This window comes from Paenibacillus sp. FSL H7-0703, assembly GCF_038003485.1.
GTDB lineage: Bacteria > Bacillota > Bacilli > Paenibacillales > Paenibacillaceae > Paenibacillus > Paenibacillus polymyxa_B.
The window spans coordinates 4,799,497-4,857,167 of sequence record NZ_JBBOPF010000001.1 but is presented as its reverse complement, the minus strand read 5'-3'; the positions used below and the strand labels follow the sequence as shown (position 1 = coordinate 4,857,167).

Here is a 57,671-nt window from a genome sequence, read left to right as displayed (position 1 = left end):
GGAAACAAATATGCTTTATTTTCAGAAAAAAACCACACTCCTTGAGGAGCATGGTTCCATGTCATATCTTGGGAGGGTTCTCGTAGTGTATTATGTGCTACGCCAGCGATTTTATTCTCCCAAAGTATATCCCAATTGTTTCATAAAACGACCAAACGCCTGCTGCCCGGACTCATTCCGTTTATACACTCCTGCATGCTCTAAAATTTCACTGAATTTCAGTCCAACTTCATTTTGTACGGTACGAACAGCCGTTTCCTTGTCAGGCAAACGACCGAACCGAGTGTTTAACTGATAAATCCAGTCTGCATGCTTAAACAGTGGATGTCCTTCCTGCTGCATAGCCACTGCCAGTTTGTCATCCCCACACAAAATATCTGCAATCCCATCCAGTTCATCCTTGAGCCGCCCCGGTAATATGGCAAGTCCCATAACTTCGATCAGACCGATATTTTCCTTCTTGATGTGATGCATCTCGCGATGAGGATGGAAAATACCTTCCGGATACTCTTCACTCGTTCGGTTGTTACGCAGTACGAGATCCATCTGATACCTGCCTTCGGAATCTCGGCGCACAATCGGCGTCACAGTATTATGTGGAATCGTTTCCCCCTCCTGCTCTGTATGAGAGAGGACATCAGCTACAGGATCACTATAAACTTTCCAGGCTTCAAAAGCAGCATTTCCCGCCTCCAACAGCGCCTCGGCATCTGTTGACGTAAAACGGATGACCGACATCGGCCAGTTTACAATCCCTGCTGTAACCTGCGGGAACGCTTCATTATGGTATACACCGTCCACACCCGCTTTTTCAATTGGGAATGTATGACGACCACCCTGAAAATGATCATGGGTCAGGATCGATCCGCCGACAATCGGCAGATCCGCATTGGAGCCAATAAAATAATGAGGAAACGCTTTCGTAAAGGCCAGCAATCGCCGCAGTGTATCCTTCGTAAGCTTCATCGGTACATGATCATGATGGAACACGATGCAATGCTCGTTGTAATACACATAGGGTGAGTATTGAAAAAACCACGGCTCCCCATTTAATTCTACCGGAATGATACGCAGATTTTGACGGGACGGATGATTTACTCTTCCTGCATATCCGACGTTTTCACGGCATAATTGACACTTGGGATAAACAGGCGGCGGCAAAAGCTTCGCCATCGCAATTTCCTTAGGACTTTTTTCTGGCTTGGACAAATTAATCGTGATTTCCATATCCCCGTAAGATGTCGACTGATTCCAGTACACATTGCTGGCAACCCGATCCATTCGGATGTAGTTCGAATCGATGGATAATTGATAAAAAGCATCTGTCGCCGCCTCTATACCGCGTTCAGTCTCCGTTTGATGAAAGTCACGGATGACTTCAGACGGTCTCGCCATCAGCAGTCCCATGATTTTGGAATCCAGCAAATCACGATACGTATCTGTGTTTTCAGGGATAAGTCCTATGGCAAAACCATAATCTATCAATACATTAAGCACAGGCTGGAGAGCTTCGGGGGCCATAACGCCCCCTGCTTCCCCACCTGAATAAGGCTCCGAAAACCCAAACTGCTCCAACAGCAGATTACGGCTGTAATCTGTATCCTGCGGACCGATCAAGCCCTTGTTTTGTGCGAATGCAACCAGTTGCTCCACCGCATATAGAGCCGATTGCTGCACAGTTTCGTCGATGTCATGGGCCAGATGCCGGGAAAGTTCCCGGCCTTGGCCTTTATCTGCGGATTGGCGCTCGCTCATATGTCATCGTCTCCCGTCTATTCGTCGCTGTAGCCGTGAGGGTGCGACTGATGCCATCCCCATGCTCCGCTAATAATATCCTCCAATTGGGTACGTGCTGGACTCCAGCCCAACACCGAACGAGCCTTGTCAGAAGATGCAACCAATATCGCTGGATCGCCTGCGCGGCGTGGCTCTGTCACAACTGGAATGTCGAGTCCAGTGACCTTGCGTGCCGTCTCAATAACTTCTTTCACAGAGAAGCCCTGTCCATTGCCCAAGTTGAATACGTTGCTGTCATTGCCTTCGCGCAGGTAATTTACTGCACGCACATGAGCATCCGCCAGGTCACTTACGTGAATGTAATCCCGAACACACGTGCCGTCAGGTGTCGCATAATCCTCACCAAACACAGCGATGTGTGGACGTTGTTTCAAGGCTGTCTGGAGCACTAACGGGATCAGATGGCTTTCTGGTCGGTGATCTTCACCGATCTTGCCGCTCTCATGCGCACCAGCCGCATTAAAATACCGTAAAGACACATATTTGATGCCTAAAACTTTATCAAACCACGACATCATGCGCTCCATCATCAGCTTTGTTTCACCATACACGTTGGTTGGCTCTGTACGGTCTCCCTCTTCAATCGGCACCTTTTCCGGTTCGCCGTAGGTAGCCGCAGTAGAGGAAAACACGATTCGGCGCACTCCAGCATCCTTCATCGCCTCCAGCAAGCTCAGCGTGCCAAATACATTGTTGTCGTAATATTTACCAGGATTTTGCATGCTTTCTCCAACCAGCGAATTGGCTGCAAAATGGATAACTGCATCGATACTATTTTCAGAGAACAGTTTGGAGAGTAGTTCTTTATCCCTCAAATCCCCTTCATACAACTTGCCTCCAAGCAATGCTGCTTTGTGCCCGGTTTGCAAATTGTCCAGCACCACAACTTCTTCTCCCAGATCCAACAGTTCTGCTACGGTATGTGAACCGATATATCCAGCTCCACCTGTGACTAAAATGGCCATGTTATTCGTCCTCCTTCAGTTCTTTTACTCCGTCTCCTGCCTTGCATACATAAAAGCTGGCTTCCAGCCCTGTGCGGGTCTGATAAGCTTCGCCGACTTCCTTCACAAAACGTTCCACATCGTCCTCATGAACCAATGAAACCGTACAACCTCCAAATCCGGCTCCTGTCATACGAGCACCCAGCGTGCCAGGAATGCGTCGTGCTTCTTCAACCATGACGTCCAGCTCCGTGCAGCTGACCTCATACAAATCGCGCAATGAATCATGAGAAGCATTCATTAACTGACCAAAAGCTGCAAGTTCATTCGCTGCGAGAGCATCGACAGAGGCCAACACACGAGCGTTTTCCTCCACTACATGCTGTGCCCGCCGACGCACTGTTTGGTCCGCGATGTGATGCTGAAGCTCTCCGAAACGCGCCTCATCCAGCTGAGCGAGGTATTCCAGTGATGGCTCCTGCTGCTGTAAAATGGACAGTGCTTCGGCACACTGGCTACGACGCTCGTTATAGGCTGAGTCCACCAAACCGCGACGCTTGTTTGTATTGCCGATCACGAGCTTATAAGCCCCCGTGCGGAATGGCACTTTACGGTACTCCAACGTATCGCACATCAGCAGAATTGCATGATCAGCTGCTCCGTTCGCTACAGCGAACTGGTCCATAATGCCGCAATTGACACCAACGTAATTGTTTTCTGCCCGCTGGGACAACAAAGCGATTTCGACCGTATCTGTTTCCTGTTTTTCGATCGTGAGAAACGCATATCCTGTAACAACCTCAATGGAGGCTGAGGAGGATAATCCAGCACCATTCGGTATTTCTCCATGATAGAGCAGGTCATATCCGTTAGACGGATGAACTCCCTTTTCAGCCAACTCCACCAGCACACCCACCGGATAGTCCACCCACTCATCCGTTTTGTTTTTACCTATTTCTCCACGGGGGATAGACACTTCATACGACAGGTTTGTCGAAGCAAAATGAATTTCATCATCATTGCGCGCACGAAGGATTAGCGTCGTTCCGAATTCCAGCGCAGCCGGGAGTACATAACCACCGTTATAGTCGATATGCTCTCCAATCAGATTGACACGTCCAGGTGCATGAAATATCCGCAGTTCATTGCTGCTTTCACCATATTTTTCAATAAAATGTTTCTTTAATTCAGTAGAGTTCATATCCGCATCCACCTCATATACCGTTAGTAAAGGCCTCCCTGATTTCCCTGTAACATCTTAATCAGGTTGACATCTCTTATGATTTCAGTATAAATGAAAGCGTCACACAATGTAATGCATCCATGTGTTTAAGCTATGGATAAATGTGACTTGGATATGTACAATGTAAGTATACCGCATCCGCTAAACCATTCACAAATGCAGGAAGGATGACCCTATTTTGCAAGCGCATTCATATAGTTATGCCGTCGCCTCTAATCCGGTGTTTTATGAAAATAGCCCGCTGCATGTGCTTTTTGCAGGAGAGAGCCAAACCAAATCCGGTCATGCCGTGGGGCCGAAAATCTATGATTACTATCTGCTACACTTTGTAGAATCGGGCAGAGGTATCTTCCGAACGGAACAGCACACATATCAGCTTGAAGAAAACGATTTTTTCCTTATTCATCCCGGTCAGCTGGTGAGCTATACCTCTGATGAAGAGGAACCGTGGCGTTATCGTTGGTCTGCGTTTACCGGGCACCATACTGAGCAGGTGGTGCAGGAGGCCGGGCTACGTGTTCACCAGCCTGTCTTTCATGCTTCCGATCAAAGTCCCATCCCCGGTTATTTGGAGCAAATGCAACTGGCCTTTTATAGCAGAAAATCTAGTTCTCATCTATCAGCCTTGGGCTATTTGTATCTGATTATGGGGGAAGCAGGCAATTACCTGAGTGACTGGACTGATCCGTCCGGGGCGGATTCGCAAATTCAACGTACAGTCAAGCAGATGGTTCAATATATGTCCACTCAGTACGCACACCCCGTTTCCATTGAGCAAATGTCTGAAGGACTTGGCTATAATCGTGCGTATTTGTCACGGATATTCAAAAAGGAAACGGGCATTTCCCCCGTCACCTATCTACTTAAGCTAAGAATCGACAAATCACGTCAACTGCTGCGTGAGCGTCCTGAACTATCGGTAGAGCAAGTGGCCGCTTCGGTCGGACTAACCGATGCCTTATATTTCTCACGTCAATTCAAACGCTTCTGTGGTCAGTCTCCAACCGAGTACCGAAGCAAGGTTAAGCAGTATCCACAGTCGTAAAACAGACTTAAACAGCCCGCATCCTTCAAACGGATACGGGCTGTTAATTTATATTGTATAAGAGAACACGAAATTAGGCCGATGACTACAAATTAACTTTCGCCATTAGGCTGTGCCGCCGTCCTGTCAGTTCCCGGCATTCAGAATCGAATCAATCCGATCCAATTCCTCCTGAGAAAAGTCCAGATTGGATAAGGTAGCAACATTTTCTTCAATTTGGCTTACACGGCTTGCCCCAATCAAGACAGAGGTCAGACGTTCGCCGCGCAGAGCCCAGGCCAGCGAAAATTGAGCCAAACTTTGTCCGCGTGCAGCAGCCATCTGATTCAGGGCGCGTACCTTGCGAAGTGTCTCTGGCGTCACATGGTTCTCATTCAGGAAAACCGAAGTACTCGCTGCACGTGAATCCTCGGGAATTCCGTTCAAATATTTATTGGTCAGCAATCCCTGCGCCAGCGGGCAAAAGGCAATGCTGCCTATCCCGTTTTCGTCCAGTACATCTTGTAATCCGTTTTCAATCCAGCGGTCGAGCAGGGAGTATTTCGGCTGATGAATCAGAAGCGGTGTTCCCAGCTCCTTCAGAATGCGAGCTGCTTCTGCTGTTTGCTCCGCACTATAATTGGACACACCCACATACAGCGCTTTGCCGGATCGTACGATATGATCCAGTGCTCCCATCGTTTCTTCCAGCGGCGTATCAGGATCAAATCGGTGAGAGTAGAATATGTCCACATAGTCCAGCCCCATCCGCTTCAGGCTCTGATCCAGACTAGATATCATATACTTGCGAGATCCCCAGTCACCATAAGGCCCTGCCCACATATTGTAGCCAGCTTTGGTGGAGATGACCAACTCATCCCGGTACGGTTTCATATCACTGGCTAATACTTGTCCAAAAAATTCCTCAGCTGATCCCGCAGGAGGGCCATAGTTATTAGCTAGATCAAAATGCGTAATTCCCAGATCAAAGGAGCGAGTAATCATGCTACGGCCATTCTCCGCGTTGTTAATCCCGCCAAAATTGTGCCACAAGCCCAGCGAAATAGCGGGCAGTTTTAGACCTGATCTCCCTATACGGTTATATTTCATAGTTTCATAACGATCTTCGCCAGCTAAATAAACCATGCTATCCCAGCCTCTCTCGAAACATTGTAATGTCCATCACAACATCATCATAGCGCTTTTATCCAGGCGTTGACAAGAAAACGATTACAGACCTAATTGATGAGCAAGTTTTTCCATAACTTTACCGATTGGATCAGTGATCAAAAGATCCGCCTTATGATCATACGAGGTGGGATCCGTATTCAGCAGCACCGTATGTTTACCACGAAAATAAGTAATCAAGCCCGCAGCAGGATGTACTGTCAGCGACGTTCCTCCAATTAACAGCAGATCAGCCTGCGAAATAGCCTGTACGGATTGAATAATGGTATCCTGATTCAGCTCCTCCTCATATAAAACGACATCCGGTTTGATAATTCCTCCATCTATTGGACATTTAGGTACAACCTCAGAGCTGTTCATCACTTCATCTAGGCTGTAAAAACGTCCGCATTCCATACAGTGGTTCCGATGCACCGAGCCATGAAGTTCCAATACATTCACACTGCCGGCAACCTGATGTAAACCGTCAATATTTTGGGTCACAACCGCTTTTAGACGGCCTTGCTTTTCCAATGACGCGAGGAAATGATGACAACCGTTCGGCTCCGCATCGGGATGCAGCATTTTGCTGCGATAGAAGTCGAAGAACACTTCAGGATGCTTCACAAAAAATGAACGGCTCAGCATAACCTCAGGGGAATAAGGCAATTTCTCCTCACTTTGATACAGGCCTGCTGCCGAACGAAAATCCGGAATACCACTTTCCGTCGATGTGCCTGCACCGCCGAAAAAAACAATATTCTGCGATTGCTGTATCCATTCCGCCAACGTATTAACTTTCATACCCTACGCACCTCCAGCTCTTCATATCCACGAACAACCTTATCCGCATCCAGCAAATGACCAGAACGTTCTGCTTCTGGCGCAAATCCAATAGCGAGCCGCACTCCGGCACGTTTGCCCATCTGCATGTCCCCATTGCTGTCTCCAATGACTACCACGTCCGCCGGCGACAATCCTAGTAATGCGCAGGCTTTTTCAGCCATTTCCGGGTCAGGCTTACCATATGTAACCCTATCATGTCCGATAATCTCATCAAAATAGGATGTCAGCCCCATCCACTCCAAATGCTCCTGTGCAGCCTCTGTACTGTCAGAGGTCACAACCGCTAGCTTCAGCCCCGCATAGCGGCTTTGCTCCAGCAATGTCCGCAACCCTGGAAACACCTTCGCTGCCCGATGTCGCCGAATATCAGCCATCGCCGTTTTATTAAAGTCGCGGACAAGCCGTACAGCTTCATTCCACGGTACACCAGCATTATAAAGCTGCCAAGCCAGTACCCCCGTACTTTCGTCCACCGTCCCCATGGCCAGCGGGCCAGAAGGGTCGTAACCGATCACACGTCCCTCCTGATCGTGAACAGTACCTAGAACGGTACCTTTTTCCACCGTAAAACCGGCACCTGCCACGGTAAGATGCTGCTCCATCATATCCAGTATAGAACGAGCCCAGGGGCCCCACAACTGAATAAAATCCAGCAACGTTCCATCTTTATCTAATAAAATACCACGGCATGGGTACCGCTCCCCCTGCACGATCAGCTCAGACATGCAGCACACCTCCTTTACTGATTCTTAGCAGCCACATCCACACTCTCTTTCATCCAGTCCTGTAAAGCCGTTACCGTCTGATTCCATTGCTCGGCAGCGCTAATTTTTGCAGGATTATCCCCTTTTTGGACACCATAACTGCCGAATTGGGCATGATTTCCCCCTTCGACTGTAAAATACAGCGTGTTGGCCGGTAAATAAGTTCTTCCACTTTGAACATTTTCCATCTGGACGACTCCATCATCACTTCCCAGTAGAGAAATAACGGGCAGATTTTTATCCTTTAAATTACCCTTGTTATCCGGGTAGGAGGCGAGGAAAAATACACCTTTGACCTGATCAGGATGTGCAGCTGCATATCGGGCCGCCATCACACCCCCTAACGAATGGCCTCCAATAACAAACGCTTCTTTCGGATATGCCTTTAGCACTTCATTCGCTAAATCCGGGGAGATCAATGCAAGGTTCAGTGGCATTTTTGCAATGATCACATGATGACCCTTTTCCGCCAGACGGCGTGCTAAGGGCGCATAACTTTCGGGCTTCACCAACGCCCCTGGATACAAAATGACTCCAGTTCCGCTTCTTTTTACAGGCTCAAAACCAACCCAATGTTCTTGTTCATTTACTTTCACAGCATCCGCTACTTCGGCTAATGCAGCAGCCGCCGTCTCATCAGGCTGATAAGGCGTAAATACCTTCCATGCCCCCCACCCTGCGATCAGTACAATGACAATCAGGATGCCTAAGAGAATTTTCCATATTTTCCGAGGACCACGTGTCCCATATGAATTGTATGATCTTCTTGTTCTTCTTCTCATTGTAAAAGTTCCTTTCGCCTTTTGTACCTCGAAATTCGTAATTTGAATATAAAATGTGTCGCTGTATTCATCAGCGTAACTATAGCCTTGTTAGGGTAACATCGTTGTACATACAGGGTCAAATCAGCATACATTTCCAGGTATTAGCCCATCTTTGTCCCGTGTTCAAGCTTTCGCCACATAATAAGGACATGGTAGCGCTTACCGTTGTGAAAAAAATCACAATGATAAAGTCCAGAGTATCGTACCTTGTTCCTTGTAAAGAATTATTTTTTAAATAGTTTAGTCGGCAGAAGCCGTTCGGAGGGGAAACACATGACGACAAGCCATGATGTACAAGGGGAAAGCTTCTTTCTCAATCTGCGATTTCTGTTGATCATATGCGTATTTGCAGGAAATGCTCTGGAGCCTCTAGTCGGTTCACTTCATATTGCCCAACAATGGTTCAGCTGGATATTCATGTTCCATATGCCGTTGTTTGTACTCGTTACAGGTTACTTTGCCAAATCATCTTTGACCGGACCCGCAGGCCAAAAAGTTCTGCTTCAGATCGGTATGCAATATCTTATTTTTCAATCTCTTTATTCGATCTTGGATGTTGCACTCTTCCACGTTCCCCATATCCATCATTCGTTCTTTGCTCCTTATCTGCTCCTCTGGTTCCTTGCCAGCCATATCTGTTGGAGACTGCTGATGCTGACTTTTCAGAAAATACCACCTGTCCTCCAATTGGGTATATCCGTGCTGCTGGGTATCCTTGTCGGGTATCTCCCTGTGGATGGTATATGGCTGAGCGTATGCAGAACCTTTGTTTATTTGCCCTACTTTGTAGCAGGTTATCATTTGAATTATGCGGACGTTCGACGGTTCTTCACAACACCAGTCCGCATAATCGCTGGGATTGTATCTCTTCTGCTTATGGTACTGGCGGGAACGTCGTATTTCGGCATCCCGGCAGGCTGGCTGTATGGCAATATGACTTACGGTGAATTGGGCCATACCGAATGGTACGCAGGAATTTACCGCATCGGCATTTATGGAGTTCAATGGATAGCATCGATGGCGTTTCTAAGCTTTGTTCCGGCCGTGACAGGACGTATAACTGAGATGGGAAGACGGACACTATATGTCTTTTTACTCCATGGCTTGATCGTCCGTACCGTCGTTGCAAAGGGAGTCTACGAATATATAGATACTCCAGTAGAAGTCATGTTGATTGTAGTGTGTGCTGCAGGTCTGTGCTGTATGTTGACCATGCCTTGGGTTCGAACTGCAACAAGACCTCTGATTGAGCCACAGGTAGAGTGGATGCTAAAGCCAGCTCCCTATCCTTTTAGACGGTCCGCGTAATCTTTTTATCCCTTTTTTATTTAACATTGAACACGCGACAACCCACTCACAGACGAACATGTAAGCGAGTCTACCCTCTCTTTACTCCACTTAGAGCCTGTTTCATACAGGCGTGATGTGGTAAGTAAAGGATGCGCGCAACAAAAAACAACTTTTTTATTAAGGAGTGATTTGTAATGGCACGTAATCAAAATCAGGGGAAAATGAGTCGCGAAGAAGCAGGTCGTATGGGTGGAGAAGCTACTTCCAAGAAGCACAATAAGGAATTTTATCAGGAGATTGGTAAAAAAGGCGGGGAAGCAACCGCAAACTCTCATGATAAAGAATTTTATCAGGAAATCGGCAAAAAGGGCGGCGATGCTACAGCTGAGTCGCATGACAAAAATTTCTACAGAGACATCGGTCGTAAAGGCGGCAGAAATTAAGGTGTAGTGTCATATTCCGCCCTCCTTTAACATAAAAACAAGCCTGAGCCCATCCGCTTTATTGCGAAATGGGCTTTTCATATTTTACCTGATACGCAAACCTATCAGTATACATATTTCTAATAGAATCAAATTCAACCTTTTCTAAATGCAATATATAGACAAATAAAACTAGTCATATCTATATATTGTTGATTACAGAACACTTCTTGTACTTTTTCAAAATCTTCATATATGTAGAAAAAAGCTCACATCTATGATAGACTCTTTAGAAAACATCTGCGCTATTACGGCGTCCATTGAACGCCATACTATTTTTATACTTTGGGGGGAAACCAGCATCATGACAGCTAAGACGAAAATGCGTTCCGATATGATTAAAAAAGGCTTTGACCGCGCTCCACACCGCAGCTTGCTGCGCGCAGCGGGTGTCAAGGAAGAAGATTTTGACAAACCGTTTATTGCGGTATGCAACTCGTATATTGATATCGTACCGGGCCACGTCCATTTGCAGGAATTTGGCAAAATTGTCAAGCAAGCCATTCGTGAGGCAGGCGGTGTACCTTTCGAGTTTAACACCATCGGTGTAGATGACGGCATTGCCATGGGGCACATCGGTATGCGTTATTCTCTGCCGAGCCGTGAAATTATAGCTGACTCTCTGGAAACTGTCGTTTCCGCTCACTGGTTTGACGGCATGGTTTGTATTCCTAACTGTGATAAAATTACCCCTGGCATGATGATGGGCGCATTGCGCGTTAACATTCCAACTATTTTCGTCAGCGGCGGTCCTATGAAAGCTGGTAAAGACAAGAACGGACGCTCTATTTCCCTGACCTCCGTCTTTGAAGGCGTAGGTGCATATCAGGCTGGTAAAATCGACGATCAAAGCTTGCTTGAATTAGAACAATATGGCTGTCCGACATGTGGCTCCTGTTCAGGGATGTTCACAGCGAATTCCATGAACTGTCTCGCAGAAGCGATGGGTCTGGCTATGCCGGGTAACGGCACCATTCTCGCAGTAGCAGAAGAACGTAAAGAATTCGTTAAACAATCTGCACGCCAATTAATGGAATTGATTAAGCTGGATCTTAAACCACGTGATATCGTGACTAAAGAAGCTATTGATAATGCATTTGCACTGGATATGGCAATGGGCGGTTCCACGAATACCGTATTGCATACATTGGCACTTGCCCATGAAGCAGAAGTTGACTACCCTATCGAACGTATTAATGAAGTCGCAAACCGCGTACCTCATCTGTCCAAATTGGCACCTGCTTCCGACTATCATATTGAGGATGTTCATAATGCAGGCGGCGTAAGCGCAGTCCTGAATGAATTGTTGAAGAAACCGGGCGCACTGCATGGTGACTGTATTACTGTAACCGGAAAAACCATTCGTGAAAACGTAGAGGGTCAGGAAATTCTGGACACTAACGTTATCCATAAACTGGACAACCCTTATTCTGAACGTGGCGGTCTGGCTGTATTATTCGGTAATCTGGCACCGCAAGGGTCCATCATTAAAGTCGGTGCAGTTGATCCTTCGGTTGGTGGTTATCACAAAGGTCCTGCTATCTGCTTTGATTCACAGGAAGATGCACTGGCAGGTATCGCCAACGGTAAAATTAATGAAGGACACGTTGTTGTTATCCGTTATGAAGGTCCAAAGGGCGGACCTGGTATGCCTGAAATGCTCGCTCCAACTTCACAAATCGTGGGCATGGGGCTTGGTGCCAAGGTGGGTCTGATTACAGACGGACGCTTCTCAGGTGCTTCCCGTGGTATCTCCATCGGTCATATTTCCCCCGAAGCCGCAGAAGGCGGACCTATCGCTTTTGTTGAGGACGGCGATATCATTGAGCTGGACTTGAACAATCGTAAGATTGAGCTCCACATTACGGACGAAGAATTCGAACGTCGTCGCGCCAACTGGAAAGGCTTTGAGCCGAAGGTGAAAACGGGTTACCTGGCACGTTATTCCAAGCTGGTGACGAACGCAAGTAACGGCGGAATTATGAAAATCTAAATGCTTTGCCAAGATAGGATTACTTTATGAACGGCTAAAAAGCCTCTCGATCCCTAACAATGGATCGAGAGGCTTTTTTATTAGGTCATTAGGTTAGCTATTCAGTCATTTCGCTGTTGAGTATATGGACATCATCTCTCTGAGCTGTTTGCTCAAGAGCTTCGTCTGAGCAGTGTGAGTCTCCCTGATGAAAACGGTCAAACAAGGTATCCATTGGCATCACAATCAGTTTCGGTACCATTACATCTTTTTTTTCACTCAATTGCTCTGAACCCGAAGGATGAATAACACGAAATAACAGCTTTAGATATACAGTGGACACATGCTTGAACAGTCCTTTGGGAAGCTCCCGAACCTGAAATCCCAACTTCTCTGGTCCCCGATGAATCATACTTACTGCATAGATCGCCTTTACACCCTTCATTTCAGAATCATGTACAATGCGTTGGGCCAGATCAGGAAGTTGTTTTTTCACAATCCGAACCAATTGAATAGCTAAATGTACCATCGACTTTGCCGTCGAACCCAATTGAAATAACTTTTTATTATCAAAATGAAGCTCAATTATCGGGTCCCCTTTTTCTAGCCACCTGCTGTTCTCCATATTTACATTTGGCCCATGATAGATACGGCGACGATAATAAAAGATCGTATCCTCCTGACTTACGGGACGAAGACGAAACAAAACATGGAATAGCCGCTCATACTGGAGCCATCCACATACCAGCGTTCTTTTTGACCAGCTCGTACTGAACATCTCGGAGGCAGTAGGTTGATTGACAGACTGACGGCAAAACAATGTATCCACCCGTACGCTACGTAATTGTCGTTCTTGGGCGACCCTCAGCAGCTTCTCCAGCGCGATTAGCATATTCTGGGGCGCTTCCGCGTCTGCCCCCAATGTCGTACCACAGTCATGGAGCAGCATCACCTCGCCACCCCTTAGCTTTTTGAGCATTCTCTCCGCCAATTGTTTCGCTCCAATGCTTGCCTTCCAATCTCCGAACATGGAGGACCATAATACGATTCGACGACCATGGGTGTTGGAAATATCAAAAAAGTTCACTATCCCCCAAGGGGGGCGATAAAAGGTCGTTCCCTCGCCAGTTACTCGACGAATGACTGACTCTGTCTGGGCAATTTGTCTTCTGACCGTAACAGGCCGCATAAGCCAATTCGATTTGTGCACATAATTATGAATACCGATCAGATGACCTTCATCATGCATGCGTTTCAGAAGTTCAGGGTGTTTTTCTGCATTCATCCCAACAACAAAAAAAGTAGCCTTGGCATCAAAACGCTTCAGTAAATCAAGCAGCTGTGATGTATACACTGGATCAGGGCCATCATCAAAGGTGAGTGCATATTCTTGCTCACTTTTGCCGCGCCTGAACACCCGGAAACCAAATATACGACTAACCAGCGCCGGAATAAAAGCATAAAAAGTCGAAATGTAAAACATCCATAACAGCAGAGTCTGCACGTTTTATCCCCACTTTTCTATTCTGAACTCCCCAAGCAGGCTTCCTGAGGAAAACTCACTTACTTATATGTTATCACAATGACGCAAACATGCCGAGATTTCGCTATTGCATATGGTCAGCATTGAGGTCCAATTTAGTGTACAATAAATAAAAATCTAAAAGGAGTCGTTGTATACATATGCTTCCATTGTACAAAAAATATTGGCGTACCGTTTTTGATATCGGTCTGATCGTATTAACCGTGTATTTAATTATGTTCGTATCCAGCAAACTCTATCAACTTGCCGCACCTGTGTTCCTTTCGTTTGTCGTGTTCTGGTGCATTGAACCTGCAGCCCGTTATTTTCATCGGAAAGGAATGAAAAAGCCTTTTGCCTCCGCACTCTCCGTATTGCTGTTTATCATCCTTTTACTTGCTATTTTTTTCGGATTGGGCTTGATTCTGGTTACGCAATTTACGAAAGTCGCGCAAAACCTCCCACAATATACTCAGATTATCCAAGCGGAATTCACGCGGTATCTTCATCTTTCTCAAGATAAAATCGCTGCTTTACCTCCAGGTGTTACCGAACGTGTGAATGAATATTTTGCGACTGCCACCACCATTGCTACGAAATGGGCACAGCTAGGATTATCCTTTTTCATACAGTTCCTCAGTTCTTTCACTGTTTTTATGGGCAACTTTGCGGTTGCGATCATTTTAGCGTTCTTTTTAAGTATGGAAATTAATCTTTGGAAGGGAATTGCCCGTAGTAAAACACCCAAGACACTAAAAACTGCTTACCTTTTTCTGAAAAATCACGTACTTAAAGCTATCTCCGCTTTTCTCAAGGCTCAAGCTCTACTGGTAGGGATTACCTTTGTTCTCGTATTTATAGGTTTACTCATTTTGCAAGTGGATAATGCCCTCTCATTGGCGCTCGTGGCAGCTTTGTTTGATATCCTGCCCTTGTTGGGTGTGCCTGTTATTTTTATTCCATGGGCAGTGTATCTGTTCATCACAGGCAATACCGGCCTGGCTGTAGGTCTGCTTATTGTCATGGCTGTCACGGTGATCGTCCGCCAGCTGGCAGAGCCTAAAATCACTGGTAATTCCATCGGTGTTTCATCTGCCTATCTGATGCTTTCCTTTGCCATTATATCGTTGTCCATCTTTGGACTAGCCGGATTAATCCTGTCTCCCATTCTGATCATTTTGCTCAAGGAATTGTGGCAGCAAGGCTATCTGCAGAAATGGATTCGCTTTCCGACAGAGGAATTTGACGAGCCTCCGTTTATCGTTAAAATCCAGGAGGAAGATCGTGAAGCTACCCGTGGAACTCAGGAGGATTGAGCTAACAGATCCATTACTTGACCAAACAGTGCTGTAGCTTGATTTGCAGAATGTGTTGAAGCATTTTGTACAAGGACGGCGACCGTATAACGAGGCTGCTCTATCGGACCATACCCTATAAACCACTGGTGATTGATAGGGTGACCGTTCTTCAAAGCTTGGGCCGTACCTGATTTGCCGGCCAGATTCCATGATTTACTACGCAAGGAGGCACCCGTCCCCTGTGTCACAACCTTTTCCATTGCTTCACGAAGCGTGCGAGCCGTCGATGTGTGAATCAAGCGGCTGCCCTCGGGTGAAGGTGCAGCATGAGCAGGTAGTTCCAGTAAGGTGCTACCATCTGCGTAGCTGATGCGTTTGACGAGGCGTGGTGCATGTACTTGACCATCGTGCAGCAAGGTGACGATGAGATTAGCAGCTTGGAGAGGCGTTACCAGCACATCGCGCTGACCGATAGCTGTCTGTACACGTACGCCCGGATCAGACGCGTTCGTATGGGGGCCGAATACGGCTCCCTTTTCTTCGTGATCCAGCGGTCTGAATTGAGGTAGTCCTGCAAGATTCCGCTCCTGCCAGCCCACAGTTCGGCCCAATCCTAGTGCAGAGGCTGTGGCCTGAATTTGCTCAGGATTAAGCCGTTCACCGAGATGAGCGAACACACTATTACAGGATACGGCAAGCCCTTCCTCCAGGTTCAGGGTACCGTGTCCTTCTTTTTTCCAGCAAGCCAAACCGTACTTGCCATAAGTTCCATGACAATGGAATTGTTCCTGCGGTTGGACAACACCTGATTCAAGTGCAGCAGCAGCCGTAACCAACTTAAAAATGGAACCAGGCGTTATCGCCTTAAGTGCACGATTAGACCAGTCTGTTTTTTTCTGGGGATCAACATGACCGGGATTATAAAAAGGGCGAGACACCATCGCCAGTACATCCGCGTTGCCTGCATCGAGCACTACCACCGCCCCTTCTGCCAAATGACTAGATTCCGTCAGCTTTTCAATCTGTTCCTGTATAGGTAGATCAATTGTAGTCTGTACCTGTAATGGATAGTGACCATTGGATGGAGCACTGACACGCAGCGGTACATGAGTCAATGGACGACGCTGCGCATCTACAAATCGGGAGACGAACGTTTCACCGACGCCGCTCAGTAGCGGCTCCAGCGTTCTTTCCAGCCCGGCTGCCCCCATCGGCAGTTCACTCGCTCGGTCGGCACGATTATACAGAAAGCCAAGCCATTGCCTGCCATTGGGCAAATCCCTGTAACGTTTCGCATAAGGTACAAGCTCAATAAGCGAAGGGGCTAGCTTCAGCAGTTTGCCTGCTTCATTCGGATTGATTTGTACGGGCTCTCCACCCCCATCACGCCATATGAGCGGGGATTGCAGTCCTTTCCAGCGTGTCAGTAGTTGCTTCTTACTCGTACGCAGTAGCTCGGCCAGTTCTTCGCCATGTATAGCCGCTTTGCCATCTACATCGGGAAAAAGCACTGGCGCCCATACGACTTCGCCAGTCAAGGGTTGCCCATGCCGGTCCGTAAACTGTCCACGTCCAGAGTCGATAGAAATGCCCTCCTGTCGCTGACGTGCTGACATTTCCCTAAGCGAATGCCCTCCATAAACAGACATATGAATGCCCGCTGTCCCCTGAATCCAAGCCAGTCGGAATAATAAAATCAGCAGTAGCGCCATCACCCCCAAGGCCATATATGCAATTCGACGTTTTCGTATGAAACTGCTACCACGCCTCGGCACACCCATCCTTCTTTCATCATTTTTCCAGTAGTATGTCCTGTAGTTGAAAAAGAAAACCCACTCAACTTTTAACGTGAATGGGTTTCCGAATTTATTTGTATCTTGTGATGTCTGCTTCTGGACTCCAATCTAAAATCTCGTCTAACGAATAAAAAAACGTAATAAAAATAGTAATGGCCAGCACAACCCAAGCTACCTTTGTGTTTGTATTCATCTTTTGCTTTCCTTCTTGAGGGATTTTTAAGCACATCCAAATAAAAAGTACAAAACCACGGAGATCAGTGACATTCCTGATTCCCATGGTTTTGTTATATCTACACCGTAAACCGCGAAAGCTGTTCCTTCAAATTCACCGATACTCCTTCCAGCTTATCCGACAAACCTACTAGTTGATTACCGATATTGGCCTGCTCAGTGCTGAGCGAAGCGACTTCCTGCGAAGTAGCCGAGGATTGCTCGGCCACCGCACTTACATTGGTCATTGCCTCGGACAAAGTGGTCTGCGATTCACTCAGATGATGAATGGAGGCGGTAACCGTTCCCAATCGTAGCGCGAACTCTCCCATTTGCTGCTGCACCGATTGGAAAATGTCCGTTGTTTCCTGCACGGCTCCCATCTGTTCCCGGAACAGCGGATACACCTCAGATAATGCCTGTACCGTTTCATTCATTTCATTGACGATGTTGTTAGTAATGCCTGTAGCCGTACGAATAGCTTGACGTGATTGTTCAGCCAACTGCCGAACCTCATTAGCTACCACCATAAAACCACGCCCCGACGTCCCCGCTCGTGCCGCTTCAATCGTCGCATTCAGTGATAGAATATTCGTTTGTTTCGCAATATCCTGTAATACGTCCAGCACCTTAAAGACATCGGAAGTTGTCTTCTTCAGTTCATCTACTTTGCCTACCAGAGCATGCGTAGTTTCTTCCGTAACCTTAGTCTTGCTCAATAGATTTTTCAGTTGAACTGTCCCTTGTTCACTGGATTGTTCAACTTCTTGTGCGACCAGACTCATTTCATGATTGGAAGCCATCACCGTATCCATTTGCTGAGATATATTCCCGGTTAGTCCGCTACCACGTTCAGCCTCTGTTGCCAAACTGGCGGCTCCATGAGCAATTTCTTCCGTTGCTGCTGCAATTTCTTTAGCTGAAATGGCTGTCTTCTTCGAGGCATCGCCTAGTTCTGTCGCTGTATTCAGAACCTCCTGAGCTGAGGCATTCGTCTGCTCTACCAGCAATGTAATTTGCTCCATCATGATATCAAAGCTTTCTGACAACTGCCCAATTTCATCCTGAGCCTTATAGTTCGTTCGAATTTGCAAGTTGCCTTTGGCGCCTTCGATCATTAAATCCTTTAGGTGTGTCAATGGACGAGCCACGAGGCGCACGATCCACAGGCCAATGAACAATGCAATGAGTGCAGCCACTGCAGCAAATATCCAGGTCGTGGTTAGAATCCCCTTAGCGTCTCTCACCAGCTCAGATACAGGTACTACACCCACGAGAATCCATTTGGAAGTTCCCAGCGTATTATGAACCGCAAGCACATTTTGCTCTTTGCCATCTGCAACCTGCTCCATAATTTGATTTCCTTCAATCCCTTCAAGCTTGGAAACGTAATCCAGCTTTGTCTTTCCTCCTGCCAAGCTCTCATTGTTAGAACCTATAAACTCACCCTTGTCTGTCACAAGGCTAATCATACTGCCTGAGCCCAAATTAACACCTTTCAACTCGTCCTCCACCGCACTGGACTTTAAATCCATAACCAGAACATAAGTCCCTCCCAACCCGGACATGCTGTTCATGGAGCGTGCCAGACGAAAGGTCTTGCTGCCATTGTCATTCACCTGCGTAGGTAGCCAAACCATTCCCTTGTTTTTCAAAATATCCTTAAACCACGCTTCCTGCCGTACATCCTTTTGTGTTCCGGTGCCCATAGCAGCTAAATTGGTTTCTTCCGGGTACAAGTACATTGAATCAATCGCTTTATTCGTAAAAGCAAGATTCGTTAGCTTCTTATTCACTTCGCCCATAGCAACAAAAGATGCAAAGGGATTTTTATCTTGCTTTACTGCCTTTTGCAACTGATCACTTAATTCAGTATCGAAAAATACCTGTGTCGATGTGTCTTGAAAGCGCTCTAGAATAATATCAAGCTTTTCTGAAGTTTGCTGGACGGTCTGCTGATAAGCCGTAGCTGCATTTTGCTCAATCGTACTTTTAGCCTTGTAGTATGAGAGCATCCCCAAGCTGACCACAAATAACATAATTGCCGCAAAAAAGATCAGAAACAACTTCATTCCAACCGAACGTATCGGATTATAGTTTTTGACCAAATGCATGAAATCTTTACTGTACCTTTCCGGCTTAAGTAAACGCTTTAAATTGTGTGTACCTTTACGAGTCGCTTTAGCTACCCAGGGGGCAACCTTCGAAGACACCGCACCCGCTTGTTCCCCTTTTTCCGTGGTCACTTTACTGCCTTTCAAACCCTGCATTTGATCCGTTTTCTTGGGTTGCCTTTTTACTGTATTCCCCTCTTTTTTCCGTAAACCCATTCCTCTCACCTGCCACCATATAATTAGTTTCTAATTCCACGTCATCCATTATGTATCTATTATCTATATAACTTCTATCGGAACTATTCGACAAGGAATGTAGCTTTCCTTTGAGTATCAACTAAATTTTGTGAAACTTTTTTCCTAGAAAACTATTCAAAAAAAAGCCTCTCCAACCGATAGGAGAGGCTTTTGAATCTTTTCGTCTGTGACTTAAGGCTTATTTACTTCTTTTTACGCATCATATCAAAATACGATACGGGTTGATCTACCTTCATTCTAATTCGTTGAAGCGGGTGACGAGCAGCATCCAATTCGTTGCCTTCCTCATCCCAGATCGTTTCGACCGTTTGTTTAAAAAATGTTCCGTTCGGGCCGAAAAATTCAATTTCATGACCGGGTTTAAAATGGTTCCGTTGTTGAATAGTTGCGATGCCACTTGCGGCATCGTAGTCCATAACCAGTCCAGCAAAATCATAAGGGACTGCTTTTTCTTCCGGCTCATAAATATGATCCTCATGATCCGGTGTATCGTAGAAAAATCCTGTATTCAGCGGGCGATTGGCTGCCTTGTTAATTTCTTCAATCCATTCTGGTTTGAGCACATAATTTTCAGGATCAGCCATATAGGAATCAATCGCTTGACGATAGACATTCACGACCGTAGCCACATAGTGGATAGACTTCATACGTCCCTCTACTTTAAAACTGTCTACACCTACATCAATCAGATCAGGAACATTTTCAATCATACACAGATCCTTGGAACCCATAGAAAAGGCATTATCGCTCTCTTCAAACAGTGGAAGCTGGTTAACACCGAGCTGGAACTGTTTCAGTGCATTGCTCTCCTGTGCCTCTTCCTCAGATATCCAAACCTCACCTGGGCGGGCATCCTCAAACAAATCATATTTCCAGCGGCAAGACTGACAACATCCCCCACGATTGGAATCACGGTCTGTAAAGTGATTGGACAACACGCAGCGGCCGGAAAATGAAGAGCACATCGCACCATGGACAAAAGCTTCGATTTCGATGTCCACATGCTTTTTAATTTCTTCGATTTCCTCCAGACTGGTCTCACGCCCCAGTACTACACGCGGTAGTCCTTCGTTTTTCCAAAACTTTACTGCTTGCCAGTTCAACGTGGACTGCTGCGTACTCAAATGCACTTCCAATCCAGGAACAGCACGCAATGCCACGGATACAATAGCCGGATCAGCGACAATAACGGCATGAATTCCTGCCTCATACAGATTGCGCAAGTATTCCTCGATTCCGGCAATATCTTCATTGTGGGCATAGATATTGGTGGCCACAAGCACCTTAGCACCGTACTTGTTGGCAAATTCTACACCTTCGCGCATTTCTTCAAAACTGAAATTATCGGCGTTAGAACGCAGACCATATTTTTGTCCACCAATATATACAGCATCCGCGCCATAGTGAACGGCAAACTTCAGCTTTTCCAGATTTCCGGCAGGAGCCAACAGCTCCGGCTTATCCAGACGATTCCGTTTACCTATATATTTCCTCGTTTTGGTTATCGTCCCCATGACGTTCCCCCCTCTGTGAATTCAATTCATTTTAAAATTAATAAACCTGCTCTTTATAGAAAAATCCGAAGGAAAGTTCCCGTTCTGGATCTTGAAGACGGCGAACTTCATCCAGCCAGCTTTCATCATAAGCATAAGCATCCGGGTCAGCTGTATAAGTATCTATTGCTTTACGATAAGCACGAACAACCGCCTCATTGTAAGCCGTAGGTTTCAATAAGCCCTCGATCTTAAAGCTATGCACGCCCGCCTCCATTAGAATATGCAGGTCCTCCATGATGCAAAAATCATCTGAACTCATAATATGTGTCCCATTAATATCCTCGTAGATGGGGAACTTTTCTTCCTTCCGCTCTGCTTCAATCAGAAACAAGCCGCGCCCTCTACCCAAATCACCTTCTACATTACGTCCCTGATGCAGCATATAACTTTGAACAAGCTTACGCTTGGAGTGATAAATATTGGTCATACCATGTACCTGAACCTGTGCTTCTATGTTCAACTTTGGTATCATTTCGGTAATTTCATCCATACTGAGCTCACGAGCCAAAATGACCCGGGAAGCCCCTTTTTCACCCCAATAGTTGGCGGTTGCGAAGTTGGTGGAGATCATCTCACCGTTCCAGAACAGCTTAAGATGCGGAGTATACTCCTTCACGGCCATGAGCACTGCGGGATCATTAAACTCAATGGCATCTATGCCGCATCCAGCTAGGGTCTGCACATATTCGGGAAGGAGCGGCAATAGCTCGTTCGTCATCAAATTCGTCATGGATACATATACCTGTGCCGTATGCTTGCGTGCCTCTTCCACCACTTCACGGATTTGGTCAGGTGTAAAATGTCCCGGCAGCCGCATTCCAAAGCGGTCATCTCCAATAAGTAATGCAGTAGCTCCAGCCTCCAGCATATGGCGGGCATCCTCCGGAGAGCTGGCAGTTGCCAGTAGTTCGGGTTTGTAAGCCATAGGCTCACCTCCTAATTTGTCTTACGGTTACTTACCTGAATGTTATGCAAATGTTCTTTATACGTTTTGGCAAACAAATGTTCATGTGTCCCATCTTTTTTGGTCACATAAAATAAATAATCTGTAGCTTTTGGCTGTAAAGCCGCTATCACTGAGTTTAGACTGGGACTTGCAATCGGCCCTGGCGGAAGTCCCAGATGCAAATACGTATTATAAGGGCTTTCCACAGCCAAATCCTTGTAATACAGCCGTTCTTTTTGCTTGTCCAGCATATATTGAACCGTAGCATCAATTTCCAGCTTCTTACCCTGTTTGAGCCGGTTATAAATGACGCCAGCTACTACAGACCGCTCATCTTCCACAACCACTTCGCGCTCTACGAGAGAAGCAACTGTCAGCAGTTGATGCAGCGTTTCACCCCGCTGTTTCAGCTTCGCATCCAAATCGGCAACAGTTTCCAACCGCTTTTGTGTCTGTTCCAGCATCACCTGTATAATATCTTTGGCCGTACTGCCCTTTTTCAGCTCATAGGTTTCCGGGAAAAGATAGCCCTCCAGCGCATAGCGAAGCCCCGCCTGCTTTGGAATGTCCCGCACTAGCGCGACGTCAAAAGAGGACGGATCGTTGGCCAGCTGCAAAAATTGCTGCCGATCTGTCAATCCTTCCTTTTGCAGCTTATCAGCCATCTGTCTAATCGTAAAACCTTCCGGGATTGTAAAACGAATCATTTCCTCTTTGACAACATCTCCGGCCGATAACTTAGTAATCAACTGATCAAAGGTTGCGCCAGGCTGCGCCTCATATTTTCCGGCCTGAAATGCGCTTCCTTGCTGTTTGAATTTTACATAAGCCTTAAACACGAGCGCATTACGTATAAGTCCCTTTTGCTCCAGCGTATCTGCAATAGCCGATGTTCCTGTTCCCTGCACCACCGTAAAAGCAACGGGTTGTGTTTGGGGCTGAACAGGCTGCATGGCATTCCAGATATAGAGGGCTGCACCTCCTGCTATAATGATAAGCAGTAGAAATAACGTAAACATCCTTGTCCTTCGCTTCACATCCACCCAACTCCTTCACAGCCAAAAAGGGCGGACTGGTCCGCCCTTTCAGGTTTGATCTCATCGTTATCCAGACTTACAGTTCTTCCGGCAACGTACATTCATCGTACAGTTCGGAAATATCTTCCCACTCATCATCATCTTCAATGGTGGTGATGGAGATTTCGCCGTCTGTGGATGAGCTTACATGGTAAAGTTCATGTTCGCCAACAGCAGCCCCAGGTCTACGCAATACGGCGTACCGTTGCTCACCTACCTTGAACTCTGCTTCCAATTCCATGCGCATCGCATGGCCCTGTTCATCCTGCAGCTCTACATCGCCGTCGAACGTTTCCTTCAAATCAGAGGTCCAACTCAGGTCTTCACGTGAATAGATCGTCATTTCCCGTCTTCCTCTTCATCTTCTTCTACAAATGTATTAAAGGTCTCTTCGACGATTTCCCATTCGGCATCGTCTTGGATCACAAACAATTTAATATCATCGCCTTCTTCCTCGTAACGGAAGGCGTACACATCGGACTCATCAGCTTCAGGGTCCACTGGCGCAACCATCATGTACTTCGCTTCGGAACCATCTACCTCAAACTTCATAATGACCTCGAACTCTTCCTCGTTGCCCTCGTCATCGGCAATATAAATAATTTCCGGCTCTTCTTCCATACCCACTTGATTTTCAGCCATTACGAAATCCCCCTCACCTTGTACTGTGTGCGTCCAAATAGTTTTGCAAGATCAGGCTTGCGGCCAGTTTATCTACCACCTGCTTGCGTTTTTTTCGGCTGACGTCGGCCTCCAGAAGCGTACGCTCCGCCGAACGCGTCGTCAGCCGTTCATCCCAAAGGTGAACGGGTAAACCCAGTAACTCCTTGAGTCGGTTCGCAAACTCGATGCAAATCTCACCGCGTGGACCCACGGTTCCGTTCATGTTTTTCGGCAAGCCTACAACAACCTCGCTGACCTCATTGTCACGAACCAAATTTGCAATTTTACCGAACTCGCTGTCGTCACCGCGTCGTTCTATGACTTCCAATCCTTGGGCGGTCCAGCCGAAGGCATCACTTACGGCGACCCCAATTCGGCGATCCCCGTAATCCAATCCCATTACTTTCATGCCTGTCTCCTAACGGTGCTTGGCGAGATAGAAACGAACCAATTCTTCAATCAACTCATCGCGCTCTTTTTTACGTACCAGGCTTCTGGCATTATTATGCCGTGGCACATAAGCCGGATCACCGGATAGCAAATAGCCGACGATTTGATTGATCGGATTGTATTCTTTTTCCACCAGCGCATCATATACGGTCAACAAAATCTCCTGAGCAGAAGCTTCCTTCTCATCTGCCTTGACATTAAATTTGACCGTTTTGTCCATGGAATCCATTGTTGACACCTCGCTTCCACAAAACATGTGTACATGTTTATGCCAGCTTATTCTTTTACATCATACCATAAGCAAAGCCCTACAAGGAAATATCTAAGCCCGTTTTTTCCCAAAAATCCGCAAAAATTATCGAACTTTATCCTTGTGAGGCTGCCGACACCAGTTCATGCGCACGTTGAAGTGCTTCGTCCAGCTTGCTGGCATCCTTACCACCGGCTTGCGCCATGTCAGGTCGTCCGCCACCACCGCCACCACATACGGCAGCAATTTCTTTCACGAGCTTGCCTGCATGAAGTCCAGCTTTGGTATGCTCTGCCGGAACTGCTACGACAAAATTAACTTTGTCGTCCATTGCAGCGCCGAGCACCAGCACAGCAGCCGGAAGTTTCCCTTTCAGTTCATCAGCAATCGCACGCAACGCATCCATGCTGGAAGCCTGCACGCGTGCAGCCAACAGCTGCACCCCGCCTGCTTGCACGACCTGATCGGTCAGCTGGCCTGCCTCAATAACGCTCAGCTTGCTTTGCAGCGATTCATTTTCACGACTGAGGTCTTTAATTTGTTGCTGCAAAGATTCGATACGCTTAGGTACCTCAGACAGCTTGGATTTTACAAGCCCAGCCGACACCTTCAACAGCTCTAATTGACCTTCCATATATTCAAAGCCAAAACGTCCGGTCACCGCTTCAATACGACGTACACCTGATCCAATGCCGCTCTCGCTGACAAGCTTGAACAAGCCAATTTGCGAAGTATTGCTGACATGACAGCCACCGCATAGTTCAATGCTGTAATCGCCTACCTTAACGACCCGTACGATATCTCCATACTTTTCACCGAACAGCGCCATTGCTCCGAGAGCCTTGGCTTCATCAATCGGTTTCAGTTCAATATTAACGTCCAGTTGGCTCCAGATGGCACGGTTTACACGCAGTTCAATATCCGCCAGCTCTTCTGGTGTAATGCTTCCAAAATGGGAGAAGTCAAAACGCAGACGCCCAGGCTCTACCAAAGAACCCGCCTGATTGACATGGTCACCCAGCACTTCTTTAAGCGCTTTGTGAAGCAAATGTGTAGCCGTATGGTTTTTCTCTATTTCTCCACGTGAAGCTTGATCTACTTCTGCTTTCACCGTATCGCCAACGGTCAGCTCACCGGCTTCTACAACAACCTGATGCACATGCTGACCTTGTGGCGCCTTAAACAGCCCTTCGACCTTCGCGGTTACCGTACCTCCACGCAGCAAGCCTTGGTCACTGACTTGTCCTCCGCTTTCGGCATAGAAAGGAGTCACATCCAGCACGACCTGACAAGACTGCCCTTCACTAACACTGTCCACCAGTGCATCTTCATATACAATCGCCACAATTTTAGACTCAGTTATGAGGTCATTATATCCAACAAATTCACTTTTAACCGCCAGATCGGACAAAGCTCCGCCCTGAATCTTCATGCTGGCGCTGTCCTGATGAGCATCACGGGCACGTTTGCGTTGCTCCTGCATCGCTTCATCAAAACCTTCACGGTCTACTTTCAAGCCTTGCTCGTCCGCATAATCCTCTGTGAGATCGAACGGGAAACCGTACGTATCATACAGTTTGAAGGCATCTGCTCCGCTAATGACATTGCGACCTTCGGCTTTCGCCTGAGCACTGATATCGGACAAAATGGCCAATCCATCTGTCAGTGTTTCATGGAAGCGTTCCTCTTCTGTTTTGATCACTTTGATGATGAAATCACGCTTGTCCACTACCTCAGGGTAATACACACCCATGACATCCCCAACGGTTTCCACCAGCTCAAACATAAATGGACGGTTCATGCCGAGCATTTTTCCATAGCGCACAGCCCGGCGCAGCAAACGGCGGATCACGTAACCCCGTCCTTCATTAGAAGGCAGCACACCGTCACCAATTGCAAAAGCTACGGTGCGGACATGGTCAGCAATAACCTTAAGAGCCACGTCACTGTCCACATTTTCGTTATATTTTACTCCTGCCATCGCGGCTGTTTTTTGGATTAGTGGCTGGAAGATATCCGTATCAAAGTTGGAATCCACATTTTGCAAAATGGATGCAAAACGCTCTAATCCAGCCCCTGTATCAATATTTTTGTTCGGAAGCGGCGTATAGCTGCCGTCTTTGTTATGGTTGAATTGTGAGAATACGAGGTTCCACACTTCCAGATAACGCTCATTTTCTCCCCCCGGATACATTTCAGGGTCCGTCATGTCGCTGCCGTAGGCTTCGCCACGATCATAAAAGATTTCCGTACAAGGTCCACAAGGGCCTTCACCGATATCCCAGAAGTTATCTTCCAGTTTGATGATACGCTCGGCAGGAAGTCCAACTTTTTCGTTCCACAGCTTGTACGCTTCCTCATCCTCAGGATACACAGTTACAGCCAGACGTTCCGGATCAAAACCAATCCATTTTGGATCCGTCAGAAACTCCCATGCCCATGTAATGACTTCTTCCTTAAAATAGTCACCAATGGAAAAGTTGCCGAGCATTTCGAAAAAAGTATGATGACGGCGCGTTTTACCGACATTCTCAATGTCGTTCGTCCGGATACATTTTTGCGAATTGGCAATACGCGGATTTTCCGGCTTCACACGTCCGTCAAAATAAGGCTTAAGCGGCGCCATACCCGCATTAATCCACAGCAGAGAAGGATCTTTATGTGGAACAAGCGGTGCGCTTGGTTCAATCACATGTCCCTTGCTTTCAAAAAACTCCAGCCATTTGGAGCGGATTTCACTAGCTTTCATATAAGTAGCCTCCTAATTATGGTGTCACTGGTTCCTGGCACTGGCCATAAAAAAACAGAAAAACGCCCCTGAACGGATCAGGGACGATTGTATCGCGGTACCACCCTGGTTAACGCCGTCCCCTCTGTACGAAATGCCCATGCGCAAGCTGCACACCAACATTTGCTTAACGGACGATCGATCGCCTTGTTTTCACTGGTAACGGGAGCATCCCGGCGGGTTCAGCCCGCACTTCGAAATGAGCTTTCCCTACTGGATAAACACATTTAAACATACTCAATTCAGTATATCCGTGTCATTTAGCCGTGTCAACGCGATTTCAGACAAGATACATACGGTGTATGGACAAAATCAGATTGTTTTCCGCTTCACATAATAAGCAAAAAAATGCTGAAGTCCTACCTTTAAAACCGCCATCACGGGAACCGCTAAAATCAAGCCGGTAATTCCCGCAATTTCCCCACCCACTAGCAGAGCGAAAATAATGGCTATCGGATGCAGATGCAACGTTCGTCCCACCACCTGGGGAGAGATGACATTGCTCTCCAACACTTGAATACAGGTGTTAACGACCACGACCAAAAGCATCATTTTTAAGGAGACCGTAGAAGCCATGACTACTGCCGGAGCAGCTCCCAAAAAGGGGCCCAAATACGGAACGATGTTAAAAACCGCAACCACTCCTGCCAGCAACAGCGCATAAGGCATGCCAATGAGCATATAGCCGAGATAAGCCATCACTCCAATAATGACGCATACCAGCAATTGTCCCCTGACATAGTTGCCAAGCGCCTGATCAATTTCCTTAAGTACCGTTACAATCGCCTTGCGACGAGAACGCGGGAGGTAAGACACAATCGTCCGCTCGAACACATCAAAATCCTTCAAAATATAAAAAATGAGGAACGGTACAATAAACACATTGAACAGCATGTTGATCATCCCGCCGATGTTATCCATAAAGGTAGAAATCCCTGTTGCCATCCGATTCTCTAGTTGGAAAAACCATTGATTCATACCCGTTCGCACCCCTTGGGGCAAAATGCCGCTATCCATACTCGTCATTAATCCCTGTGCATGCATGGTCAGCTCAGGCAGATGCTCATTCAGCTCATCCAGTTGTTCAATGAACATCGGAATCAGGTTCATCAGAATCACAACGAGACTGGCTAAAAACACAGCATAGATGAGCAGCACAGCTACGCTTCGAGGCACCTTGCGACCGCCCAGCATACTAACAACGGGATTAAGTACATAGGAGATGATCATCGCTACCGCAAACGGAGCAATGATTGTTTTCAGAAATTCATACAAATGCAAAAACAAAGGTCGCAGCAGCCAGATAAAATATAGAATGACAAGTCCCAGCAGCGTCCATATTCCGTACCGGAACAGTCTACTTTTCGTTAATTGCTCCATTTCGTGCCCCCTTACTGGACTAGCCTCCTTTAAGTATATGCCTGTACCTCCACTTTAATCCTTCCCGCAAGTCTGGATTGCCCTATAGATTACCATTGTAAAAAAATGATGAAAACGAATGAAAACAATTAACAAAGTCATTCCATCTGACGATATAAGTACAAAGCACTACTTTAAGCTTTCACATTTCTGAAACATCGGGGGTCGTTACATGAACTTAAAAATCAAGCTTATTCTCCTTTTTACTTGTATTGTTATCGTTGCAGCTGGGCCATTGTCGATCATTAGCATGACAAGCGTTAAAAATCAGGCCAACCATGATATCCAAGAGCTTATGAACAGCAAAACCTCCGAAACCGTCAATCAGCTCGACGGATGGATAGGTGGTAACGCCAAAATTATTGAAACACTGGCTGCGAGCCTGGAATCCAGCGATATTTCATCAGATGCCAAAGCCGTATCTCTGAAAGCAGCCTTTCAAAACTATAAAGATCAAAATATTTCCAATATTTACGCAGGCTTTGAAGATGGATCCTACTGGGATGGATCTGGCTGGTTTGAAGCAGGTTATGATCCTCGCGTTCGACCGTGGTACAAGGATGCCAAAACCAAGGGAGAAATGTATTACTCGTCCCCGTACATTGATGCAAATAGTACGAATTTCACCATTTCTATTGCAAAGCCTCTCAAAAATTCGAATGGCTCCGTCACTGGTGTGGTCAGCGAGGATATTATGCTCAACGATATGACAAAAATGATTAAAAGCATAGACCTGAACGGATTGGGCTACGCATTTCTGATTGACCAAAATGGAGCCGTGATCGCGCACCCAGACAACAAGCTGGCTGGCAAAAACCTCAAGGACACCCCCGAGTTGGGCTCATCAACCGCGGACCTGCTGAGCGCCGCTTCGGGAAGAACAGACTATAACTACAATGGAAGTGACCGTCAGCTTTATTTTAAAAAGATGCCTAGCACAGGCTGGATTGTAGGGTTGTCTATTTCCAAAGAAATTGCTTTTCAGGAGTATTACTCCACTCGTAATACGTTGATTATTACGGTTGCTATCATCTTGGTCGTCGCTATGCTGCTGGCAATCTGGGCGGCAAACAACTTTATTAAGCCGATTCGCAGACTCCAAGCGAATGTCAAACGTATAGCTGAAGGTGATATGACCGCTCGCGTAGATGTTAAGGGTAAAGATGAAATTGCCAGCCTGGGAACAGATTTTAATATCATGTCTGATAATCTCTCTCACCTGTTGCGCAAGGTATCAGATACGGCGGGCGATGTCAGCTCAGCTTCCCATGATATGCATCAGCACGCTAAGGATACTGGAACCATCGCGTCACAAATCTCCAGTGCAGTTCAGGAGCTTGCCCAAGGAGCGAGCGATCAAGCTGAGGCTGTATATTCCGGCTCTGAGAAGCTGACTCACATGACAGGCTCCATCGACCAGATTGGCGAAAGTGTCAAACGGACCCAAACTGCTGTATTCGAAACAGATTCTGCCGTGCTCGCAGGGTATGAAACAGCAGAACGTCAAGCGAAACTGGCCGCCGAGTCCAGACAAACGACGACTGCGGCAGGAGAAGCCGTAGATTCGCTCGCGCTGAAAACTCAGGATATTGAGCGCCTGGCCGGGGCCATTCACGATATCGCCGCACAAACAAACCTGCTGGCCCTCAATGCATCCATCGAAGCAGCACGGGCCGGGGAACACGGACGAGGTTTTGCCGTCGTCGCGGGAGAAGTGAGAAAGCTGGCTGAGCAAGCGGGCAGTTCCAGTGACAGTATCATGAGGAAGCTGGAAGAAATTAAAATTGCAGGAGTACAAAGCGCAGAGGAAATGAAGAAAGCACTTGCTGTAACAGTAGAACAGGAGCATGCTGCCATTGCGACGAGACAGGCGTTTGAATCCATTCGTGGGGCTTCTCAGCATATGCTTGCCCAAATTGAGGACGTTACCGCCGCCGCAGATCATCTCCGTGTGAATGCTGGACATATTTCCGATGTCATTTCCAGCGTTGTCGCTGTTTCTGAACAAAGTGCAGCATCTACAGAGGAAGTGGCTTCTTCTGTACAAGAACAAGGTCATGCCATGAACAATATTGCCGACCTTTCTGCCAAACTCGATTCTCACGCTGATCTTCTATTGGAAGAGGTCAAACGCTTTAAATTGTAAAACTAACCATCTTCATAAATATGGTATACAAAAGAGGGTGCCCCGAACGGCCATATGGCCGTTCGGGGCACCCTCTTCGTTGTTTTTATCAAGCGTTATCCAACCTACTAAGCCGTATGTAGATCACACCTCTTAGTAAGCAGCCTGTCCACTTTCGGTGTCAAAGCTTAGGAAGAAGCATGAATTTGCGGCAAGTCCTGTTGTGCCATCTCGTCTCCAAAGAATAGGTCGTCCAGCGAACTGAGCGTTCCATCCTCTTCCACTTGGTAGACAGACATTTTTTCACCATTCACCTGAAGTTCGATAAAGCATCCCCAGCAATAAAATTGATGGGAGCCGATTTTGCCGATATCTTTGGAATTACAATTCGGACATCTCAATAAACTCACCCTATCCATTAACAGAATATATGGCTTTTTCCAGACGCTGCTCGCTTAACGGGGGAACCATAACGGCATTTTCCCCGATGGACATATCTTCGGTGCAGGGCAGCCATTTCCGCCCTTCTATAATATCCGATACAAAACCATCGCTGATTTCCAAGCCTATTATGTTATTGCCCATTTCCTGGTCAAAATAAACATCCGAGATGTGCCCGAGCATAAGCCCTTCCTCTGTTAGCACGGATAGATCCTTCAGTTTACCGGGTCCAAGCAAGTACGTATGTTGTATATCATGGGCCTCCGTTTTACGGACAGCCTGCTGATTGCGAATCATGATCGCATCCTCACCGTACGCAACGATGTCATCCCAAGCAACCATTTTCACGTGAGAAGAAAAAAGCCCTTTTCCTTCCAACTCGATCCCTGTGATTCGCCAATCAGCTGTCACCATAAAGTCATGTATTTTGCCAATCTGCTTCCCGTCCTCCACATCGAAAACGGCAAGTCCGATCATATCTTGAAGCTTCATATTATAGGGTACCTCCTCATTCTGCAATCCGAACGAAGGTGCGGTCATTTTCCTACATGCCTGTCAGACCTTGCTTCCGTTCATGCAATGAAATGGAAAACCGCCCCTCCCTTCTTATTAAAATGCGGAGAAATCCCTAGTACCTAGTACGCAGCCGCTTCCATATGGTTTCAATTTTCTTGGCCGTGTATTCCATTTCTTCCGTAGTATTACCCAATCCGAAGCTAAACCGAATCGCTGAATGTAAAACATCTTCAGGAAGATCCATCGCCTGCAATACATGCGATAGCTCTAGAGATCCGGAAGTACAGGCTGATCCGCTTGCTGCTGCGATTCCTTCCATGTCAAGGTTCATCAACATGGTCTCTGTACCAATGGCCGGAAAGCTAACGTTGAGGACATTAGGTAAAGAATGTTCAGGGTCACCGTTAATCACAAAATTTTGGCTACCCAGAGTGTCTTCCAACCCTTTAAGCAATGTCTGGCGAAGAACTGTATCGTGCCCCCCACGCTCCTCAATGGAAGCATTAGCAAGAGTTGCGGCTTTAGCCAGACCCGCAATACCAGCGATGTTTTCTGTTCCGGCACGGCGTTTCTTCTCCTGAAGTCCCCCATGCATTAGCGGCTGAATGCGTGTACCCTGACGGATATATAATGCACCCACCCCTTGTGGTCCGTTAATCTTATGACCCGACACACTCAGTAAGTCAATCGGGAGATTCCGGCAGTCGATGGATATATGACCGAAAGCCTGAACCGCATCTACATGGAATACAATGCCATGTTCTCTCGCAATCTGCCCTACTTCTGAGATCGGCTGAATAACGCCCACCTCATTGTTGGCATACATCATGCTGATCAAAAAAGTGTCCGGTCGAATGGCAGCCTCGATATCCGCAGGGTTCACGCGTCCAAAACCGTTGACCGGGACATAAGTCACCTCATACCCCGCTTTTTCCAGCTCATCACAAGCATGAAGCACTGCGTGATGTTCAACTGCGGTTGTAATCATATGCCCGGAAGTACGGCCGTCTGCCGTAGCCGTCCCAAACAGGGCCAGATTATCGCTTTCTGTCCCTCCGCTTGTAAATATAATTTCTTCAGGCTTGCAGCCCAAAGAGGCCGCAACGGCATCCCGAGCAGCGCTGACGGTGCGCTTGGCATCGCGACCAAAAGCATGAACGCTCGAAGCGTTGCCAAATTGACCGGTCATGATGTCCATCATAGTCTGCGCAACCTGAGGATGCATAGGAGTCGATGCGGCATGATCCAGATAAATTCTGTTCATGTTAATCCACCTCAAATATAGAACATATATAAGTCGTTATCTACACAAGCATACAGGAAGCGAGTTAAAGCCGCAAGGGTAAAGGGTTTTTGCGATTTTTGAGCGAGTTAAATCTACAAGAAAAAATAACGACATACAAGCATTTTTGCGGGTAACTTGCGGGTTATTTTTCAACTAATACAAAGCAAAAAAGAGCAGAGAAGACCCTGCTCTTTTCCCATTTAATTGTTCATACCTCATTCAGAAACAATATCCATTAATAATTCATACTCTTGTAGAGGTGAGATAACCCTTATTATAGCAGGTGGCTTTATATCATATACATTCATAATGATTTCTGCAAGAGCTGTTGCCGCCTGCTGGCTTAAGTTCTGTTCTGTCTCTACCTTATGTGTCTGCATTGACGATCTCCTTATGTGTTTGTCTTTACTGAATAATGAATTTCTTGTATACTCACGTTGGTTCTTTTCCTGTGGGAGTTACTTGGCTATCCTGGCAGGGATGCCAACCCACATAAGCGCCTCTCCTTGGGAGGCGTTTTTTCACGCTCCTTCTCGTAACAGGGACTTTCGTTCCTGTTATTTTGAGTTCTTGAATCTCTTAACCTTTTTATACCAACATCACATTATGACGTAAAGGGGAAAAATGTCGTATGATGTCGAACTGGATCGGGCCATCCTAGGGTGAATTTTTCTTGACTTTTTCTTATATGTATGATAAAAGCCCAACCAAAGGCGGGCTTAGTTAAATTCTAGTATTTTTTTTAGCATCTCAAGTTTGCTTTTGCTTATAGAGCAAGTATAATCTGTATCCTTAAATATAATTTTCGTTCCATAACTCTGCTCATCATATCCAGCTACTTTTGATAGATTTATTAACTGACTTGGAGTAGCAGGAAATAGATAAGGAAAAGCCTTCTTGCATTTCTTGAAGGTCAAAATGATTGCGATGTATTCATTTTGGTTATGAAAACGAGGAACATGATAATTTTTTTTGGGGTCCCACATATCAAAAAAGGAAACATCTTTCGCAGGGTAAAGGCCAACTGAAGTCTTAGTTTCACCTAAGATAAACCGCCGATCATCGGGGCGCCTTTTAGCAGCGTCAATAAGGTCACTCAAAAATACAGAATTAGTCTTATTAACGCTAGTATGCGCTTGGGAACCACCAAAAAAAACTTTACCGCCATAGTCTGCTGTTTCGTGTGCGGAAACATTTTTTAGATTAACCAAATTGCCTGAATCCAAGCTAATAAAATCGGGAAATCCGTTAGCGAATTCCCCGAGAGTTGTTGGAACTGTATAATTACCGCTAGTCGTGAAAAAAAACGGCACTTCATAGTTAGATTTTGGTTTCCAATTTTCGATACTGACTAAATCGCTCTCAAAAAAAGAAAACCTGTCTCCGTAACTACCATCTGGCAAAACTTCCGGTGCAAAAATCTCTCTGTTGTCGTTATCCATAGGTCAAATCATTTCTTTTTTAGTTCTTTTGGAAGCGGTATTGCCCCAATTATTGTCTTTTCGTTTCTCGATGCAATTTCAGCATCTTTAGTCAAACGGTTTGCTGCTAAACGTGCGATCTTCTTATTCATCCTGCTCACCTCCCTTCCGTGGTAGAAGTAGAACAGCCTGAGCCGTGAAAGATAGAGCAATTACAGGGGATTGGATTATAAAATTAGTGATTACGACAGCTAACGAAATCCATTTTAAATATGGATCTAATCCCGAAGGATTAAGGTCCTTAGATTTGCGAGGAGCCACATAGAGTACAATTACTGCCGATATGGCTGTAAGAAGTAACGTGCCTTCATATCCCAAATGTATCAATGGAATTGCTGCGAAAAGTGCAGCTGAAAATACAGCACAGAATGTTAGAGAACGAAAATGGAACCCGCCCGAAAACTTCCTGAGGGCAACGAAAGAAAGAAAGGCCAATAGGGCATTTAAAACATCCCCTAGTACCCATCCGAACAATAGCGTAAGTATTAGGCCAGAATACCAATTAAGCTTAATCGCAATTATATATGTTAGTACGTCGGCGCTGCCGGGTCCGTCTGGATCAGCTCTTTTTATTCCTAACGCGATACGCCTCGATAGCCTTTCTAGCATCTTCCCTGTCCTCCTTACGTGAAAAGAAATAAGAGAGACCAAATGTGAATATAGACATAAGCAACAAAATAAACGGACTTAGCTGGTATAAAAGCACCCCTGCTATGCAGATGGTTACAGAGGATAAAAGAGCGCTAATTGATACTCTCCTATTTTCTTCGGATAAATAATTTTCACGCCACAAAAAATCGTGTGGTGGCGTGACAATAAATGAAAATCCAACATAATAAATCCTGAGGGCAAAAGATATAGCAAAGCTGATAAGTATATATGTTATTTGGAGGACAAAGACCTGATAGGTTGTGTTTTGCTGTAGTACACCGGTCTGCAAAATACCCAACAAGTTATACAGGTAATAAACACCGACCTGCAAAATTGCATATGCACTAATACCAGCTCCTAAGATAAATGCGGCTAAATGCGTTTTAATCGCCATTCCATAACGGAAAAACAATATAAAGAGTATATATTGTAAAGGTAGATCCCATTTTGGAATGTCAAAAACCACACGCATAAAAAATGAAATTATGGCTATGAATATCCCAAACCCAATAATCCTTTTTTTATATGATGCAACTGGCAACATATATATTTTCAAGGAGAACACCATAACGGCTATTGCATCCAAAATACCGAGTAATATATAAATCGCATTACTTAACACCTCACACCGCCTATCTAATTAATCTACCTTAATTATATAGGGGCGCATGACGTAAGCAAGAGATTTTAAAAATTTGTCGATATAATATCCTCTAGCTTAATCCAGCTAAAATCATCTTCCCCGCGAAACAGTTTTACCTCACGTCTAGCCGTGTTAATTGACGTAACTACACCAGTCATAACCGTATCGTCAAACGGGCTAAATACGGTCACCGTGACGGCGTTGCGTGAGTTGTAAGAGTCTATGAGCGCCCGCTCGATGAGCTGAACCTCTTGGTCGTCCAACTCAGGTTTACCGCGGTGCTGGCGATCCTTCATTAACTTTAAATATGCTTCCTTATGCTCCGGTATAATAATGCGCGAGCTTTCCCATAACCCATTTTCCTCTAATTTTTTAGACATGTATGTAGCCTCCTGATGTGTTATGTATTGATTATATTGCGAACACTTGTTCTGTGCAATAAAATATTATTGCCAAGTCACACAGAAGTTTTTCAATTTAGGTTGTTTTCTTACTCCTGAGTTTACCTATATTATATTGGCAGATATAGCCAAACGCGTATCAATAGGGTAAACTATACTTACGGAAGATGCACAGCAACTACTCCAGCCGATGGAGATTCATGACGGTGAGAATATGCTTAACGATACAAGAATTTATTACTTTATCCTTTCAGAGGACATGACCAACATAGGCGCTTTCGATGAAAAGAAAAAAATGTTAATATATGAGCCTTTTTATAAACGAAAGATGTCTCTACCTTCAAAATTGAAATTTTGCATTACTTCAGCTATGCATTTACATGAACCTAAAAACAATAGAATCACTGCTGAGTTTAGAGACCCATCTGGAAATGTGTTGGATGTACTCCCGCTTAGTGAATTAATGTTAGAAAATAATAATGATATAGAGAAAATTAAGTCTGTAGATGGAGGCGTTAGCGTCGCCACACAACAGGGTATTGAAGTTGATACGGCCGGAGAATATCATTTTGTTGTTTTATTGAATGACGAAGTCACCCTGTTTACAGCCCCGGTTATAATAGAAAATGAAAATGGGGATTCGAGCGATGACGATGAATAATTTCGTGAAAATAGGAGATAGAGAAGGCTCAAATGTAGTAAAGTTCGGAATAAAAGAAAACAGACGGCAAAAAACTACTCCTAAACAACAATGGTCTTCAAATGAATCAGCAGCTGGTGAGGAAAGCCCAACAGGAAGCGGAGGTGGAGGCGGAATGAACGATATACTGCGTAGAATAGAAAGTCTGGAGCAAGGTCAAAAAGACTTGAAAGACGATTTAAAAGATAAGGTTTCAAAATCAGACTTGGACAAATCCACTTTAGAATTGAAGCTATACATGCGTGAACTTTTCGAAAAAGTGCCCACCGAAGACAGAATCAAGACCATCTTTAGTGAACAACTTAAGTCCCACGGTGTAGCCACTGAAACATATGTAAAAGCACAAATCAACGAATCTAACGCTACTCTAATGAAATGGATTGTCGGAATCGGAATATCGGCAATTGTTTCTATTGGTTTGGCCCTAATACGCTTTTTCACTCATTAAAACGAAAGTCCGCCACGCGTCGGACTTTCGTTTTTTTAATATTCTGTATAGTACCTATTTGCAGCCCCCGGAGGCGTGACAATCTTCTGATCACGATCCCAGCCTTCAATAATGACAATATGCCGTGTGTCCGATTTGTTTTCCCACAAGATATAATTATCCTTTTCAAGAGCCAGCAGCCCCGCCTTTATGTCCTCTGTGCGCCTTCCCGTCTTTATCTCCAATTCCTTCATTGTCGGTAGCCGTCTTCTTCCGGCTGAATAGTTGTAGAGTATCCGCAGTAATTTTCGTTCGATGTCTGGTAGCATGATGATCACTCCTCTGTGAATATTATATGCAAACATGTGTTCGTTATTCAACATAAAAAATACTCCACTGGCAGTTTAATTGCCAGTGGAGCTAGTACTTTCTTTGGCACTTATGGACTTCAAGTTACTCACTCATGTAGAGCGACAAGGCAGAATGCCTAGTGGAATTTTAATTAATCCTTTTTTAACGCACTCACTTGGAGCGCGACACTGAGGGGGATAAAACTCGCCGGCGTTTACTTACTTTGCAGTAGGGTAATCTTTAACACCTAGTCTTTCTTTCAACGCGTGTTGCAACACCTGTGAAAAGTTAATTTTCTCACGAGTAGCTTCCTGCTCAAGCCAACGTGGAAGTGTGACATTTTTGGTCACTGCTTTGTTCATCATTTCGTCCCTGATCGTTCCCATTCTTACCTCAATCAAAGTGATGAAAGAATCGGCTGGCAATTGAATGCTCGCTGGATCAGAAGCTGACGGAATCACTTCGTTGTCCTCTTCAAGGCCAAACAATTGCAGCTCTAAGCACTCCTTCGCCATTCGCAAAGCCTCAGACATATCATCGCCTTCTGTTATCGCTCCAGGAAGATCCGGGAAAGTGACTGTGTAGCCTTTTACTTCTCCCTTTTCAAATATTGCAGGGTAAATGTATTTATCCATATATATAAACCTCCTTTTGAGGGGGGGCTATTTAAGCCCCGCCTGTTTGAGTATTGTGTCTGCTGTTTTGGGGTCAAGGTCTTTTCTTGGATGCGGTACTGTGACGAGACCCGACTTAGTAGGATGTTTAAATTGATGATGACTCCCTCTAACCCTAGCTAAGTACCACCCATCTGCTTCGATTATCTTTATCATGCTACGTGATGAGTAGTTCAAATCATATCCTCCTCTCTATATTTATTATAACACGCATAAAATATGCATGTCAATAAAATACATGCATATTTTATGCGCATGATTTTAATGACAAATAATCTCGCTTAGCAATTAAGCTTAGCAGAGCTTTAGCTCTCCAATACTTACCGCCTCACTACTGTACAAATGAGCGTTATAATTAATCTGAGGTGGTTTTATGTTTATCTCCCCGATGTTACTCGAAACAGCAGCTGGCCCCTTTTCGGATGAGCGCTATATATATGAGCCGAAAATCGACGGCCACCGCTTGATATACTCGCAGCAAAACGGCATAGTTCGCTTGTACACGCGCCATAACAACGACTGCACACACCAATACCCGGAGCTGTTACTTCCCTTTGATGACGACATTATCCTGGATGGCGAGGTGGCCTGTTACGATCCGGCCACAGGGTTAGTTGATTTCGAATCAATCATGACACGTTTCAAGGCCAAGAAATCAGATAAAATCCAGCAGTTAACTGGCACACTCCCCGTTACTTTTGTTATTTTCGACGTACTCCACTATAAAGGACAAGACCTCCAGCAATTACCGTTAATGCAGCGTAAAGAACTTTTGGCTGGTCTAACGTTGCCGAGTGATCGCTTCGGTATCATCCCTTTCATAGAGGGTGCAGGTGAAGCCTTATTCAAACAAATGCAGGATTTAAGTTTGGAAGGTATGGTGGGAAAAAAGAAGGACAGCAAGTACTATAACCGTCGACATAGCGCGTGGCAGAAGGTCATTAACTGGTCCTATGCTGACGTATTTATAACAGGTTATCGAAAAGAGGAATTCGGGTGGCTTGCAGGCGTACCGAATGAGAGCGGTAAAATACGTCCGTCCGGCATCATTGAGCTGGGGGCAACGCCGACCCATAAGAAGGCGTTTTACGGTGTGTCCAAAGCTCTGATAACTGGTGAGGATCGCGAGTATGTTTACGTAGAGCCGCGTATAAGAGCCCGTGTTAAAATGCGTAATTGGACTAAAGCAGGGTTGTTACGAAGTCCGGTTTTTACAGAGTTTATAGTCTAATAAAACAAAAAGCTCTGCCGACCAATTAAGGTTAGCAGAGTTTTTTTTGTTTATCTAAGCTTAGGAACCTCCAACGGTAGCATTAAGCTGAATAATAGGGTGCTGGTCATAAGCATGATTAGGCCCACTCACAATAAATAAAAAACTAGCTGCGACGATCAGAAGAACCATTTTTCTCAACATTGTTTAACCACACCTTTTCAATAAGATTTAAAAACTCTTCTTTGAACTCAGGAACTGCATGTGTTCTAAACTTCACGAATAGCCCCATGCAGTTTATAAAATAAGTTTCGTTATTTATTATATGTGACTGTACCGTTGCATACATCAAATGTTTAAAGCCATCACCGTATGATCCTCTATATAAATAATAATAAGCTAACTCGTATCCAAATCGTGCATATTGTTCTGGTATAACTTGCCTAGTATACATATCCATTGATGGCTGCACCTGTTGAGTAAACGAATTAATTATAGTTTCAAAACGTCTAAGTATATCGTCTACATCTAGTTGATACTGGTTAGCTGCAAGCAGTACGTTCAATATCTTAGTTACCATTTCTTTATCTACTTTTGATTTGGCAATGTATTCAACATAATCTGGAAGCACACTTGTATCACCGGACAAAAGTTTATAAATGTAACTATTACATTGCGCCCAATCCTTATAAAGATTTAGCCAATATAAAGTATCTTCGTCTGTCTCCAATACCCAATCTAAATCAGTGTAGGCATATGTATATTCTAGAGCTTGTTGATAATCGCCTTGGGCTTCGCAGACACTTGCACATAGTAAATCGGCATATGTGATGTACACAAACATGGGACGACTTAACTTCTTAGCAAGTTCGTCACACTCTCGTTTCTTCTGTTGATGTTTAATTGTATATTGGATTTCCGCTTTTTCTCTCATTTTTCTTGCCATTTCATCGACCTTGTTCCACTTATTCAATGAACGATACAAATTCGCTAAGTCCTTCAATGCGTCAAGTTGGTCTATTTCATTCAATCGCTCAACATAAGCTTCAAGTATCGCAGCAGCGTGGAGATTTTGGGTTTGGTCATCTCCAACTTGAATCGTGAATATACGATATTGGCAGACTGCCAAGCGCTCAGAATGTTGATATCTCTCCGTTTCAGCTACACCCTCATAAAGCAGCAAAGCAGCCTCATTTCTTCCCTGCGACAATAATTCTTCTGCAATTTCAAATAGCTTGGGCGAATATAGCAGATTATCCATGATGGCTCCCACTACTCGACGGATTGCATCCAACTTGCCCAACTCCGCACAGCGAAACAAAAACGGCTCGATTCGCCTCATATTCGGGGGATGGTCGATGATGAAGTTTTCTATAAACAGATCATAAAAGTGACCTTCTGGTAAGCCCATAGCCTCAGTAATTAGGTCAAGCTGGTTAATAGACATAGACTTATTCCCTGACACAATGGCGCTTACCGCTCCCCTATTCATGCCTGCTATATGTCCAAACTCCGTCATGCTCAAACCTTCTTGTTGCAGGTATCTGTCCAATTCTGCTCTAATCGTAGGTGTATGCTTCATGTCATATCCACCCTTCATACAGAAATTCCAAAACTTATATATTATTGCATCCTATTGTTGTCCATAATTTAACAGTTGTCAATAAGTTTTGAAATTTTTGTCATTCGGATATTTGACTAAATTATTTTTTTGAATATTGTCGATTACTGTAAGACAAATAGTGCTGTAACATCATTTTTCCATTTTGTTAATAAAAATACACAAATTATTCCTTTATTTGTGTTATACTAGCTCAGCAATACAAATAAATTCCATTTTGAAAGGACGATTTTTGATGAAGCTTAAAAACACAGCAATCATTCTTACAGGTGTACTAGCTCTTACGGCAGTAGCTCCAGTAGCCGCATTCGCTGCTCCAACAGTGAGCAACAGTGAATCAGGAAATATTTTAGAGCAAAAGGGCCAACCAACAGTTATTAATGCCGATGAGATTGCATCAGCAGCAGCAAAGATTGAACCATACATTATTCTAGGTAAAGATGGGTTATATACTCTGGACGCAAAAGCCAAAGACGTGGTTGGTTCAGAAATGTATGATAAGCTCACAAATGCTTTCGAACAGATAAATACCGAAATTAAAAAAGGATATTTAAGCACAGAAACAGGAGATATTACATTAACTGCTAAAGGTAGTAACCAATACAGTACCAATGCTTTTAGTAATGTTTATCCCTGGGGTGTTGCCGTAACATTTAGTCATGCTGAAACGCAAAATCATATATCTGCTATGGAAGCGTCTGGTTCTTCTGCTGCATTTCTCGCTTCTATATTTGCTGCTATACCCGGAGGTCAAGGTCCATCAATTGGGGGTTATATAATAGGTGCAGGGGCTGGCGTTCTTGCTCAAGTCCTGAAACACCAAGATACAGGTAAAGGAGTTACAGTAAACTTAATGTGGACAGGATATTCCATCACAAGCAACTCTTAATTCCCATCTTTAACAGCCCCCATCGGAGCATAAGATAGGCATAATGAGTAAAGGGAGCTGATATTATCTATAATTCATTCACTTCAATATTTTTCGTTGTACTTGCTATAATAATTCAAATTACAATACGAAAATTGGAGCCTCGGATAAGTAAAAGCACAATGTTGAAAGTGAGAATTGCAATAACAACAACAGTCCTGCTTATCGGAGTCGTGTTGTATATAATTGACCCTCAGTGGTGGATCGTGATTGCTTTTGCAATATTTTTCTGTATACTGCTTGTTATGATTTTTGTAAATTTTTTGAAAAGACGCAGTAAATCACAATGATTTATGATTTCCATGCTCAGCGTTTAACAAGAGCCTTCCTTAAATGGAGGGCTTTTATATTACATACCAAATCTTTGGTACTTCCTATATGAGCAAAAACAAAAAAAGCCCCACCAGCCGAAGCCAGCAGGGCATTTACTTTAGGTTTATTCCGTAGTTACAGGCGTTTGAACAGCTTCTGTCGGTGCTGAAATAGTCTCAGGTTCAGGCGGAACAGTATTATCTACCTCTGCTGTAGCCTGTGCCAAGAAATCATTAAGCTTTGCAGCCAGACCAGATACAGCTTCCTTAGCTGCTACCTGTGCCGCCTCCTCGTTTGGCTGTGCTTCAGTAGCCAGCACTGTTTTAGTCTTAGCCTTATACTCCAGATATGCTTTCTCAATCGCGGATTTCAACTCTACTTGGGATACTACGATACCTTGACTGGAAAGAGTAAGTGAAGCATACTGCAAAGCCTCCTGAAGCTTACGTTCTCCTCCAGCTACTTTAAATGCTGTTTGAGCAAGTGCAAAAGCCTCCCCTGCTACTTTATGGATTACCTCGCGTTGTGCTGCCGTTGTACGCGCTTCTAGCCACACGTTAACCTTAGTCTTGAGTTTGTTTAGACCTCCTAAAACAAACGCTGTAAGCACACCCGCAGCGGCTGTAACAATGGTATTTACGTATGGTTGTACAGTTTCGATAATTGTTTGCATGATAAATCCTCCTATTATTGTTTCGGCAGACCTGCGGCAGAACGCAGATAATTAGCCAGATTGTTGAAATGTTGCATTTGTTCCTTGTCACCCGCTTGTTTCGCTTTAAACCAAGCCGGTTGGAGCCAGCGGAAAATAATCTCTTGAGCATTGGATTTAAACAGCTTCACAGCTCCAGCAAGCGGCAGATTCTTTTCATTCAACCCGGCCGCCGCCCGAAGGTTATTAGCGAGGTTATGAAAATGCGTCTTGCCTTCCTGATCACTGGCCTTTTGGCTTGCGAACCAAGCTGGAGATACATAATTGTCAATTAAGGATTGAACGATATACACAGGTAACGGCGTAAAGTCCAGTGCGGCAGGAGCCACAGAAGCGCCTTTAAGCTCTGTTTCCACGTCATAAACCAAATCCTTCAGCGTCTTGCCAATCGTAGCTAATGCTTGGTCTACGTCCCTCTTACGTGTTGGATCGAGTTGCTTGTGCGATGGAATGTGTGTACGAGGGTTAATCCCCCACTTGTTACAGCAATAGGCCAGGTACCATACAAAGCGTTTGTAAGCCTCTAACGCGTCGATCTTGCCACCGAAGCATAGTTCTACACCAAGGGCAATATCGTTTGCATCGTCGCCAAAGCGTTCGTTATCCGTGGTGACGTTGTACAGGACGTGCCATGCCTTTTCTGCTGGATCGGGTCCAGTACCAGTCGGGATTATCTCAAGAATCTTTTTGTCGTCTATGAACGTCTGTGCTGAAGCAGAACGGTCTACCAGCCCATTGAAATAGGTGTAATGGTTATCTGCTGACGCTCCTGGATTCCCCGTGTCGTGTGCAACTAAAAAGACCGGATTCCCGCTTGTTAGGCGAGTACCCGGTCTTACGTTATGGCGCTTGTTGATGTAGCGCCGTTCAATCGTGTATTTTTTTGTGTCGAACATTTCAATATGTTCCCCCTTATACAGCAGGCTTTTGCCCCTGCTCTTTATTTTCTGGCTCTGGGCTTGGCATATTCGGATTAGGCGGCACTTGTGAACGTGACTCGAATATTTTCACCGCATTACGTAATACATCTGGCATCGGCACACCCATGCGCCCTACATTTTCAATAATGGATAGCAGCTCATTCGCCAAATAGAAAAAGATCACTGCATCCTGAAAATAATGTAGGTTGCCCAACGCCACATCTATGAAATGTGCCACCACCACAATCAAGAAAATAACTACCTTACGTGCTATGCCGTGATAACCTATCCGGCTTCGCAACTCTCCGCGAATCCATGCAGCTATCCACCCAGTCAGCCAGTCCGCAATTACAAACATAAAAAGCAAATGTATCATGACGCTCCACCCTCCAAATAGGTAGCCAGCAACCGCCCCAAACCCCGCCGCCGCCCCTTTTATGATTTGTGTTAATCTGTCGTCCATCGTTCTCCCCCGTCTCTATAGGTCAGGACAATTTTCCTGACCTTTGTCAAAATCCGTGTAAATAATTCCGTTAAATATTCTCTTAATTATTCCGGCACAGAGAAAAGCCTTCGACTACTCCGAGGGCATAAAAAAACACGCCGTTTAAGACGTGTCGTTAAAACCTATTTAAGATTTTTATCGAAAAAATCCGCAGCAACTTGCGTAGAAAATTCATGTGTTACTCCGCGCGGTGAGAGTAGAGATACGTTCCCTCCTGAACCTAATTGCGTGTAGTGATCTTTGATTTTAGCGTAAGAGACCTGAGCATCCGCGTTATGGAAGTGGTCCATCTCACCATTAACATACAACGCGCTGCGCGGAGCGATCAGATTGCCGACATCCCACATCTCTCCAATGTTAAGAATCCCGCTTATGTTGTTACAGATATCATGTGTACCGTCTGTGAATGTTTTTGCGTAGGTGCCAAGGTAACCCTGTACATACGCAGCATTTACCCGGTCATCTAATGCAGCAACCAACATACTCAGCGCTCCGCCAGTAGATACGCCAGCGGTTCCAATTTTCTTCTGGTCCACGTAAGTGACGTTGTTTACTGCTGCGCTGAGATATAAAGCATCCGTTGTTATATCCCCATACCACGAACCGCCGTGTAAGCGAGATACAGCATCTAGGACTAGATGATCGCCCATCTTCGCAAGCTTACCCATACCTCTATTTTCCATTGTGTAAACGAGGTAACCATTTTGAGCAAGTCCTACTGCACCAGCATGTTGATATGATTCTGGTTTAGAGATTAGTTCTTCCATCTCCCCATGTCCAGAAAATACTAGGACCGTAGGATACTTATTATTTGTTTTAAAGCCTTTCGGGTAGATCACTTCGCCAGGTATCTTCTGACCGTCAAAACTAGAAAAGGTTATATCTGTTACATCTAGTCCCTCTACCTTTTTTTGTTCTCCGTAGATAATTTCAGGAGCATTCGGTAACTTTCCGTTATTCAAATGAATGCCGTAAACAGATATAAGTTTCTGTTTAAATGTAGCTCCCTTATCAGCATAAGCGAAGGATGTAGTCATAATTAGGATCAGTGCCACCAACAAGAAACTTATCTTTCTACGCAATATCAACTCAACGCCTTCCAAAAGGTATTTATTAATAGATATTAATAGAGTACCCTCATCGCAGAAGACAAGTCAACGTAAAGTGAATACAATACGTCCTCAAAACCCGTAGACGCAACACCACTATCTATAAACGTATCTGTTCGCATCTTGCCTGTGATTACATTACCAGATATAGAAATGTTATCGAGTCTATTGATTGCGTCGGTTACCAGATTAATCCCGATACTGCCTGCATTATTGAGCTTTATTTGATTATTTTTAATGTTTGCGGTCAATATTGATGTATCTACGTCCTTCCCTATCGCAGTTTGTCCTTTAGCAATGTTCGCGCCAGTAATCACGTTACTTACTATATTTAAATTTTCAACAGTAGATTGATCGTGACCAAGCTGTAACACCATTTCGGACATTGAAGTAATTTTGTTATTTTCTATAGTGACATTCTGTGGATTAGTCCCATCCAATAACAATCCCCAAATGCCTAAATTTTTAGCTCGGTCTATTTGGATTGTAGCTGTTCCATAGGTGTGTTGCAGATTGTTACTGATACTATCTCTTACGGTGACATTGCGTGATCCACAAATGTCTACGAAATGTTGGTCGTGATTTAACGATTGTACACGCTCAACGAGCACATTATCCGTATGTCCTAACGCAATCAAGTCTCCGTAAGTTCTCGGTTTTGAGGTTACATCACCGTCAGTAATCGTGAAATCACGCAAAGTGATATTGCCCGCTGCTGTGTATTCACCTTTTGTGTCGTACCCCTTATTGACGAGAAGTATTCCGTTTTGCTTCCGTTCACTACTGATCCGTTTAAGGATGGTGGCACCCATGCCAGAGCCTTCTATTGTTACCCCAGCCGGAATTATAATACAAGCCTTATTGTGTATGCTTTTTGCAATACTTAATAGAAACGTACCTTTGCCAAGGACAAGTTTGCCGCCTCCAACCCTTTCTAGGTAGTTCAAAGCTGACTGTATAGCCCGAGTCTGATCTGTCCCGTTACCGATTGCGCCAAACGTAGCAGCTTTAACTACAAAATTGCGACCTTTGTGCAAAACGTCATGCTTGTTGCCAGAAAGTTTACTTATGCTAAAATCACTTGCTGATGCAAAGGAAATCCCAAGGGTGAAAATACAAACAACCATAAGGAAAAACACAGGTAATTTCTTACACATCATCTAACAACCTTCCTCACTTATAGTAGATGTAAACACCTTACATATAATTGGGAAGTAAAGTCAATATCATTGGTAAATTTACACTCCGATTCGTAACATTAAATAGCCATTCGAACGAATTATACCCGTGTGGTCAGTTGAGTTGATTGCCATGTTACAGCCGGCATTACCAGTGTTGATTGTCAGTGTGTTAATAACTCGACCATTCGCATCATTCCCTGTAACAGACTTGCTCAATACTGTGCCTACAAACTTCGTGGTCGATCCCTCCACCCAATAAGCTGTCTCAATTTCCTCTGCATCCGTACCAAATGCCGTGGCCGAAATCGGGTTAAAAAACATTGTTCCACTTGTTGTGTATGCCGTTTGTGTAATTCCGCTTTTTCTGATAGGCGAAACAAACGTATACGTCTTTGCGGATTGAATTGTCAATACAGGACCGGTTGCAGCAAAACCTAAAGATTCAAAGTTTACAAACTGCAGGTTATTGGTCCCATCTAATGATGGCGTAGACTCATGGTAATGCCCTTGCATCGGCGCGTCATCGTACACATTATTTTGTGAAACCACCGCTTGTAGAAAGTTCGAGACGTTAACGCCTCCGCGCTCCGAAATCCCCCATCGGTACCCTGTACCAAGAACCATATTTGAGATTATCTTTGCTTTGCAATAGAGACTGTTAGCAATGGCAGAATCCATTTCGAGTTGGATACCATACAATTGCGCATCCGTGCGGGAATTTGAGTCTGCCATTATAATTTGATTTGCGCTGATCAAAATATCTTTAAAACTATCTGCCCTTATAATCTTCGCATCTGCATAACCACCTCCTTGGCAGGCGAAGCGTACAGTATTATTACAAAGCGCCGCACTAATGCCGTTACTCACTCGGATTCCCGAAATGTAATGAGTGCTAGTTGAATCTCTAATGTCCATATCAACGGTATTCTCTGAAACTAATACATTTTTGAAATTAGCAAATGTGCTCGGCATCGTAGAGCTGCCAACAAAAATTGCTGCACGCATTTTACCCGTTACGATATTGCTGGAAATAGATATGTTTTCAAACTTGTTTGTTGGATCACCAACAAGGTAGATTCCTGCACTATTTATATTGTTGAGTTCTATTTTGTTATCTTCAATATCAGCGGTTGATATCGAAGTATCTTCATCATTCCCGATTGCTATCTGCCCTTTAACAGCGCTCGCACAAACAATTACATTGTCTACTATGCTTAAATCCACTACAGTTGATTGATCATGTCCGAGTTGCAACACGAGCTCAGATAGAGATGTGATATTGTTATTCTCTATAGTCACATTGCTTGGATTTGTATCATCCAGCAACAGACCCCAAATGCCAAGCCCTTTCGCCCGGTCAATCTGGATAGTGGCACTCCCATAGGTATCTTGCAAGTTATTACACATGCAATCCCGAATGGTGATATTTTTCGAACCGCAAACATCCACAAAATGCTGATCATGATTTAAAGATCCAACCCGCTCAATTAACACATTATCCGCATGCCCCAGTGCGATTAGATCCCCATATGTTCTGGGAGTTGCAGTAACAGCGCCATCAGTAATCGTGAAATTTCGTAGCGTAATGTTACCCGCCGCTGTGTATCCACCCTTTGTGTCGTAATCCTTGTTAACTAACAATACTCCGTCTTGAATACGTTCGCTTTCCAGCCGTTTAAGGATAGTCACGCCCATGCCAGATCCTTCTATCGTTACTCCCTTAGGAATGAGGATACAAGCTTTACTATGAACGCTTTTCGCTAGGCTCAGAAGGAAGGTACCTGCACCGAGAACAAGTTTTCCGCCGCCCACGCTCTCAAGATAATTAAGCGCATTTTGAATGGCCTGCGTTTGATCTGTGTTGTTTCCAGTGGCTCCAAACATATCAGACGTGACCACAAATTTAGTTGCCTTCTCCAAGCTTCCTTTTGTTGAACCTGCAAAGGTGTCTATAGCACGCCAGTTGTCGTTCATCATCGTCTTAATGTCAAAAAAATCATTCCCCTCTGTCACAGGGTCCTTCATATATAAGCTCAAATTAGGTGTATTACTAGCCAATCGGCACACCTCCCGCAAAATTATTTAATGGAGTACTGTTTATTGCATTGATCGTCATTACATGGTGTATTTCGCGGATAACCAAATATCGAAACTGATATCTCACCTCTAAATGCGCTGGCTTTATTTCCTCTATTGCGTCCTTTAGGTCCTGTAAGTTCGGTGGCACGCCTAAAGTACCGATAAATTTAATGTCAAACCGATATTCAGCCGGATATACAATTACATCCACTTTGCCTCGATCATAGCTATCAGCCACATTTTTTATCATGCTTGCTGACACTTTCCCACTGCCTCGCATTTTAGAGATAACCACACTACGACGTTGTTCAATTGGTTTAGATGGGAGCGGAGTTATTTTCAAATCCCGTTCCCAATAAGCAATTCCCCAAGTAGCCGTTTCTGGATGGAACTGTTTAAATGTATCTACTATTGCGGCATTAACCTTGTCCAATTCGATATCTTCCGTGTCCATTATCTGCACAAACTCTTCAATCTCTTGATAATAGTCTGGCAGATAGGACATAAGTTTCTTAGACATGTACATCCACCGTCCCAAGTACAGCTACGCTATCCAGCGGAACTTGTATATTGCCAGTCAGCCCGTTAATAGTCAGGTCGAAGTAATCTATGACTTGTGGGACATCAAGGATAAGGTTTGCTATTCGAGTAATCCTAACTAATGTATCAGTGTCAGAGAAAGCTAAACCTTCAAGGTACTTCGCAATACTTACTTCTAATTGTTCTTTTACATCAGCCACCGTAGCATCCCGCGCAAGTTCGACTCTTGTACTGATATTGATAGCGACTTCAGTTGCCCCTACAACCGTAACAACTGGTCCGATTGGTGCAGCACCTTCACCGTGCCCATCTTGAGTAGGATCAATATATGTTTGTACAGCCTGCACAACTGCAACAGAGGGGGAACGTTTGTCGTTATTCAAAATAACAACCTTTACCGTCCCTTCACCGTTCCAGAGAGGAAATACTTTGGCGTCACCAACCCCTGGCACTTCACGTGCCCAGTTAACATATTGATTTTTATTTGCGCTTGTAATAGGTTTCGATACTCTGTCTTGGTACCGATCGTACAACGCCTCTCCCGTTTCGGTATCTTCTCCAGACACTAAGAGGTCAACCAATTCAGCTCGAGCCAGTCCGTTTATGAAGTCGATTGGCAACAATGAACCCGAAAATTGATTTCCTACTACACCAGCAGTTTCGCACTCCACAACAAACTGACCGACACCCAATTTACTCAGCACGATATAGTTTAAATCCTCGATACTATAGCGACTGCCAATAGGCACATCCATAAGCACATCTTGGCTGTTGTAAAACTTACCGCGCCATTGCGCTTTAGTCGCTGCCTTACGTACTATCCCGGACCATGCCACGGCCGAGTCCAAATATTCCTCATTGTCCGCGTTCGGAAAAACCAGACTTATATTCGTATCCAGTTCGACATACATTTGGGCCAGTTCATTGGCAGCCGGGGCCAGAGCATCATAAATAACGCTCCCCTCCCGTTTATCCATGGTATCGGGTATACGGGACAGCAGACGTTCTAAGATAACTTCTTCTGTTTGATCCTCATACAATCCCTCCGACCCCCGTTTCGTCTCTAAAGTTACCTTGTGTTGTGATCACTTCAAATTCGGCCAGAACATCGCTACCGTTAAACGTGAATTGAAAATCTCGCACATCCGCAATCCGGTCATCCGCCAGGAGCGCTTCACGGACCAACCGTTTTAATTCAGTCTGCACAAATAACCGGCTCTGCCCTTGCAGCCGGTCTACTTCTGCCCCGTAATCGTCGGAGTATATGAGATTTTCATATCGCAGTGTTTGAAGTATCTTATACACCACTTGCCGCATAGCCTCTAAGCCATCCACAATGCCGCGCGCGCGTCCATTTGTGAAGTCCAAGGCATATGTCTTGGTGGGCATTTCTTCCTCTTCAATTTCCTCGTCTACCATGCTGCCGCCCTCTGGTATCATAACTTATCCATTACGGCGAACTGCTGACCGCCTTTCATTCGTTGCAAGATAACTGCATCCCCAATTTTCAACCCTTCACGAATCACCAACACATCGGGTAACGCCGTCTGAGTGGTTTTGGTAGCCGTCTCCGTTGGAGTCTCATCTTTGTATACATGGCTGTGTGTAAGGCTAACCACATACCGTTTTACACGTTCTGTGACAAGCAATAAATCTGCATCCAACACCAGTCGTTGATCAACGGTAATTTCAAGCGGATCTACTCCCGTCACCTGCCCTACCATGCTCTCGCTTGGTTTGGATGCTTCCATGCTGCCTAACGCTATTTTCTGCAGTTGTTTTATCATTAGATCACCTTCAGTTCCAGGCTCATCGTGTGCTCAAGCCCTGAAAATTTATGTGTGCATGAATCGACCAAATACACTTGACTCACCTTCAAATCATCAATAAACACAGGCACATAACACCCTGCCCGTATACTTAAATCCCCCATAGCATCTATACTTAAGCTTTTGCTTTCCCGGTTGTGTAAGGTAAGCAGGTTTTGGGCTTTTTGTTTAATCTGTGCCGTGTTCATTTTTTCATCGACTTTATCGTACAACTGGAGCTTGCCCCACTTTTTAATATTGTTACCGTCTTGGTAAACGTAGGCATCCCGCTTACCTGACTCTTTGTTATCCTGCACCAGCTTTACATAGTTGTACGTCTCGCTGTCTATGGACCTTTTAAGCGCGTATCCGGTCATTAGGCTGCCGTCACCCACGGATACAGATACAAGCATGTCAGCGGCCCGTTTAAGGGCCAGAGCGCCGAAGTCGTCGTAAAATACATAGATTGACCCAGTAGACATAAGAGTCTGGTCAATAGCCTTGTAGATGATATCCAAAAGCTTTTGATTGTCCTCTACCATGGCTGGGATTTTATATCCTGTGTCAGCTATCATTCCGGTTTTCAGCTTAAAATCCTCTGCAATCCGCTTGATAACCGCGCCAGCCGTCAGGTTCTTGAATACATAGGTATCGTTTGCATTCAAGTATCGGATTTGGTCATAGGCCGTGATCTTCATATCCGACTTTTCGGATTGCTCGACACTGAAGACATAGCCGTAAAATATCTTGTATTTGCCTTTGGTTATGCGGACAATATCCCCGTTTTGAACTTTGAACTTTTTATTTTGATAGATACCATCTCTAACAAGTGTGATATCTACGCTACCTGGACTCCCGGTTCGTTCGGTTTTCCATGTAAGTTCAGAGACCAGCCCGGCGGAGTTTTCCTTGCCTGCCATCGCTTCGCCGGACACCTGCCACACGTTTCCGTCTCGATTATCTATGAATATATCCATCCCATCACCCCGGCAGTCTAAGCACTTGCCCAACCTTTAATCGTTTGGCCTGTGCATTTGTAATCTTGTTGAGCGTTTGGATCTCTTTGTAACGGGACCCATCACCCAGGTTCTTCTTAGCGATAATCCAAAGCGTATCCCCGGCCTTCACTTTCACGGATTTAGGCTTAACCTTTTCGTTAGGCCGCTTGGCCTTCGCTTTGGTGGTTGTCGTCTTTTTTGCGCCTGCCTTGGTTGTTGTTTGCTTAACTTTGGCCTGTACAGCGTTATAAAACACATACTTTTTGAAAGATATCGTGTATTCAATATCCGATGTACCAGCAACAGGCTTCCATTCAAATTCCTCAATGGTCACTGGCATGTTAATAGCAATTTCCTGTGGACTCTTCTGCGCGCCTGGATCAAAACTGATCGCAGAATAAATAAAGCGGATGGGCCGCTTAGTGTCCATCCACTTGTCTATTAAAGCTATATATTCAGGTATTGGCCGCAATTCATCGGTGTTGACGAATGGGTACGCCTGTCCAGGGAAAAAGCTATCGAAGGATATCTCCGTAAGTTTCCGTGACTGGATTGCGTTAATCTCGCCCCCGTCCACGATTTTAAATGTGGATCCATCACCAGCTTCCTTGATGCTCATTTCAGGCGGATTGACTGGGATACGGAATGCTTCTTCCCCGTTGTTGTAGCTTAGTAGTATGGCGTGTTCCATTAGGTGTACACCCCCTGTGCCGTAGAAACAAATTGTTCTTCCAAGTGATCCCCAATTTTCTTTATGATCGTATCCACATCAGCGCCGTTGTTTATATCACCTGTCTTGACCTGCACTGTAGGCGTAAGAGTAACAAAGTTTTGGATTGACTTCATTTCCGCGATATCCCGCATGACCTTGAGGTCTTCGCTCGAAATATCTACCTTGTCTTCGATCTTGCCTACTTTATCTACCTTGCCAACGTTTTTCTTTTTGTCATTTCCAGCATTAGCTTTTTTAGCTGCGTCAGCTGCCGCGTTCCATTTGGTGAAGTCAAAAGGTTTATCTGCTGCGACAGTTTGGTTTTGCTTGCGCTTATCAAAATATCTCTGCCGTGTATATTCCATCGTTTCTTCATGCCTTTGCTTCGCTTTAGCGGCAGCATTTGCTTCCATTGCAGCAATTTTTGCATCACTCTTGTTTTTGAAGTTATCCGCAGCTATCTTGGAATCATCCGCGAATCGAGTTTGACTGACAAAGCTAAGTTGTACCATGTTTGTGCTATTGAGAGCCTCAATCATGTCGTTAACTTTGTCTATTACACCATTAGCCATATCTTGCATCGTCTGCATAACGCTGGCCTTCGCGTTCATGAACGCTTGAGCGATACCGACTCCGACTTTTGCGAAAAAGATAGGCACTTGATCGAAAAAGTTCAAAATCTGATCCCACTTTAGTAACATCGCCGCAGCCACCATATCGTTGGTTTGGTACACCTCGTACATCCAAGTCACAATAGCCACCAGCACAGTCAGTATGGCGATAAAGACATTTGCTTTCATAGTAGCGTTTAGAGTCGCCCATGCCGCAGAGAGCCCACGAGTAACTAACGTTTGGGCAAAGATCACGGCTGTACTACTTCCTGTGGCAAAAGCTATAATCCCTTGGGTGACTGCTACAGCCTTCATTGCAAGGTTCCAAGCGATAAACGCTGCTGCAACTCCTTTAACAATAGGGGCTATGTTCTGCCAATTGCTTGATATGAATCCATATACCTGAGATATCGCATTGAACACTTTAATCGCATTTTGTACTACCCAATCCAAACCTTTACTCAGGTTAGCAAAGAATGCGTCAAATTTGCCTTGCTTAAAGGCATTGTTTAGCATTTGGATCATTGGCAAAAGTGACTTGGTAGCAGCACGACCAGCATCCGCAAACATGGATTTAACATTGTTTTGCATCGTCTCCAATTGTTTAGCTGGACTCGCCAGCATGGTTTCGAATGCTTTTTGCCCCATTTTCTGCGATTCAAGAAGCTTGTCAAACCCTTTAATGAAACCTTCAATATCACCCTTTTTAGCGAAGTCCACAATGCCGGATGCGCGGATATCGCTTTTCCCCATGTTAAAGCGTTCGGCAAGAGATACAATATCCCCAGAAATTGCCTCTTTTAGGGCAAAACTTGAACCTTCCATGCCATTCCCCGCGCTATCAAAGGCATTCAATCGTTGGGCGAGATTGTTTAATTTCTCAAGTTGATCAACATTTTGCGTTGCTGAGAAAAAGGAAAGGCTGCCCTTCAAGGACTCATTTACATCTTGCCCAGCTTCCAATGCGTTTTTCTTAAAGCGGTCAAACATCGCACGCCCTACATCTTCCTGCCCTGTTCGCGCGATGAACATGTCCTCCATCTTTTGCTGATCCATTGCGCCACCTACAGTAGCGCTAAACAATTCCTTAAGTCCTTGAAGCGACAAGTATGCCGCGGCCATACCTTTCAGATTAGCCAGCAAGCCAGACGATGCACCTTCGCCTCTTCTCAAGCTTCCGTTTATTTGCTCTTGCAATTGGGCTATTTTTCGTTCTAGGTCCGCTATTCGCGCTAAAGCGGCTTGTAACTCTGCTGCGTTCGCTCCGCTACTGGTTCTGAGTTGCCGGACAACACGAATAAGACGCAACACAAGCATTTGAAGATTGCCAAACATCGCTTGCAATGACGCTGGTAGTTCAATTTGTATACGAGCTTGGATAACCCTTAGTTGGCTTTGTATTCGTTGTCTGATGAGCCTGACCTGATTCATTAAAATTGCCTCATTAGCAATTTGGATATCAAACCTCATGTGTGCATTTGTCGCAGTTCTTAACCTTTCCATCTGCCTAGTTGTGGCTTGTACAGCGCTATTAACCGTGTTCAAACGTTGTGAGAAATTGTCGAATAGTTGGAGACTTGCTGATACAGTTGCCATCGTCCCTCCTTTCTGGCATAAAAAAAGACACCCGCTAAGGTGTCTTTCCAACCAATTTACTTCAGTTCATCAAATATCTTCTGAGCTTCTTTGCTGTTCGTTTTTAATAGTATCGTTCCTCTGGAAGACCAATCCTTAAGAAAAAATATCTCTTCTTTTGCTTTTTGGGCATCTTCCGCAGAGTTGTATTCTAAAATTTGAACAGGGCTGTTATCCAAATAGAGAATTTTACCGTTGGAAGCCTTCCCATTTTCGTACTGCGATTTACCGCGCTCTATAGCCCCTGCATCAGTATAAGCTTTTACATAATCATCAAGAGTAGGAGTAGCCGCTTCCTCTTTAGCAGGAGAACAAGCAGACACAATCGTTAATGAAATAACCAACAAAAATAAAGTCAGGACTTTTTTCACAAATGGCCCTCCCTGAATGGGTAGATTTTACCATCATTCTACCAAGCCATTCAGGGAACGTCTATTATTTTTTCTTTGCTTTCTTTTGCGCTGCCTTCTCTTTGTCAATCCGATAAGAAATCATGGCATAAATTGCAGCGCGTTCCCGCTGACTCATTGCCATGAGATCGTGCGGCAGGATATGGAGTTCATGGAGGGCGTAGTAGGCATAGTTGGCTTCCCCGCTATCCTGCTTTATTAGTTTTTTACTTGTTGCACCAAGTCGTCGATATTTCTGTCGAATCCACTCAGCGTCTGAATACGTTCGATGAGCGTAGTATATTCCCCGGCAAGCAACATTTTCCGGATCAACGAGTCCGCCCCCATAACACCATAAGACGCTTGCAGTCCAGCATCTTTGAGGTTAGGGTAAACAACTCCAGCTACAACCAATTTCGCTGTAAAGAGATCAGAATCAGTTTCAGTCTGGTAAACACCTTTCACTTTTACCTTTTTAGCAGATTCCTTTCGAATTAAGGTTGTTTCATTCTCTGAAACGCTTCGAATCTTCCACAATAATGGTTTTCCTTCCGCATCCTTAAAACGCTCAGAAAGGGCAATCTCCTCAGTAATCTCAGATTCTACATTCTCCGCGTAAAACAAAGTCAAGTCGCTCATTATATTAATCTCCTTTTAGTTTAAATTAGGCTCCCAATGTAGGGGCGTTGAAGCTATCAGGTACATCCACGTCGTCAAAAGTAAAGTCGATATCCTCGTCCAAAACTTCGGAGTCGGTATCGACTTTAGCCATGATCACACTATCCAGGTTCACGCTTTTCAGAACTACGGTTTGTTTACCAATAGACGAAGAAGGATCTTCGTTGACGATCATAATGTCAAAGTAGGTGTCCTTGCCTGTCTTGATATAATCCAACATTAGTTGTCGGAATCTTGTTGTTGTGTAGTAAATCGTCATGCTGCCCGAACCGCTCCAGCCATTGGCTTTGTGCTGGGTGCCGCGCTTGCCGAGTGTTTTGACATCGGTCTTTTCCTTCTCTGCCGTAGCTTCAAGGGTTTTGATGTAAAACATTTCTTCTACGTTACCGTTAATCGTGGCAAAGGCTCGTCCCTCTTGACCAGAGATTGTATCTCCAGCTTTTAAGTACGCCATATTATCTCACCCGCGCTTTCTGATAGATTTTTTCCGCACTATCTACAGGCTTAACGAAGTATTCAGCGTAAAGTGCATCTTTGTCCGTCCCAGCAACTATAGTCACGTCTGTTTGTCCATTGAATTCCTCAATGGCGTTAATACTTTGGTTTAGTTCGAACAACGAGATGGCTTCTTTCTTGAAGAGGTTCCGACCATCTGCATTGTTATCAACCTTACCAATATAGGAATTCTCATAGACTCTCTGCAAATCGGTTGCAATTCCATCCAGTGTACGAATAATGCGATTCTTGCGGAAATCTTTATTTTTTGTAGGCGTAAAGCTACGGAATGTATTTATATCCTGCTGTACCTTGGCCTTGCCGCCTTTATAGATAAAGAAGAATTGACCGGCCTGCACACCTGCGATTGCTTCGCGGTTGGTGAATCTCACATCTACATCCACCGCATCATCGTAGTCAGCATAAGTAAGCGACTGGTTAACGTTGGCCGCCGCTGTTGCTGCTGCCACCCAAGCTACTGCCTTAACCTTGTCGATCGCTGTGCCGTCTGAAAGAATAACGCCGTTCGTGACATTTATTACTCCTTCGCTATCTGCTGCGCCGTAGTTTGGTAGAACCACCTGTACATTCTTGCCCTCGTCATTGCGAAGGCGATTAACATAGGTGGTGTACAAAGGCTTCAGGGTTGCGTCATCGTATGGAACTCCTACGGTGTTGAAATCTTGAGTCTCAATGGAGGCCATATAATCGGAATGATCTGCGTTGGTTACAGTGCCGTTTGCCCCGCCAGCTAATGGGGCTCCTGCCGTAGCTGCCAGTGTTTTATCAGTAGCAGATGCCTTGAAACTCACCCATTCATTAGCTACCAGA

Annotated in this window: 59 protein-coding genes (1 of these 59 running past the window's edge); 10 read left to right on the top strand and 49 right to left on the bottom strand. The window is 45.0% G+C overall.

Annotated features, from left to right (window positions below; genetic code table 11):
* Positions 1-111 precede the first annotated feature (111 nt).
* From MHB46_RS21890 to MHB46_RS21880, 3 genes are read right to left on the bottom strand one after another with little or no spacing between them, the layout of a single operon-like run.
* Positions 112-1,755, bottom strand: a complete 1,644-nt coding sequence (locus tag MHB46_RS21890; protein WP_341163398.1) for a UDP-glucose--hexose-1-phosphate uridylyltransferase — start codon at positions 1,753-1,755, stop codon at positions 112-114.
* Between the two features lie 17 nt (positions 1,756-1,772).
* The gene (gene galE / locus MHB46_RS21885; protein ID WP_341163397.1) at positions 1,773-2,762 is read right to left on the bottom strand and encodes a UDP-glucose 4-epimerase GalE; all 990 of its coding nucleotides are present in this window, start codon (positions 2,760-2,762) and stop codon (positions 1,773-1,775) included.
* A gap of 1 nt (position 2,763) precedes the next feature.
* Complete coding sequence (locus MHB46_RS21880; protein WP_069290182.1) at positions 2,764-3,942, bottom strand: galactokinase; 1,179 nt, start codon at positions 3,940-3,942, stop codon at positions 2,764-2,766.
* A gap of 220 nt (positions 3,943-4,162) precedes the next feature.
* Between MHB46_RS21880 and MHB46_RS21875 the strand changes: the two genes are divergently transcribed.
* Positions 4,163-5,029 (top strand): AraC family transcriptional regulator, encoded by an 867-nt coding sequence (locus MHB46_RS21875; RefSeq protein WP_069290183.1) that lies wholly within the window; start codon positions 4,163-4,165, stop codon positions 5,027-5,029.
* Positions 5,030-5,155: 126 nt separating this feature from the next.
* Here the strand turns inward: MHB46_RS21875 and mgrA are convergent, their stop codons facing one another.
* From mgrA to MHB46_RS21855, 4 genes are all read right to left on the bottom strand, one after another.
* Positions 5,156-6,154 carry an L-glyceraldehyde 3-phosphate reductase gene (gene mgrA, locus MHB46_RS21870; protein WP_341163396.1) on the bottom strand — a complete coding sequence of 333 codons (999 nt, stop codon included), beginning with the start codon at positions 6,152-6,154 and terminating at the stop codon, positions 5,156-5,158.
* Positions 6,155-6,238: 84 nt separating this feature from the next.
* Positions 6,239-6,979, bottom strand: coding sequence for an NAD-dependent protein deacylase (locus tag MHB46_RS21865; RefSeq protein WP_341163395.1), 741 nt, complete (start codon positions 6,977-6,979; stop codon positions 6,239-6,241).
* Positions 6,976-7,746: an HAD family hydrolase gene (locus MHB46_RS21860; RefSeq protein WP_341163394.1), complete on the bottom strand. Its 771-nt coding sequence runs from the start codon at positions 7,744-7,746 to the stop codon at positions 6,976-6,978. The genes MHB46_RS21865 and MHB46_RS21860 overlap by 4 nt, the downstream gene beginning before the upstream one ends.
* Positions 7,747-7,760: 14 nt before the next feature.
* Positions 7,761-8,567 (bottom strand): alpha/beta fold hydrolase, encoded by an 807-nt coding sequence (locus MHB46_RS21855; RefSeq protein WP_061829271.1) that lies wholly within the window; start codon positions 8,565-8,567, stop codon positions 7,761-7,763.
* 315 nt (positions 8,568-8,882) lie between these two features.
* Between MHB46_RS21855 and MHB46_RS21850 the strand changes: the two genes are divergently transcribed.
* From MHB46_RS21850 to ilvD, 3 genes are all read left to right on the top strand, one after another.
* Positions 8,883-9,917: an acyltransferase family protein gene (locus MHB46_RS21850; protein ID WP_165178708.1), complete on the top strand. Its 1,035-nt coding sequence runs from the start codon at positions 8,883-8,885 to the stop codon at positions 9,915-9,917.
* 176 nt (positions 9,918-10,093) lie between these two features.
* Entirely contained in the window at positions 10,094-10,342 is a 249-nt protein-coding gene (locus MHB46_RS21845) for a KGG domain-containing protein (protein WP_023989894.1), read from the top strand.
* Positions 10,343-10,685: 343 nt separating this feature from the next.
* Positions 10,686-12,374 carry a dihydroxy-acid dehydratase gene (gene ilvD, locus MHB46_RS21840; protein ID WP_023989895.1) on the top strand — a complete coding sequence of 563 codons (1,689 nt, stop codon included), beginning with the start codon at positions 10,686-10,688 and terminating at the stop codon, positions 12,372-12,374.
* A gap of 97 nt (positions 12,375-12,471) precedes the next feature.
* Here ilvD and MHB46_RS21835 read toward each other — a convergent pair whose 3' ends face one another.
* Positions 12,472-13,857 (bottom strand): polysaccharide deacetylase family protein, encoded by a 1,386-nt coding sequence (locus MHB46_RS21835; protein WP_165178709.1) that lies wholly within the window; start codon positions 13,855-13,857, stop codon positions 12,472-12,474.
* A 179-nt stretch (positions 13,858-14,036) separates the two neighbouring features.
* On the opposite strand from MHB46_RS21835, the gene MHB46_RS21830 reads away from it, so the two are divergent.
* Positions 14,037-15,191 (top strand): AI-2E family transporter, encoded by a 1,155-nt coding sequence (locus MHB46_RS21830; protein ID WP_341163393.1) that lies wholly within the window; start codon positions 14,037-14,039, stop codon positions 15,189-15,191.
* Here the strand turns inward: MHB46_RS21830 and MHB46_RS21825 are convergent.
* The 11 genes from MHB46_RS21825 to MHB46_RS21775 form a co-directional block, all read right to left on the bottom strand.
* On the bottom strand, positions 15,179-16,954 hold the full coding sequence (locus MHB46_RS21825; RefSeq protein ID WP_341163392.1) for a peptidoglycan D,D-transpeptidase FtsI family protein: 1,776 nt from the start codon (positions 16,952-16,954) through the stop codon (positions 15,179-15,181). The genes MHB46_RS21830 and MHB46_RS21825 overlap by 13 nt on opposite strands.
* Positions 16,955-17,262: 308 nt before the next feature.
* Positions 17,263-19,512, bottom strand: coding sequence for a methyl-accepting chemotaxis protein (locus tag MHB46_RS21820; protein ID WP_341163391.1), 2,250 nt, complete (start codon positions 19,510-19,512; stop codon positions 17,263-17,265).
* Positions 19,513-19,736: 224 nt separating this feature from the next.
* Positions 19,737-21,068 (bottom strand): peptidase U32 family protein, encoded by a 1,332-nt coding sequence (locus MHB46_RS21815; protein ID WP_165178713.1) that lies wholly within the window; start codon positions 21,066-21,068, stop codon positions 19,737-19,739.
* 37 nt (positions 21,069-21,105) lie between these two features.
* Complete coding sequence (locus MHB46_RS21810) at positions 21,106-22,035, bottom strand: peptidase U32 family protein (protein WP_341163390.1); 930 nt, start codon at positions 22,033-22,035, stop codon at positions 21,106-21,108.
* Positions 22,036-22,046: 11 nt separating this feature from the next.
* The gene (gene mltG / locus MHB46_RS21805; protein ID WP_341163781.1) at positions 22,047-23,075 is read right to left on the bottom strand and encodes an endolytic transglycosylase MltG; all 1,029 of its coding nucleotides are present in this window, start codon (positions 23,073-23,075) and stop codon (positions 22,047-22,049) included.
* 94 nt (positions 23,076-23,169) lie between these two features.
* Positions 23,170-23,475, bottom strand: a complete 306-nt coding sequence (locus MHB46_RS21800) for a DUF1292 domain-containing protein (RefSeq protein WP_068941975.1) — start codon at positions 23,473-23,475, stop codon at positions 23,170-23,172.
* Positions 23,472-23,774 carry a DUF1292 domain-containing protein gene (locus MHB46_RS21795; protein ID WP_023989904.1) on the bottom strand — a complete coding sequence of 101 codons (303 nt, stop codon included), beginning with the start codon at positions 23,772-23,774 and terminating at the stop codon, positions 23,472-23,474. The genes MHB46_RS21800 and MHB46_RS21795 overlap by 4 nt, the downstream gene beginning before the upstream one ends.
* 13 nt (positions 23,775-23,787) lie before the next feature.
* Positions 23,788-24,204, bottom strand: coding sequence for a Holliday junction resolvase RuvX (ruvX, locus tag MHB46_RS21790; RefSeq protein ID WP_341163389.1), 417 nt, complete (start codon positions 24,202-24,204; stop codon positions 23,788-23,790).
* 9 nt (positions 24,205-24,213) lie between these two features.
* Positions 24,214-24,474 carry an IreB family regulatory phosphoprotein gene (locus MHB46_RS21785; RefSeq protein ID WP_007431624.1) on the bottom strand — a complete coding sequence of 87 codons (261 nt, stop codon included), beginning with the start codon at positions 24,472-24,474 and terminating at the stop codon, positions 24,214-24,216.
* A gap of 136 nt (positions 24,475-24,610) precedes the next feature.
* Entirely contained in the window at positions 24,611-27,244 is a 2,634-nt protein-coding gene (alaS, locus tag MHB46_RS21780) for an alanine--tRNA ligase (RefSeq protein ID WP_322173558.1), read from the bottom strand.
* A 351-nt stretch (positions 27,245-27,595) separates the two neighbouring features.
* Positions 27,596-28,663 carry an AI-2E family transporter gene (locus tag MHB46_RS21775; RefSeq protein ID WP_341163388.1) on the bottom strand — a complete coding sequence of 356 codons (1,068 nt, stop codon included), beginning with the start codon at positions 28,661-28,663 and terminating at the stop codon, positions 27,596-27,598.
* 211 nt (positions 28,664-28,874) lie between these two features.
* Between MHB46_RS21775 and MHB46_RS21770 the strand changes: the two genes are divergently transcribed.
* A complete protein-coding gene (locus MHB46_RS21770; protein WP_341163387.1) occupies positions 28,875-30,848 on the top strand; it encodes a methyl-accepting chemotaxis protein in 1,974 nt (657 codons plus the stop codon).
* Positions 30,849-31,015: 167 nt separating this feature from the next.
* Here MHB46_RS21770 and MHB46_RS21765 read toward each other — a convergent pair whose 3' ends face one another.
* The 9 genes from MHB46_RS21765 to MHB46_RS21730 form a co-directional block, all read right to left on the bottom strand.
* Entirely contained in the window at positions 31,016-31,228 is a 213-nt protein-coding gene (locus MHB46_RS21765; RefSeq protein WP_013311529.1) for a hypothetical protein, read from the bottom strand.
* Positions 31,229-31,238: 10 nt separating this feature from the next.
* Positions 31,239-31,760, bottom strand: coding sequence for a PRC-barrel domain-containing protein (locus MHB46_RS21760; RefSeq protein ID WP_013311530.1), 522 nt, complete (start codon positions 31,758-31,760; stop codon positions 31,239-31,241).
* Between the two features lie 136 nt (positions 31,761-31,896).
* Positions 31,897-33,048 carry a cysteine desulfurase family protein gene (locus MHB46_RS21755; protein ID WP_341163386.1) on the bottom strand — a complete coding sequence of 384 codons (1,152 nt, stop codon included), beginning with the start codon at positions 33,046-33,048 and terminating at the stop codon, positions 31,897-31,899.
* Between the two features lie 236 nt (positions 33,049-33,284).
* Complete coding sequence (locus tag MHB46_RS21750) at positions 33,285-33,449, bottom strand: hypothetical protein (RefSeq protein WP_341163385.1); 165 nt, start codon at positions 33,447-33,449, stop codon at positions 33,285-33,287.
* 339 nt (positions 33,450-33,788) lie between these two features.
* Entirely contained in the window at positions 33,789-34,511 is a 723-nt protein-coding gene (locus MHB46_RS21745; protein ID WP_341163384.1) for a LytTR family transcriptional regulator DNA-binding domain-containing protein, read from the bottom strand.
* A gap of 8 nt (positions 34,512-34,519) precedes the next feature.
* The gene (locus MHB46_RS21740) at positions 34,520-34,642 is read right to left on the bottom strand and encodes a hypothetical protein (protein ID WP_341163383.1); all 123 of its coding nucleotides are present in this window, start codon (positions 34,640-34,642) and stop codon (positions 34,520-34,522) included.
* Positions 34,635-35,159 (bottom strand): accessory gene regulator ArgB-like protein, encoded by a 525-nt coding sequence (locus MHB46_RS26275; RefSeq protein ID WP_445667597.1) that lies wholly within the window; start codon positions 35,157-35,159, stop codon positions 34,635-34,637. The genes MHB46_RS21740 and MHB46_RS26275 overlap by 8 nt, the downstream gene beginning before the upstream one ends.
* Entirely contained in the window at positions 35,110-35,823 is a 714-nt protein-coding gene (locus tag MHB46_RS21735) for a hypothetical protein (protein ID WP_341163382.1), read from the bottom strand. Before MHB46_RS21735 ends, MHB46_RS26275 begins: the two co-directional genes overlap by 50 nt.
* Positions 35,824-35,888: 65 nt before the next feature.
* Positions 35,889-36,224, bottom strand: coding sequence for a YolD-like family protein (locus tag MHB46_RS21730; protein ID WP_341163381.1), 336 nt, complete (start codon positions 36,222-36,224; stop codon positions 35,889-35,891).
* Between the two features lie 211 nt (positions 36,225-36,435).
* On the opposite strand from MHB46_RS21730, the gene MHB46_RS21725 reads away from it, so the two are divergent.
* Both MHB46_RS21725 and MHB46_RS21720 read left to right on the top strand, forming a co-directional pair.
* A complete protein-coding gene (locus MHB46_RS21725; protein ID WP_209950281.1) occupies positions 36,436-36,906 on the top strand; it encodes a hypothetical protein in 471 nt (156 codons plus the stop codon).
* Entirely contained in the window at positions 36,893-37,393 is a 501-nt protein-coding gene (locus MHB46_RS21720; protein ID WP_209950280.1) for a hypothetical protein, read from the top strand. Before MHB46_RS21725 ends, MHB46_RS21720 begins: the two co-directional genes overlap by 14 nt.
* Positions 37,394-37,428: 35 nt before the next feature.
* Here MHB46_RS21720 and MHB46_RS21715 read toward each other — a convergent pair whose 3' ends face one another.
* The 3 genes from MHB46_RS21715 to MHB46_RS21705 form a co-directional block, all read right to left on the bottom strand.
* Positions 37,429-37,701 (bottom strand): hypothetical protein, encoded by a 273-nt coding sequence (locus MHB46_RS21715; RefSeq protein WP_341163380.1) that lies wholly within the window; start codon positions 37,699-37,701, stop codon positions 37,429-37,431.
* Between the two features lie 240 nt (positions 37,702-37,941).
* Positions 37,942-38,358: a type II toxin-antitoxin system HicB family antitoxin gene (locus MHB46_RS21710; RefSeq protein WP_102163840.1), complete on the bottom strand. Its 417-nt coding sequence runs from the start codon at positions 38,356-38,358 to the stop codon at positions 37,942-37,944.
* 27 nt (positions 38,359-38,385) lie between these two features.
* Entirely contained in the window at positions 38,386-38,553 is a 168-nt protein-coding gene (locus MHB46_RS21705) for a type II toxin-antitoxin system HicA family toxin (RefSeq protein WP_065762441.1), read from the bottom strand.
* Between the two features lie 217 nt (positions 38,554-38,770).
* Here MHB46_RS21705 and MHB46_RS21700 point away from each other — a divergent pair, with 217 nt between their 5' ends.
* Positions 38,771-39,628 carry an ATP-dependent DNA ligase gene (locus tag MHB46_RS21700; RefSeq protein WP_341163379.1) on the top strand — a complete coding sequence of 286 codons (858 nt, stop codon included), beginning with the start codon at positions 38,771-38,773 and terminating at the stop codon, positions 39,626-39,628.
* A 145-nt stretch (positions 39,629-39,773) separates the two neighbouring features.
* Here the strand turns inward: MHB46_RS21700 and MHB46_RS21695 are convergent, their stop codons facing one another.
* Positions 39,774-41,189 carry a transcriptional regulator gene (locus MHB46_RS21695; RefSeq protein WP_341163378.1) on the bottom strand — a complete coding sequence of 472 codons (1,416 nt, stop codon included), beginning with the start codon at positions 41,187-41,189 and terminating at the stop codon, positions 39,774-39,776.
* A gap of 274 nt (positions 41,190-41,463) precedes the next feature.
* Here MHB46_RS21695 and MHB46_RS21690 point away from each other — a divergent pair, with 274 nt between their 5' ends.
* Entirely contained in the window at positions 41,464-42,117 is a 654-nt protein-coding gene (locus tag MHB46_RS21690; protein WP_341163377.1) for a hypothetical protein, read from the top strand.
* Between the two features lie 475 nt (positions 42,118-42,592).
* Here MHB46_RS21690 and MHB46_RS21685 read toward each other — a convergent pair whose 3' ends face one another.
* The 17 genes from MHB46_RS21685 to MHB46_RS21605 form a co-directional block, all read right to left on the bottom strand.
* Positions 42,593-43,141 carry a phage holin, LLH family gene (locus MHB46_RS21685; RefSeq protein WP_341163376.1) on the bottom strand — a complete coding sequence of 183 codons (549 nt, stop codon included), beginning with the start codon at positions 43,139-43,141 and terminating at the stop codon, positions 42,593-42,595.
* A gap of 14 nt (positions 43,142-43,155) precedes the next feature.
* Entirely contained in the window at positions 43,156-44,076 is a 921-nt protein-coding gene (locus tag MHB46_RS21680; RefSeq protein ID WP_341163375.1) for a peptidoglycan recognition protein family protein, read from the bottom strand.
* 16 nt (positions 44,077-44,092) lie between these two features.
* Complete coding sequence (locus MHB46_RS21675) at positions 44,093-44,563, bottom strand: phage holin family protein (RefSeq protein WP_341163374.1); 471 nt, start codon at positions 44,561-44,563, stop codon at positions 44,093-44,095.
* Between the two features lie 164 nt (positions 44,564-44,727).
* The gene (locus MHB46_RS21670) at positions 44,728-45,660 is read right to left on the bottom strand and encodes an acetylxylan esterase (RefSeq protein WP_341163780.1); all 933 of its coding nucleotides are present in this window, start codon (positions 45,658-45,660) and stop codon (positions 44,728-44,730) included.
* A gap of 68 nt (positions 45,661-45,728) precedes the next feature.
* Positions 45,729-46,874, bottom strand: a complete 1,146-nt coding sequence (locus MHB46_RS21665; RefSeq protein ID WP_341163373.1) for a hypothetical protein — start codon at positions 46,872-46,874, stop codon at positions 45,729-45,731.
* Positions 46,875-46,952: 78 nt separating this feature from the next.
* A complete protein-coding gene (locus tag MHB46_RS21660; protein ID WP_341163372.1) occupies positions 46,953-48,953 on the bottom strand; it encodes a hypothetical protein in 2,001 nt (666 codons plus the stop codon).
* Positions 48,946-49,494 carry a YmfQ family protein gene (locus MHB46_RS21655; protein ID WP_330707775.1) on the bottom strand — a complete coding sequence of 183 codons (549 nt, stop codon included), beginning with the start codon at positions 49,492-49,494 and terminating at the stop codon, positions 48,946-48,948. The genes MHB46_RS21660 and MHB46_RS21655 overlap by 8 nt, the downstream gene beginning before the upstream one ends.
* Positions 49,487-50,554, bottom strand: a complete 1,068-nt coding sequence (locus MHB46_RS21650; RefSeq protein WP_341163371.1) for a baseplate J/gp47 family protein — start codon at positions 50,552-50,554, stop codon at positions 49,487-49,489. Before MHB46_RS21650 ends, MHB46_RS21655 begins: the two co-directional genes overlap by 8 nt.
* Positions 50,547-50,933 carry a DUF2634 domain-containing protein gene (locus MHB46_RS21645; protein ID WP_341163370.1) on the bottom strand — a complete coding sequence of 129 codons (387 nt, stop codon included), beginning with the start codon at positions 50,931-50,933 and terminating at the stop codon, positions 50,547-50,549. Before MHB46_RS21645 ends, MHB46_RS21650 begins: the two co-directional genes overlap by 8 nt.
* 17 nt (positions 50,934-50,950) lie before the next feature.
* On the bottom strand, positions 50,951-51,301 hold the full coding sequence (locus MHB46_RS21640) for a DUF2577 domain-containing protein (RefSeq protein ID WP_250268533.1): 351 nt from the start codon (positions 51,299-51,301) through the stop codon (positions 50,951-50,953).
* Positions 51,301-52,299: an XkdQ/YqbQ family protein gene (locus MHB46_RS21635; RefSeq protein WP_341163369.1), complete on the bottom strand. Its 999-nt coding sequence runs from the start codon at positions 52,297-52,299 to the stop codon at positions 51,301-51,303. Before MHB46_RS21635 ends, MHB46_RS21640 begins: the two co-directional genes overlap by 1 nt.
* Positions 52,300-52,303: 4 nt before the next feature.
* Positions 52,304-53,011 (bottom strand): LysM peptidoglycan-binding domain-containing protein, encoded by a 708-nt coding sequence (locus MHB46_RS21630; protein WP_330720096.1) that lies wholly within the window; start codon positions 53,009-53,011, stop codon positions 52,304-52,306.
* Positions 53,011-55,239, bottom strand: a complete 2,229-nt coding sequence (locus tag MHB46_RS21625) for a hypothetical protein (protein WP_341163368.1) — start codon at positions 55,237-55,239, stop codon at positions 53,011-53,013. The genes MHB46_RS21630 and MHB46_RS21625 overlap by 1 nt, the downstream gene beginning before the upstream one ends.
* Positions 55,240-55,295: 56 nt before the next feature.
* Entirely contained in the window at positions 55,296-55,649 is a 354-nt protein-coding gene (locus tag MHB46_RS21620) for a hypothetical protein (protein ID WP_341163367.1), read from the bottom strand.
* A gap of 237 nt (positions 55,650-55,886) precedes the next feature.
* Positions 55,887-56,306, bottom strand: a complete 420-nt coding sequence (locus MHB46_RS21615; protein ID WP_341163366.1) for a phage tail assembly chaperone — start codon at positions 56,304-56,306, stop codon at positions 55,887-55,889.
* 25 nt (positions 56,307-56,331) lie between these two features.
* Positions 56,332-56,799: a phage tail tube protein gene (locus MHB46_RS21610; RefSeq protein ID WP_341163365.1), complete on the bottom strand. Its 468-nt coding sequence runs from the start codon at positions 56,797-56,799 to the stop codon at positions 56,332-56,334.
* A gap of 1 nt (position 56,800) precedes the next feature.
* Positions 56,801-57,671, bottom strand: the 3' portion of a protein-coding gene (locus MHB46_RS21605) for a phage tail sheath family protein (RefSeq protein ID WP_341163364.1). It continues 452 nt past the right edge of the window; only the last 871 of its 1,323 coding nucleotides appear in the window; its start codon lies beyond the right edge, outside the window; its stop codon occupies positions 56,801-56,803.

Excerpts from the sequence above, each read along its gene's own strand:
- MHB46_RS21890 (WP_341163398.1), bottom strand. The coding sequence starts at position 1,755 with ATGAGCGAGCGCCAATCCGCAGATAAAGGCCAAGGCCGGGAACTTTCC.
- galE (WP_341163397.1), bottom strand. The coding sequence starts at position 2,762 with ATGGCCATTTTAGTCACAGGTGGAGCTGGATATATCGGTTCACATACC.
- MHB46_RS21880 (WP_069290182.1), bottom strand. The coding sequence starts at position 3,942 with ATGAACTCTACTGAATTAAAGAAACATTTTATTGAAAAATATGGTGAA.
- mgrA (WP_341163396.1), bottom strand. The coding sequence starts at position 6,154 with ATGGTTTATTTAGCTGGCGAAGATCGTTATGAAACTATGAAATATAAC.
- MHB46_RS21865 (WP_341163395.1), bottom strand. The coding sequence starts at position 6,979 with ATGAAAGTTAATACGTTGGCGGAATGGATACAGCAATCGCAGAATATT.
- MHB46_RS21860 (WP_341163394.1), bottom strand. The coding sequence starts at position 7,746 with ATGTCTGAGCTGATCGTGCAGGGGGAGCGGTACCCATGCCGTGGTATT.
- MHB46_RS21855 (WP_061829271.1), bottom strand. The coding sequence starts at position 8,567 with ATGAGAAGAAGAACAAGAAGATCATACAATTCATATGGGACACGTGGT.
- MHB46_RS21850 (WP_165178708.1), top strand. The coding sequence starts at position 8,883 with ATGACGACAAGCCATGATGTACAAGGGGAAAGCTTCTTTCTCAATCTG.
- MHB46_RS21845 (WP_023989894.1), top strand. The coding sequence starts at position 10,094 with ATGGCACGTAATCAAAATCAGGGGAAAATGAGTCGCGAAGAAGCAGGT.
- ilvD (WP_023989895.1), top strand. The coding sequence starts at position 10,686 with ATGACAGCTAAGACGAAAATGCGTTCCGATATGATTAAAAAAGGCTTT.
- MHB46_RS21830 (WP_341163393.1), top strand. The coding sequence starts at position 14,037 with ATGCTTCCATTGTACAAAAAATATTGGCGTACCGTTTTTGATATCGGT.
- MHB46_RS21825 (WP_341163392.1), bottom strand. The coding sequence starts at position 16,954 with ATGGGTGTGCCGAGGCGTGGTAGCAGTTTCATACGAAAACGTCGAATT.
- MHB46_RS21820 (WP_341163391.1), bottom strand. The coding sequence starts at position 19,512 with ATGGGTTTACGGAAAAAAGAGGGGAATACAGTAAAAAGGCAACCCAAG.
- MHB46_RS21815 (WP_165178713.1), bottom strand. The coding sequence starts at position 21,068 with ATGGGGACGATAACCAAAACGAGGAAATATATAGGTAAACGGAATCGT.
- MHB46_RS21810 (WP_341163390.1), bottom strand. The coding sequence starts at position 22,035 with ATGGCTTACAAACCCGAACTACTGGCAACTGCCAGCTCTCCGGAGGAT.
- mltG (WP_341163781.1), bottom strand. The coding sequence starts at position 23,075 with ATGTTTACGTTATTTCTACTGCTTATCATTATAGCAGGAGGTGCAGCC.
- MHB46_RS21800 (WP_068941975.1), bottom strand. The coding sequence starts at position 23,475 with ATGACGATCTATTCACGTGAAGACCTGAGTTGGACCTCTGATTTGAAG.
- MHB46_RS21795 (WP_023989904.1), bottom strand. The coding sequence starts at position 23,774 with ATGGCTGAAAATCAAGTGGGTATGGAAGAAGAGCCGGAAATTATTTAT.
- ruvX (WP_341163389.1), bottom strand. The coding sequence starts at position 24,204 with ATGAAAGTAATGGGATTGGATTACGGGGATCGCCGAATTGGGGTCGCC.
- MHB46_RS21785 (WP_007431624.1), bottom strand. The coding sequence starts at position 24,474 with ATGGATTCCATGGACAAAACGGTCAAATTTAATGTCAAGGCAGATGAG.
- alaS (WP_322173558.1), bottom strand. The coding sequence starts at position 27,244 with ATGAAAGCTAGTGAAATCCGCTCCAAATGGCTGGAGTTTTTTGAAAGC.
- MHB46_RS21775 (WP_341163388.1), bottom strand. The coding sequence starts at position 28,663 with ATGGAGCAATTAACGAAAAGTAGACTGTTCCGGTACGGAATATGGACG.
- MHB46_RS21770 (WP_341163387.1), top strand. The coding sequence starts at position 28,875 with ATGAACTTAAAAATCAAGCTTATTCTCCTTTTTACTTGTATTGTTATC.
- MHB46_RS21760 (WP_013311530.1), bottom strand. The coding sequence starts at position 31,760 with ATGAAGCTTCAAGATATGATCGGACTTGCCGTTTTCGATGTGGAGGAC.
- MHB46_RS21755 (WP_341163386.1), bottom strand. The coding sequence starts at position 33,048 with ATGAACAGAATTTATCTGGATCATGCCGCATCGACTCCTATGCATCCT.
- MHB46_RS21750 (WP_341163385.1), bottom strand. The coding sequence starts at position 33,449 with ATGCAGACACATAAGGTAGAGACAGAACAGAACTTAAGCCAGCAGGCG.
- MHB46_RS21745 (WP_341163384.1), bottom strand. The coding sequence starts at position 34,511 with ATGGATAACGACAACAGAGAGATTTTTGCACCGGAAGTTTTGCCAGAT.
- MHB46_RS21740 (WP_341163383.1), bottom strand. The coding sequence starts at position 34,642 with ATGAATAAGAAGATCGCACGTTTAGCAGCAAACCGTTTGACTAAAGAT.
- MHB46_RS26275 (WP_445667597.1), bottom strand. The coding sequence starts at position 35,159 with ATGCTAGAAAGGCTATCGAGGCGTATCGCGTTAGGAATAAAAAGAGCT.
- MHB46_RS21730 (WP_341163381.1), bottom strand. The coding sequence starts at position 36,224 with ATGTCTAAAAAATTAGAGGAAAATGGGTTATGGGAAAGCTCGCGCATT.
- MHB46_RS21725 (WP_209950281.1), top strand. The coding sequence starts at position 36,436 with ATGGAGATTCATGACGGTGAGAATATGCTTAACGATACAAGAATTTAT.
- MHB46_RS21720 (WP_209950280.1), top strand. The coding sequence starts at position 36,893 with ATGACGATGAATAATTTCGTGAAAATAGGAGATAGAGAAGGCTCAAAT.
- MHB46_RS21715 (WP_341163380.1), bottom strand. The coding sequence starts at position 37,701 with ATGCTACCAGACATCGAACGAAAATTACTGCGGATACTCTACAACTAT.
- MHB46_RS21710 (WP_102163840.1), bottom strand. The coding sequence starts at position 38,358 with ATGGATAAATACATTTACCCTGCAATATTTGAAAAGGGAGAAGTAAAA.
- MHB46_RS21705 (WP_065762441.1), bottom strand. The coding sequence starts at position 38,553 with ATGATAAAGATAATCGAAGCAGATGGGTGGTACTTAGCTAGGGTTAGA.
- MHB46_RS21700 (WP_341163379.1), top strand. The coding sequence starts at position 38,771 with ATGTTTATCTCCCCGATGTTACTCGAAACAGCAGCTGGCCCCTTTTCG.
- MHB46_RS21695 (WP_341163378.1), bottom strand. The coding sequence starts at position 41,189 with ATGAAGCATACACCTACGATTAGAGCAGAATTGGACAGATACCTGCAA.
- MHB46_RS21690 (WP_341163377.1), top strand. The coding sequence starts at position 41,464 with ATGAAGCTTAAAAACACAGCAATCATTCTTACAGGTGTACTAGCTCTT.
- MHB46_RS21685 (WP_341163376.1), bottom strand. The coding sequence starts at position 43,141 with ATGCAAACAATTATCGAAACTGTACAACCATACGTAAATACCATTGTT.
- MHB46_RS21680 (WP_341163375.1), bottom strand. The coding sequence starts at position 44,076 with ATGTTCGACACAAAAAAATACACGATTGAACGGCGCTACATCAACAAG.
- MHB46_RS21675 (WP_341163374.1), bottom strand. The coding sequence starts at position 44,563 with ATGGACGACAGATTAACACAAATCATAAAAGGGGCGGCGGCGGGGTTT.
- MHB46_RS21665 (WP_341163373.1), bottom strand. The coding sequence starts at position 46,874 with ATGATGTGTAAGAAATTACCTGTGTTTTTCCTTATGGTTGTTTGTATT.
- MHB46_RS21655 (WP_330707775.1), bottom strand. The coding sequence starts at position 49,494 with ATGTCTAAGAAACTTATGTCCTATCTGCCAGACTATTATCAAGAGATT.
- MHB46_RS21645 (WP_341163370.1), bottom strand. The coding sequence starts at position 50,933 with ATGGTAGACGAGGAAATTGAAGAGGAAGAAATGCCCACCAAGACATAT.
- MHB46_RS21640 (WP_250268533.1), bottom strand. The coding sequence starts at position 51,301 with ATGATAAAACAACTGCAGAAAATAGCGTTAGGCAGCATGGAAGCATCC.
- MHB46_RS21635 (WP_341163369.1), bottom strand. The coding sequence starts at position 52,299 with ATGGATATATTCATAGATAATCGAGACGGAAACGTGTGGCAGGTGTCC.
- MHB46_RS21630 (WP_330720096.1), bottom strand. The coding sequence starts at position 53,011 with ATGGAACACGCCATACTACTAAGCTACAACAACGGGGAAGAAGCATTC.
- MHB46_RS21625 (WP_341163368.1), bottom strand. The coding sequence starts at position 55,239 with ATGGCAACTGTATCAGCAAGTCTCCAACTATTCGACAATTTCTCACAA.
- MHB46_RS21615 (WP_341163366.1), bottom strand. The coding sequence starts at position 56,306 with ATGAGCGACTTGACTTTGTTTTACGCGGAGAATGTAGAATCTGAGATT.
- MHB46_RS21610 (WP_341163365.1), bottom strand. The coding sequence starts at position 56,799 with ATGGCGTACTTAAAAGCTGGAGATACAATCTCTGGTCAAGAGGGACGA.